This is a genomic window from Nocardia sp. NPDC004260, from assembly GCF_053603155.1.
This window is the reverse complement of the sequence record NZ_JBSGEZ010000043.1, coordinates 1-55,683: the sequence shown is the minus strand read 5'-3', so window position 1 is coordinate 55,683 and position 55,683 is coordinate 1. Positions and strand designations below refer to the sequence as shown.

At 68.1% G+C, this 55,683-nt stretch carries 54 protein-coding genes and 4 tRNA genes (1 of these 58 only partly in view); 31 read left to right on the top strand and 27 right to left on the bottom strand.

Annotation, left to right across the window (positions count from 1 at the left end; all coding sequences use genetic code 11):
* Window positions 1–24, top strand: partial view of a MarR family winged helix-turn-helix transcriptional regulator gene (locus ACWEO7_RS23975; RefSeq protein WP_452426244.1) — the 3' portion only. 417 nt of this gene lie to the left of the window's left edge; only the last 24 of its 441 coding nucleotides appear in the window; the start codon falls outside the window, past its left edge; its stop codon occupies window positions 22–24.
* A gap of 69 nt (window positions 25–93) precedes the next feature.
* Here ACWEO7_RS23975 and ACWEO7_RS23970 read toward each other — a convergent pair whose 3' ends face one another.
* From ACWEO7_RS23970 to ACWEO7_RS23960, 3 genes are all read right to left on the bottom strand, one after another.
* A complete protein-coding gene (locus ACWEO7_RS23970; protein WP_452426243.1) occupies window positions 94–726 on the bottom strand; it encodes a pyridoxamine 5'-phosphate oxidase family protein in 633 nt (210 codons plus the stop codon).
* Window positions 727–957: 231 nt separating this feature from the next.
* Window positions 958–3,144 carry a molybdopterin-dependent oxidoreductase gene (locus ACWEO7_RS23965; RefSeq protein ID WP_452426241.1) on the bottom strand — a complete coding sequence of 729 codons (2,187 nt, stop codon included), beginning with the start codon at window positions 3,142–3,144 and terminating at the stop codon, window positions 958–960.
* Window positions 3,145–3,333: 189 nt separating this feature from the next.
* Complete coding sequence (locus ACWEO7_RS23960) at window positions 3,334–3,852, bottom strand: hypothetical protein (RefSeq protein ID WP_450025117.1); 519 nt, start codon at window positions 3,850–3,852, stop codon at window positions 3,334–3,336.
* Between the two features lie 324 nt (window positions 3,853–4,176).
* Between ACWEO7_RS23960 and ACWEO7_RS23955 the strand changes: the two genes are divergently transcribed.
* Both ACWEO7_RS23955 and ACWEO7_RS23950 read left to right on the top strand, forming a co-directional pair.
* A complete protein-coding gene (locus ACWEO7_RS23955) occupies window positions 4,177–4,740 on the top strand; it encodes a DUF4282 domain-containing protein (protein WP_452426239.1) in 564 nt (187 codons plus the stop codon).
* Window positions 4,741–4,943: 203 nt separating this feature from the next.
* Window positions 4,944–5,819, top strand: a complete 876-nt coding sequence (locus ACWEO7_RS23950; protein WP_452426238.1) for a helix-turn-helix domain-containing protein — start codon at window positions 4,944–4,946, stop codon at window positions 5,817–5,819.
* Between the two features lie 24 nt (window positions 5,820–5,843).
* On the opposite strand, the gene ACWEO7_RS23945 is transcribed toward ACWEO7_RS23950, so the two are convergent.
* Window positions 5,844–6,272: a MarR family winged helix-turn-helix transcriptional regulator gene (locus ACWEO7_RS23945; protein WP_452426236.1), complete on the bottom strand. Its 429-nt coding sequence runs from the start codon at window positions 6,270–6,272 to the stop codon at window positions 5,844–5,846.
* Window positions 6,273–6,357: 85 nt separating this feature from the next.
* Between ACWEO7_RS23945 and ACWEO7_RS23940 the strand changes: the two genes are divergently transcribed.
* A complete protein-coding gene (locus tag ACWEO7_RS23940; RefSeq protein WP_452426234.1) occupies window positions 6,358–7,824 on the top strand; it encodes an MFS transporter in 1,467 nt (488 codons plus the stop codon).
* 105 nt (window positions 7,825–7,929) lie between these two features.
* Here ACWEO7_RS23940 and ACWEO7_RS23935 read toward each other — a convergent pair whose 3' ends face one another.
* Complete coding sequence (locus tag ACWEO7_RS23935) at window positions 7,930–8,478, bottom strand: dTDP-4-dehydrorhamnose 3,5-epimerase family protein (RefSeq protein WP_452426261.1); 549 nt, start codon at window positions 8,476–8,478, stop codon at window positions 7,930–7,932.
* 2 nt (window positions 8,479–8,480) lie between these two features.
* Window positions 8,481–9,353 carry a glucose-1-phosphate thymidylyltransferase RfbA gene (gene rfbA, locus ACWEO7_RS23930; RefSeq protein ID WP_452426232.1) on the bottom strand — a complete coding sequence of 291 codons (873 nt, stop codon included), beginning with the start codon at window positions 9,351–9,353 and terminating at the stop codon, window positions 8,481–8,483.
* A 225-nt stretch (window positions 9,354–9,578) separates the two neighbouring features.
* Between rfbA and ACWEO7_RS23925 the strand changes: the two genes are divergently transcribed.
* A complete protein-coding gene (locus tag ACWEO7_RS23925; protein WP_452426231.1) occupies window positions 9,579–10,568 on the top strand; it encodes an alpha/beta hydrolase in 990 nt (329 codons plus the stop codon).
* 273 nt (window positions 10,569–10,841) lie between these two features.
* Here ACWEO7_RS23925 and ACWEO7_RS23920 read toward each other — a convergent pair whose 3' ends face one another.
* Window positions 10,842–11,549, bottom strand: coding sequence for a hypothetical protein (locus tag ACWEO7_RS23920; protein WP_450018021.1), 708 nt, complete (start codon window positions 11,547–11,549; stop codon window positions 10,842–10,844).
* Between the two features lie 306 nt (window positions 11,550–11,855).
* Between ACWEO7_RS23920 and rfbB the strand changes: the two genes are divergently transcribed.
* Window positions 11,856–12,872: a dTDP-glucose 4,6-dehydratase gene (rfbB, locus tag ACWEO7_RS23915; RefSeq protein ID WP_452426229.1), complete on the top strand. Its 1,017-nt coding sequence runs from the start codon at window positions 11,856–11,858 to the stop codon at window positions 12,870–12,872.
* Window positions 12,873–12,908: 36 nt separating this feature from the next.
* Here rfbB and ACWEO7_RS23910 read toward each other — a convergent pair whose 3' ends face one another.
* Together ACWEO7_RS23910 and ACWEO7_RS23905 are read right to left on the bottom strand one after the other, a co-directional pair.
* Complete coding sequence (locus ACWEO7_RS23910) at window positions 12,909–14,501, bottom strand: DUF2142 domain-containing protein (RefSeq protein ID WP_452426227.1); 1,593 nt, start codon at window positions 14,499–14,501, stop codon at window positions 12,909–12,911.
* The gene (locus ACWEO7_RS23905) at window positions 14,498–15,472 is read right to left on the bottom strand and encodes a glycosyltransferase (protein ID WP_450018015.1); all 975 of its coding nucleotides are present in this window, start codon (window positions 15,470–15,472) and stop codon (window positions 14,498–14,500) included. The genes ACWEO7_RS23910 and ACWEO7_RS23905 overlap by 4 nt, the downstream gene beginning before the upstream one ends.
* A gap of 147 nt (window positions 15,473–15,619) precedes the next feature.
* Between ACWEO7_RS23905 and ACWEO7_RS23900 the strand changes: the two genes are divergently transcribed.
* Both ACWEO7_RS23900 and ACWEO7_RS23895 read left to right on the top strand, forming a co-directional pair.
* A complete protein-coding gene (locus ACWEO7_RS23900) occupies window positions 15,620–16,156 on the top strand; it encodes a GtrA family protein (protein WP_450018013.1) in 537 nt (178 codons plus the stop codon).
* A gap of 134 nt (window positions 16,157–16,290) precedes the next feature.
* Window positions 16,291–18,201: a glycosyltransferase gene (locus ACWEO7_RS23895; protein WP_452426226.1), complete on the top strand. Its 1,911-nt coding sequence runs from the start codon at window positions 16,291–16,293 to the stop codon at window positions 18,199–18,201.
* Window positions 18,202–18,285: 84 nt separating this feature from the next.
* Here ACWEO7_RS23895 and ACWEO7_RS23890 read toward each other — a convergent pair whose 3' ends face one another.
* From ACWEO7_RS23890 to ACWEO7_RS23860, 7 genes are all read right to left on the bottom strand, one after another.
* The gene (locus ACWEO7_RS23890) at window positions 18,286–19,155 is read right to left on the bottom strand and encodes an SDR family oxidoreductase (RefSeq protein WP_452426224.1); all 870 of its coding nucleotides are present in this window, start codon (window positions 19,153–19,155) and stop codon (window positions 18,286–18,288) included.
* 142 nt (window positions 19,156–19,297) lie between these two features.
* Entirely contained in the window at window positions 19,298–20,014 is a 717-nt protein-coding gene (locus ACWEO7_RS23885; protein WP_452426222.1) for a hypothetical protein, read from the bottom strand.
* Between the two features lie 56 nt (window positions 20,015–20,070).
* Entirely contained in the window at window positions 20,071–21,117 is a 1,047-nt protein-coding gene (rsgA, locus tag ACWEO7_RS23880; protein ID WP_452426220.1) for a ribosome small subunit-dependent GTPase A, read from the bottom strand.
* 268 nt (window positions 21,118–21,385) lie between these two features.
* Complete coding sequence (glfT1, locus tag ACWEO7_RS23875) at window positions 21,386–22,402, bottom strand: galactofuranosyltransferase GlfT1 (protein ID WP_452426219.1); 1,017 nt, start codon at window positions 22,400–22,402, stop codon at window positions 21,386–21,388.
* Between the two features lie 70 nt (window positions 22,403–22,472).
* Window positions 22,473–23,309 carry a galactan export ABC transporter ATP-binding subunit Wzt/RfbE gene (gene wzt, locus ACWEO7_RS23870; RefSeq protein WP_452426217.1) on the bottom strand — a complete coding sequence of 279 codons (837 nt, stop codon included), beginning with the start codon at window positions 23,307–23,309 and terminating at the stop codon, window positions 22,473–22,475.
* A 10-nt stretch (window positions 23,310–23,319) separates the two neighbouring features.
* Window positions 23,320–24,201, bottom strand: a complete 882-nt coding sequence (gene wzm / locus ACWEO7_RS23865; RefSeq protein ID WP_450017999.1) for a galactan export ABC transporter permease subunit Wzm/RfbD — start codon at window positions 24,199–24,201, stop codon at window positions 23,320–23,322.
* A 225-nt stretch (window positions 24,202–24,426) separates the two neighbouring features.
* Window positions 24,427–25,029 carry a bacterial proteasome activator family protein gene (locus tag ACWEO7_RS23860; protein ID WP_452426215.1) on the bottom strand — a complete coding sequence of 201 codons (603 nt, stop codon included), beginning with the start codon at window positions 25,027–25,029 and terminating at the stop codon, window positions 24,427–24,429.
* A 253-nt stretch (window positions 25,030–25,282) separates the two neighbouring features.
* Here ACWEO7_RS23860 and ACWEO7_RS23855 point away from each other — a divergent pair, with 253 nt between their 5' ends.
* Window positions 25,283–26,485: a cysteine desulfurase-like protein gene (locus ACWEO7_RS23855; RefSeq protein WP_355073057.1), complete on the top strand. Its 1,203-nt coding sequence runs from the start codon at window positions 25,283–25,285 to the stop codon at window positions 26,483–26,485.
* Between the two features lie 7 nt (window positions 26,486–26,492).
* On the opposite strand, the gene ACWEO7_RS23850 is transcribed toward ACWEO7_RS23855, so the two are convergent.
* Entirely contained in the window at window positions 26,493–27,500 is a 1,008-nt protein-coding gene (locus ACWEO7_RS23850) for an NAD(P)H-quinone oxidoreductase (RefSeq protein WP_452426259.1), read from the bottom strand.
* A 113-nt stretch (window positions 27,501–27,613) separates the two neighbouring features.
* On the opposite strand from ACWEO7_RS23850, the gene ACWEO7_RS23845 reads away from it, so the two are divergent.
* The 3 genes from ACWEO7_RS23845 to ACWEO7_RS23835 all read left to right on the top strand — a co-directional run bounded on the left by ACWEO7_RS23845 (window position 27,614) and on the right by ACWEO7_RS23835 (window position 29,443).
* Window positions 27,614–28,792, top strand: coding sequence for a lactate 2-monooxygenase (locus ACWEO7_RS23845; RefSeq protein WP_452426213.1), 1,179 nt, complete (start codon window positions 27,614–27,616; stop codon window positions 28,790–28,792).
* 41 nt (window positions 28,793–28,833) lie between these two features.
* On the top strand, window positions 28,834–29,334 hold the full coding sequence (locus tag ACWEO7_RS23840; RefSeq protein ID WP_450017991.1) for a MarR family winged helix-turn-helix transcriptional regulator: 501 nt from the start codon (window positions 28,834–28,836) through the stop codon (window positions 29,332–29,334).
* Between the two features lie 24 nt (window positions 29,335–29,358).
* Window positions 29,359–29,443, top strand: a tRNA-Ser gene (locus ACWEO7_RS23835).
* Between the two features lie 49 nt (window positions 29,444–29,492).
* Here ACWEO7_RS23835 and ACWEO7_RS23830 read toward each other — a convergent pair.
* The gene (locus ACWEO7_RS23830; RefSeq protein WP_452426258.1) at window positions 29,493–30,566 is read right to left on the bottom strand and encodes a nitric oxide synthase oxygenase; all 1,074 of its coding nucleotides are present in this window, start codon (window positions 30,564–30,566) and stop codon (window positions 29,493–29,495) included.
* Between the two features lie 519 nt (window positions 30,567–31,085).
* Between ACWEO7_RS23830 and ACWEO7_RS23825 the strand changes: the two genes are divergently transcribed.
* Entirely contained in the window at window positions 31,086–32,117 is a 1,032-nt protein-coding gene (locus tag ACWEO7_RS23825; protein WP_452426211.1) for a HoxN/HupN/NixA family nickel/cobalt transporter, read from the top strand.
* Window positions 32,118–32,122: 5 nt separating this feature from the next.
* Window positions 32,123–33,259: an alpha/beta hydrolase gene (locus tag ACWEO7_RS23820; protein WP_452426210.1), complete on the top strand. Its 1,137-nt coding sequence runs from the start codon at window positions 32,123–32,125 to the stop codon at window positions 33,257–33,259.
* Here ACWEO7_RS23820 and hisC read toward each other — a convergent pair.
* Window positions 33,256–34,329: a histidinol-phosphate transaminase gene (hisC, locus tag ACWEO7_RS23815; RefSeq protein ID WP_452426208.1), complete on the bottom strand. Its 1,074-nt coding sequence runs from the start codon at window positions 34,327–34,329 to the stop codon at window positions 33,256–33,258. The two genes, ACWEO7_RS23820 and hisC, sit on opposite strands and share 4 nt — an antisense overlap.
* A gap of 117 nt (window positions 34,330–34,446) precedes the next feature.
* On the opposite strand from hisC, the gene ACWEO7_RS23810 reads away from it, so the two are divergent.
* From ACWEO7_RS23810 to ACWEO7_RS23800, 3 genes are all read left to right on the top strand, one after another.
* Window positions 34,447–35,151, top strand: coding sequence for a dienelactone hydrolase family protein (locus tag ACWEO7_RS23810; RefSeq protein WP_452426206.1), 705 nt, complete (start codon window positions 34,447–34,449; stop codon window positions 35,149–35,151).
* A gap of 88 nt (window positions 35,152–35,239) precedes the next feature.
* Window positions 35,240–35,329: transfer RNA gene (locus tag ACWEO7_RS23805), tRNA-Ser, on the top strand.
* 34 nt (window positions 35,330–35,363) lie between these two features.
* A tRNA-Arg gene (locus tag ACWEO7_RS23800) sits at window positions 35,364–35,436 on the top strand.
* 128 nt (window positions 35,437–35,564) lie between these two features.
* On the opposite strand, the gene ACWEO7_RS23795 is transcribed toward ACWEO7_RS23800, so the two are convergent.
* From ACWEO7_RS23795 to ACWEO7_RS23775, 5 genes are all read right to left on the bottom strand, one after another.
* A complete protein-coding gene (locus ACWEO7_RS23795; protein ID WP_452426205.1) occupies window positions 35,565–36,281 on the bottom strand; it encodes a maleylpyruvate isomerase family mycothiol-dependent enzyme in 717 nt (238 codons plus the stop codon).
* Window positions 36,282–36,685: 404 nt separating this feature from the next.
* Window positions 36,686–37,078 (bottom strand): RidA family protein, encoded by a 393-nt coding sequence (locus ACWEO7_RS23790; protein ID WP_452426203.1) that lies wholly within the window; start codon window positions 37,076–37,078, stop codon window positions 36,686–36,688.
* A 205-nt stretch (window positions 37,079–37,283) separates the two neighbouring features.
* A complete protein-coding gene (locus ACWEO7_RS23785; RefSeq protein WP_452426256.1) occupies window positions 37,284–37,928 on the bottom strand; it encodes a DUF998 domain-containing protein in 645 nt (214 codons plus the stop codon).
* A gap of 262 nt (window positions 37,929–38,190) precedes the next feature.
* Window positions 38,191–38,619: a very short patch repair endonuclease gene (locus ACWEO7_RS23780; protein WP_355073042.1), complete on the bottom strand. Its 429-nt coding sequence runs from the start codon at window positions 38,617–38,619 to the stop codon at window positions 38,191–38,193.
* Window positions 38,616–39,749, bottom strand: coding sequence for a DNA cytosine methyltransferase (locus ACWEO7_RS23775; RefSeq protein ID WP_452426254.1), 1,134 nt, complete (start codon window positions 39,747–39,749; stop codon window positions 38,616–38,618). The genes ACWEO7_RS23780 and ACWEO7_RS23775 overlap by 4 nt, the downstream gene beginning before the upstream one ends.
* A 336-nt stretch (window positions 39,750–40,085) precedes the next feature.
* Between ACWEO7_RS23775 and ACWEO7_RS23770 the strand changes: the two genes are divergently transcribed.
* The 5 genes from ACWEO7_RS23770 (at window position 40,086) to ACWEO7_RS23750 (ending at window position 48,143) form a co-directional block, all read left to right on the top strand.
* Window positions 40,086–41,336, top strand: coding sequence for a KasA/KasB family beta-ketoacyl-ACP synthase (locus ACWEO7_RS23770; RefSeq protein ID WP_452426201.1), 1,251 nt, complete (start codon window positions 40,086–40,088; stop codon window positions 41,334–41,336).
* Window positions 41,337–41,444: 108 nt separating this feature from the next.
* Window positions 41,445–43,373 carry a long-chain-fatty-acid--AMP ligase FadD32 gene (fadD32, locus tag ACWEO7_RS23765; protein ID WP_452426199.1) on the top strand — a complete coding sequence of 643 codons (1,929 nt, stop codon included), beginning with the start codon at window positions 41,445–41,447 and terminating at the stop codon, window positions 43,371–43,373.
* Between the two features lie 285 nt (window positions 43,374–43,658).
* Window positions 43,659–45,470 (top strand): ABC transporter ATP-binding protein, encoded by a 1,812-nt coding sequence (locus ACWEO7_RS23760; RefSeq protein ID WP_452426197.1) that lies wholly within the window; start codon window positions 43,659–43,661, stop codon window positions 45,468–45,470.
* A 2-nt stretch (window positions 45,471–45,472) separates the two neighbouring features.
* A complete protein-coding gene (locus ACWEO7_RS23755) occupies window positions 45,473–47,479 on the top strand; it encodes an ABC transporter ATP-binding protein (protein ID WP_452426196.1) in 2,007 nt (668 codons plus the stop codon).
* Between the two features lie 49 nt (window positions 47,480–47,528).
* Entirely contained in the window at window positions 47,529–48,143 is a 615-nt protein-coding gene (locus ACWEO7_RS23750) for a putative glycolipid-binding domain-containing protein (RefSeq protein ID WP_452426194.1), read from the top strand.
* Window positions 48,144–48,466: 323 nt separating this feature from the next.
* Here ACWEO7_RS23750 and ACWEO7_RS23745 read toward each other — a convergent pair whose 3' ends face one another.
* Window positions 48,467–49,477, bottom strand: coding sequence for a prephenate dehydrogenase (locus tag ACWEO7_RS23745; protein ID WP_452426193.1), 1,011 nt, complete (start codon window positions 49,475–49,477; stop codon window positions 48,467–48,469).
* Between ACWEO7_RS23745 and ACWEO7_RS23740 the strand changes: the two genes are divergently transcribed.
* The 3 genes from ACWEO7_RS23740 to ACWEO7_RS23730 all read left to right on the top strand — a co-directional run bounded on the left by ACWEO7_RS23740 (window position 49,476) and on the right by ACWEO7_RS23730 (window position 50,648).
* On the top strand, window positions 49,476–50,015 hold the full coding sequence (locus tag ACWEO7_RS23740; RefSeq protein ID WP_355073031.1) for a tRNA adenosine deaminase-associated protein: 540 nt from the start codon (window positions 49,476–49,478) through the stop codon (window positions 50,013–50,015). The genes ACWEO7_RS23745 and ACWEO7_RS23740 overlap by 2 nt on opposite strands.
* Before the next feature lie 43 nt (window positions 50,016–50,058).
* Window positions 50,059–50,493 carry a nucleoside deaminase gene (locus ACWEO7_RS23735; RefSeq protein WP_356963511.1) on the top strand — a complete coding sequence of 145 codons (435 nt, stop codon included), beginning with the start codon at window positions 50,059–50,061 and terminating at the stop codon, window positions 50,491–50,493.
* A 64-nt stretch (window positions 50,494–50,557) separates the two neighbouring features.
* Window positions 50,558–50,648: transfer RNA gene (locus ACWEO7_RS23730), tRNA-Ser, on the top strand.
* 36 nt (window positions 50,649–50,684) lie between these two features.
* Here ACWEO7_RS23730 and ACWEO7_RS23725 read toward each other — a convergent pair.
* Window positions 50,685–51,926 carry a tyrosine-type recombinase/integrase gene (locus ACWEO7_RS23725; protein ID WP_452426192.1) on the bottom strand — a complete coding sequence of 414 codons (1,242 nt, stop codon included), beginning with the start codon at window positions 51,924–51,926 and terminating at the stop codon, window positions 50,685–50,687.
* The gene (locus ACWEO7_RS23720; RefSeq protein ID WP_452426190.1) at window positions 51,913–52,368 is read right to left on the bottom strand and encodes a helix-turn-helix domain-containing protein; all 456 of its coding nucleotides are present in this window, start codon (window positions 52,366–52,368) and stop codon (window positions 51,913–51,915) included. Before ACWEO7_RS23720 ends, ACWEO7_RS23725 begins: the two co-directional genes overlap by 14 nt.
* Window positions 52,369–52,493: 125 nt before the next feature.
* Between ACWEO7_RS23720 and ACWEO7_RS23715 the strand changes: the two genes are divergently transcribed.
* From ACWEO7_RS23715 to ACWEO7_RS23690, 6 genes are all read left to right on the top strand, one after another.
* Entirely contained in the window at window positions 52,494–52,685 is a 192-nt protein-coding gene (locus tag ACWEO7_RS23715) for a helix-turn-helix domain-containing protein (protein ID WP_452426188.1), read from the top strand.
* Window positions 52,686–52,777: 92 nt separating this feature from the next.
* Window positions 52,778–53,200 (top strand): DUF6907 domain-containing protein, encoded by a 423-nt coding sequence (locus ACWEO7_RS23710; RefSeq protein ID WP_452426186.1) that lies wholly within the window; start codon window positions 52,778–52,780, stop codon window positions 53,198–53,200.
* Window positions 53,197–53,502: a hypothetical protein gene (locus ACWEO7_RS23705; protein ID WP_452426185.1), complete on the top strand. Its 306-nt coding sequence runs from the start codon at window positions 53,197–53,199 to the stop codon at window positions 53,500–53,502. Before ACWEO7_RS23710 ends, ACWEO7_RS23705 begins: the two co-directional genes overlap by 4 nt.
* A complete protein-coding gene (locus ACWEO7_RS23700; protein ID WP_452426183.1) occupies window positions 53,499–53,831 on the top strand; it encodes a hypothetical protein in 333 nt (110 codons plus the stop codon). Before ACWEO7_RS23705 ends, ACWEO7_RS23700 begins: the two co-directional genes overlap by 4 nt.
* 377 nt (window positions 53,832–54,208) lie before the next feature.
* Entirely contained in the window at window positions 54,209–55,180 is a 972-nt protein-coding gene (locus ACWEO7_RS23695) for an AAA family ATPase (RefSeq protein ID WP_452426181.1), read from the top strand.
* 204 nt (window positions 55,181–55,384) lie between these two features.
* Complete coding sequence (locus ACWEO7_RS23690; protein WP_358213287.1) at window positions 55,385–55,594, top strand: hypothetical protein; 210 nt, start codon at window positions 55,385–55,387, stop codon at window positions 55,592–55,594.
* Window positions 55,595–55,683 lie beyond the last annotated feature (89 nt).

Sequence of the window (55,683 nt, the reverse complement as noted above, 5' to 3'; positions counted from 1 at the left end):
CTCGCGCACCATCAGCGGGGTTGACGGGCCTGGTCCACGCTGGCGGCGCCCGGCACACGTCGCGGCAGCCGGTGATCCGCCGCGCCACGCCCTTCAGGAGCGGCTGATCACCGTGTCGGCCAGCTCGCTTTTCTCCGCCTTCGCCCCGAAGTAGTCGCCGCCTTTGGCGCGAATGCTGTCGGTGCCCCACTCGCGTTGTTCGCGCGGGGCGGGGATCAGGTGTGGGATGTGCTTGCGGCAGTGGATGTATGCCTCTTCCACATCGACCACCACCCACTGCTCCGCGGCGCGGCCTTTGTGGTTGACGGGCAGATCGGGCACGGTGGTGCGAAGTGCCGGGTCGGAGACGATGCGGGCCGAGCCGTTGATGTGCAGTCCGATGAGGTCGCGCACGAAATCGATGAGCAGAATCCCGACGTGCGGATTCTCCAGGATATTGCCGAGACTCGCCATGACGCCGTTGCCGCGGTATTCCGGATAGGCGATCGTGCGGTCGTCGATCACATGGAGGAAACCGGGTTGTCCGGCGCGGAAACTCGAGTCGCATTCACCGTGTTCGTCGGCTGTGGCGATGAACGCCATATCCATCCGGCCGATGAAATCTATCATCGCCGGATTGAGCCGGTCGAGCACCTGATCGTCGTAGAAGCGCTGTGCTCGGTCTTCTGTTCCGTACCGTTCTTGCAGCTCACGCTCTCCGTCGCTGCCACTGTGTCCACCGGGCATCGCAGCCCCCTCCGGTCGCCGGAATGCGGGTTACACCAGGCTCGACGTTGAACCGCGGTCGTCTCGAGATCGCATCCACTTCGGATGCGGCCCGCGCGGCAAAACGTCGAAATCCCCGTCGAGAATGCCCCTGATTCGGCTGCGGCGCAAGTATTCCAACGGTTGGCTACAAGCCGACCGGCCGGAACAATGTCCGGCCGGTCGGGATTTGCGGGATCGGTTGGAGAGATGTCAGGCCGGAGTCAGTGTCACCGGAACGCCGTTGAACACGGCGTTGCCGGAGGGCGCGTCGACCACCGAATCATCGGTGAGCACATTGGCATTGACGCCCGCGTGCGTGCGGGCCACGGTCTGCGCGCTGTCGGCGTGGCCCCATCCGTGCGGCAGGCTGACCACCCCGGGCATGATGGCGTCGGTCGGCTCCAGCGGGACCGTCAGCGTTCCGGCGGCCGATTTCACCACCGCCTCGTCACCCAGCCCCAGTCGCTCCACATCGGCCGGATTGATATGCAGCGTGCACCGATTCGATCCGCTCACCAGCGTCGGGATGTTGTGCATCCAGCTGTTGTTCGACCGTAGCTGCCGCCGTCCGATCAGTACGATCTCCGGCGCGGCGTCGGCCAGGCGCGCCCGCATCCGCGCCACGTCGTCCAGCAGCGGCTGCGGGGCCAGGTCCACCCGCCCGCTCGCCGTACGCAGCGCGCCCGGCAGGCGCGGCTGCAACGGACCCAGGTCGATACCGTGCGGGTTGTCCAACAGCACTTGCAGATTGAGTGTGCCGCCGTTCCATTCGCCGTACGGCCCGAGGCGCAGCATCAGGTCGATGCGCTGCTCGGTGCTGTTCGCACCGATCAGATCGCCGCGCCGCTCGGGGAAACCGGCCTTGTGCAGCATCCCCGCGATGACGAGTTCGTCCACCGCGGTGAGCGGATCGATCCCGTCGGAGCCGTCATGCGGCCTGCCGGTCACCGCGGCGGCTAGGCGAGCCAGGACGGCGGGTTCGGAAGGCCGGTCACCCAGCGGCACCAGCGGGCGCGAGTAGCGCGTGTAGTTGCGCACGGCGAATTGCAGCAGCGCGAAGTCGTAGTGCGGGGACTGCGTCGGACGCGGGGGAGGCAGGATCACATCCGCGTGCCTGGTGGTCTCGTTCACGTACCGGTCCACGCTGACCATGAACTCGAGCTGGGCGAACGCCTCGTCCAGGCGCGCGCCGCTCGGCGCGGACAGCACCGGATTGCCCGCGACCGTCACCAGGGCACGGATCTGCCCTTCGCCCGGGGTGGTGATCTCGTCGGCGAGCGTCGCGACGGGCAGCTCGCCCATCGCCTCGGGCAGCCCGCGGACTCGACTGGTCCAGCGCCCGGGGCGGAACGGCTTGGTGCGGGGGATGCCGCCGGCCGCGGCGGTGGCGAACATCGCGCCGCCGGGGGAGTCGAGGTTGCCGGTGAGCGCGTTGATCGCATCGACGAGCCACTGCGTGATGGTGCCGAATTCGGCGGTGCACGTGCCGATACGGGCGTACACCGCGGCGGTCGGCGCCGCCGCGAGCTCACGGGCGAGCCGCACGACCGTGGACGCCGGTACGCCGGTGCGGGCGGCGACCGTCTCTGGGTCGAATACGGCGGCGGCCGTGCGCAATTCGTCCAGGCCGGTCACCTCGACGCGCAGATCGGTCAATTGCTCGGCGAAGAGCGTGTGCACGATGCCGAACAACAGGTACGCATCGCTGCCCGGCCGGATGAACAGGTGCTCGTCGGCGAGTTTCGCGGTGCGGGTGACCCGCGGATCGACCACCACGAAGCGGCCGCCTCTGCCACGCAGCGCCTTCAGCCTGCCCGGGAAATCCGGTGCGGTGCACAGCGAACCGTTCGATTCCAGCGGATTGGCCCCCAGCATCAGCAGGTAATCGGTGCGGTCGAGGTCGGGCACCGGCACGGTGAGCGGGTCGCCGAACATCAGCCCACTGGCCACCTGCTTGGGCATCTGATCGGCGGTGCTGGCGGAGTAGATGTTCTTGGTGCCCAGCGCGCGTAGCAGCGCCGGTACGTACAGCGCGCCCGCCACGGTGTGCGCGTTGGGATTGCCCAAGTAGGCCGCCGCCGACTGGGTTCCGTGCTCGGCCACGACGGCGGGGAACCGCTCGGCGATGTAATCGAAGGCTTCGTCCCAGGTCACGGTGCGCCAGGCACCGGTAGCGCGGTCACGAACCAGCGGGTCGGTCACCCGGTCCTGGTCCTCGTCGAGATGACCGAAGCTGGCTCCCTTGGGGCAGATAAAGCCCTTGCTGAAGGGATCGCTGCGGTCGCCGCGGACCGAGGTCACGTGGTCGTCGGGATCCAGGGTGATTTCCAGGCCGCAGACCGCCTCACAGAGCGGGCAGGTCCGCAGCAGATTGCGCGATTGCGTGATCGGGGCCATACCCCATCTTTGCGTTCGACTGTGGAACTGAAAAGACAACGCTTGATATCGGCGACGCCGAACGACCGGTACCCGGCAGCGCTCCGGGGTGGGGATCCGGAGCGCCGGGACGGATACCGGTCGCAAACAGGCCGGGTAGCGCGGCCCCGGCCCGCGATCAGCAGGTGAACTCGCTCAGGGGTGCGTTGCTCAGCAGGCGATGGTCAGCTTGGCGCGGCGCGACGCGGTGGCGGCGCGCACGGCCGCGGCGATCGCGACGACCGGCGGAACCCAGCGGGCTTCACCGGGCGCGACGCCCCAGCAGGCCGAACCGGCCGAGAGGTGGGTGGGCGGCAGCGGGATGCCCGCGCCGTCGGTGTACACGGTCGCTCCGGCCTCGCGCAGCGCCTCGAGCGCCATCGCGGCCTTGCGGACGCCCGTGACCAGGTGGATCTCGCGACGCTCCGTGCCCGGGATCTCGATAACCGCACCCGACAGGTTGTTCGCCCGCAGGAAGCGGCGGACCTCGCCGGCCAGTTCGCCGGTGACCTCGATGCCGGACAGGTCGTCGTCGGTGATCAGGCTCAGACCGTTGGCCGTTTCGGCGACCGTCCACCCGCGCTGGTTGTAGTCCTGCGCAGCGGCGGTCAGCTCGGCCGCCGTGACGGAAGTCGGAAACGTGGTGCGCACTGTCTTCTCCATTCCCCGGTAGATCTCTGGGTCCTGCATTCATGGGTCGTATCGGCGGGGGACGCCGTGGGCGTTACGGGTTCTCCGAAAGAATTTCCGGAGTGTCGCCTACGTCTCATTTCCGGAGGGTTCGTCCGTGTATCGCCGGGCATCCCGAGGTGGCTCGCCATGACTGCCACGCAGCTACTTTCGGCCGTGGACCTGGCCACTCGCTGCGCCGGAGCTGTGAGATCGCTGTGGGGCGGGCTTGATGGGTGTTGCGGGTGCGAAAACATACCGGTGGCGTGCGTTTCCGGCTGGATCCGCCCGCCCCGGACAGGGAGGATTCTCGGCATGAGCGTCAGGCTCGGAGGAGGACCCGGCATGAGTGACGAAGCCAACGGACCCGGCGCGCCCGTGGACGCCGACGAGTACGAGGCCGAATCGCGCTGGATCACGTGGAAAGAATCGGCGGCCGAGCGGTTCTCCAGGTCCGCTCCCGACGATGAGCAGCCCGCCGAGCCGTTCCGCAGCCCGCGCGCGTTCGCGCAGTGGAGCGCCGCGGCCGCGCGCGCCCTGCTCGACGTGCAGTTCCACCGCCCGGCCACCCGCACTCTCTTGCCGCTGGCCTACATCCTGGGACTGGTGTTCGCCTTCGCCGTGCCCATCACGGTGACGGTATCGGCGTGGCGGGTGTCCGCGGTGCTCGGCGTGCTCGCCGCGGTGCTGGGCGTGCCGCTCGGCCTGACCATCGCCGCCGCCGTGCGCCTGATGCTCGAGTTCCTGGTGAACGCCTCGCGTCTGGCGACCAGGGTGGAGCACATCAGCGAGTTGGCCGACGACCTGTTCCAGGCGTTGTCGGACGTGGCCGAGCCGGTCAACCAGCTGTCCGAAGACGTTCGGGCGGTGCAATTCTGGCGCTTCCGCAAGCGAAACCCGCGCAGGTAGGGGCGAAATCGCGTCGTACGGAAGTAGTTCGACTCGCAGGAGCCACCGGCCTAGCTGAGACACGCGCCGTGACCGCTGCGAGCTTCGCTGTGAACAATGCTGTTCGGATACCCGGCATCCACCTCGGGTGTCCAAGGGCGTGCCGCGTCGCAGACCGAGGATGGTTCACGGTGCGGGCGGTGTATGGCGAACAGGGGGCAAGCATGGCTTTACCGCAGGGAACGACCGGATCGACCATGCCGCGGCGGCAGCTCGGCAGGCATTTGCGTGATCTGCGCAACCGGGCCGGGATGACCACGCGGGTGGCCGCGCAGCAGCTGGAGTGGTCGGAGGCGAAGATCTGGCGGATCGAGACCGGCCAGACCTCGCTGCGCGGCCTCGACGTCGAGGCGATGTGCAAGGTCTACGGCGCGCCGCCCGACCTGCTCGAACCGCTGCGCGCGTTGGCGCGCGACACGAAGGCCAAGGGCTGGTGGACCACCTACGGCGACGTGATCGCGGAGGGCTTCGACGTCTATATCGGCCTGGAAGAGGCGGCCACCAGGCTGTCCACTTATGAGAACGAACTCCTCCCCGGCCTGCTGCAAACCGAGGGCTACACCCGCGCGCTGTGCACGGCGGCGCACCCGGAGTTGGCCGAGCACGAGATCGACCGCCGGGTGCGCTTGCGCCAGGCCCGGCAGACCCTGGTCACCCGGGCCGACGCGCCGCTGCGGCTGGACGCGCTGATCGATGAGGCGGTGCTGCGACGGCGCATCGGCGGCCCGGCGGTGACCGCCGAGCAACTCGACCATCTGCTCCGCATGGCGCAGCTGCCGAACGTCCGGATCCGGCTGGTGCCCGCGGATTGCGGCTATCACGACGGCATGGCGTCGGGTCGTTTCGTGCTGTTGGAGTTCGCCGAGGCGGGTTCCGGCGAGCGTCCGGAACCGCCGGTGGTCTACCTGGAGACGTTCACCGGACCCGTCTACGTGGACAAGGAGCACGAGATCGCGCGCTTCCGAGCGGCGTTCGCGAGCATCGAGGCGGCGACGATCGACGCGCGTGCGCGCATCGAGGACGCACGGAAAGCGCTCTGAGTAAAACGCTTCAGCCCGCGCTGATCAGCACTTCGGCGGCCCCGGCAATTCCCAGGTGTCGTTCAATACCGCCCGGTGGGTGGGCAGGGCCCGGTCGTAGACCTCACGGCCCTTCTCGGTGAGGCAGACGAACACGGCGCGGCGGTCTTCGGCACACATGGTGCGCTGGACGAGGCCGTCGCGCTCCAGCCGTGCCACGGCCCGCGACAGCGCGCTCTGGCTGAGGTAGATGTCGTTGGCGAGGTCGCTCATCCGGTAGTCGCCACAGTTCGCGTCGATCAGCCGGTCCAGCGTCTCGAATTCGCTGAGCCCGATGTGATGACCGTTCTGGAGCGCTTTCTCGAGCGCACAACTCACCGCCGCGTGCCGGTCGAGCAGCTCGCGCCACTCTCCAACCAGCCCGGCCGGCGCGGGAGCGCGCCGGGCTGTGCTCACGGTGGTCGGCTTCGACATGGCCCCATCTTAGTGGGCACGGCATGTCCATGCAACCGCATTAAATGTGTTGGCATTTAATGCGTGCGCATGTAATGTTCCCCGCATGACTTCACCAGCAACGCTCTCGGCCGCTCAGGCGAGCGATCCGACCAGATGGTCAGCCCGGCTCTGGGGCATGCTGATCACGCTGTGCATCGTGTTGTTCCTCGACGGTCTCGACGTCTCGATGATCGGCGTCGCGCTGCCGTCCATCGGCACGGAACTCGATCTGTCCACCTCGACCCTGCAATGGCTGGTCAGCGGTTACGTCCTCGGGTACGGCGGTCTGCTGCTGCTCGGCGGCCGCACCGCCGACCTGCTCGGGCGGCGCAAGGTCTTCCTGGTCGCGCTCGCCGTCTTCGCGGTCGCCTCGCTGGCAGGCGGTCTGGTCAGCTCCGGTCCGCTGCTGATCCTCACCCGCTTCGTCAAGGGCCTCGCCGCCGCGTTCACCGCACCGACCGGCCTGTCGATCATCACCACCAACTTCGCCGAGGGCCCCGCCCGCAACAAGGCGCTGTCCATCTACACGGTGTTCGGCGCGGGCGGCTACTCCATGGGCCTGCTGTTCGGCGGTCTGATGACCGGCGTCGGCTGGCGCTGGACGTTCCTGCTCCCGGTGCCGATCGCGCTCGCCGCGCTGGCCGCGGCCTACGTGCTGGTGCCGAAGGACAAGCCGGCCGAGGAAGGCGGACACGACCTGTTCGGGGCGCTGCTGTCCACCGCCGCCATGCTGCTGCTGGTCTACACCGTGGTCGCCGCGCCGGAGGCCGGGTGGGCGTCCGCGCGCACCATCGGTTCGTTCGTCGCGGTCGCCGCGCTGTTCGCCGGATTCGTCGCGGTGGAGAAGCGGGTGCGCTACCCGCTGGTGCGCCTCGGGATCCTGCGCAAGTCCTCGCTGGTCCGGGCCAGTCTCGCGATCGTGGCGGTGGCGGGCTCCTACTTCAGCTGGCAGTTCATCGTGACCCTGTACATGCAGGACACTCTCGACTGGTCTCCGCTGAAGCTGGCCATGGCGCTGCTGCCGGTCGGTCTGCTGGTCGTGCTGTCGGCCTTCTTCTCCGACCGACTCGTCGATCGTTTCGGCACCGGGCCGGTGATCGCGGTGACCATGACCGTGATGGCCGTCGGTTACCTGCTGTTCCTGCGGTTGGACACCGCGCCCTCCTACCTGACCATGCTGCTGCCCGCGGTGCTGCTCATCGGCATCGGGTGGGTCGGCTTCCCCGCCATCAACATTCAGGCCACCAACGGCATCGATGACGAGGAGCAGGGTCTCGCCGCAGGCGTGCTGCAGACGTCCATGCAGGTCGGCGCGGCCATCGTGCTCGCGGTGACCACGGCGATCATCGCCTCCGGCGCACACGCCGACATCTCGGCCGCCGGCATGCTCGACACCTACCGTCCCGGTCTGGAGTTCGCCGCGGGCGTATCCATCGTCGGCGCGCTGGTCGCCCTGCTGGCCTTCGTGCCGCGATTCCGCGGCCGGGAGCAGGCGGCGGATGAGCAGAAGGAACTGCAACTCGTCGGCTGACCGCCGCACCATCCGTCGAGTGCCGTCACCCGCACCGGGTGACGGCGCTCGATGCCGTGTACCGACTCCGGAGCGCCCCTGCGTCCGGCCGCTCCTTCGTTCGGATCACGAGAACGGCGGGGCCGCTGTGTCTTTCGCGGAGCGGACGAACGTGAGTTCCCGCCCGTCGCGCCCCACCCGCGGCCACTCGATGCCGAGCGTGGGATCGAACGCGTCGATATCGTGGTCGAACTCCGGCTGATACTCCAGGGAGCACAGATACGTGACCGTCGAGCCGTCCTCCAGCGAGAGGATCGCGTGGCCGAGCCCTTCGGACAGGAACACCGAGCGCCGGTCGACGTCGTCGAGCAGCACGCTGTCCCAGCGGCCATAGGTCGGCGAGCCGGGGCGCAGGTCGACCACCACGTCGAGGAAGGCGCCGCGCACGCAGGTCACGTACTTGGCCTGTCCGGGCGGGTCCTCGGTGTAGTGGATCCCGCGCAGCACCCCTGCGGCCGACACCGAGCAGTTGACCTGCCGCAGGTCGAACGGCCGCCCGGTCACCTTCTCGAACTCCGAGGCCTTGAACCCCTCGAGGAACGTGCCGCGACTGTCGCCGTGCTGGCGCGGCGTGATCACCCACGCGCCCGGCACCGCGAGTTCCCGGAACTCCATGCTCACCAGTCCCGTCCGCGTTCGAGCAGATCGAGCAGGTAGCGGCCGTAGCCGGAGCGGACCAGCGGCTCGGCCAGCGCGCACAACCGCTCGTCATCGATGAAGCCCATCCGCCAGGCCACCTCCTCGGGGACGCCGATCTTGAGGCCCTGCCGTTCCTCGATGGTGCGTACGTAATTGGCGGCGTCGAGCAGGGAATCGAAGGTACCGGTATCCAGCCAGGCGGTACCGCGGGCGAGCACGTCCACGCTCAGACGATCCTGTTCCAAGTAGGCGCGATTGATGTCGGTGATCTCGTACTCGCCGCGGGCGGACGGACGCAGCGACCGGGCGATCTCCACCACGTCGTTGTCGTAGAAGTACAGCCCTGGAATGGCGTAGTTCGACCGCGGCGTCTTGGGCTTCTCCTCGATGGACACCGCGCGTCCCTCGGTGAACTCCACCACGCCGTAGGCGGTCGGGTCGGACACCCAGTAGGCGAACACCGCGCCGCCGTCGATTCCGTGGAAGCGATTGAGGCTGGTGCCGAGGCCGGGGCCGTGAAAGATATTGTCGCCGAGCACCAGTGCGGCGCAATCGCCGCCGATGTGGTCGGCGCCGAGGACGAAGGCCTTGGCCAGGCCGTCCGGCTCCGGCTGGACCACGTAGCTCAGGGACAGCCCGAACTGCGTGCCGTCGCCCAGCAGCCGCCGGAACGCCGTCGCGTCCTCGGGCGTGGTGATCACCAAGATGTCCCTGATCCCCGCGAGCATCAGCGTGGAGAGGGGGTAGTAGACCATGGGTTTGTCGTAGACCGGGACCAGCTGCTTGCTCACCCCGCGCGTGATCGGGTGCAACCGGGAGCCGGTGCCGCCCGCCAGAATGATTCCGCGCATGCCTTGGAGTCTGCCAGTTTCGCGGCTCCGGGATTCGATGAGGTTCCGAGTAGTCCTCGATTCGGTTACGGGCGTTTCGCCGCGGCGGGCTTCGAGCGATTCTGTTGCGTAGGTCACGATGCGCATGGTGTTCTGAAAAGACACTGTGTGAGATGTCAGCGCCGACAGCTCGCCTGGGCACGGTCCGGTCGTGATTCGGCGCGCCAGTTGTGAGGTAGGTGCGCGATGTCGACCAGAGACGGCGAGCCCGGTGCGGTGATGAATCCGAAGGGTCCCAGCGCGCAATCGCGTCTGCTGCTGGCCACTTGCATGGGCGTGGTCCGCCCGGTGCTGCGAACCCTCCCGGTGACGAGGACGACCATCCCGGTCGGCGCGGCCACCGTCGAGGGGTTGGCGCGGCTGCGTCCTCGACCGCAGGGGATCGATCGAGAGCAGGTGTCGCTGCACGGCATCCGCCTGGAGATCATCCGCCCGGCCGGTGCGTCGCGTGCGTTGCGCCACGGCGCGGTGCTGTACATGCACGGCGGTGGCTTCGCGATCTGCAGCACCCGTAGTCACCGCCCGGTCGCGGCGAGCCTGGCCCGCCGCACCGGCCTGCCCGTGATCAACGTCGAGTACCGCCAGTTGCCCCGGACGCGGATCAGCGATTCGGTGGGGGACTGCCTCGCGGCCTATCGCTGGCTGCTGCGCCATGGCGCGGATCCAGGGCGGATCATCTTCGCGGGTGATTCGGCGGGCGGATACCTCACCTTCGCGACCGCCCTGCTGGCACTGGAGTCGGGGCTGCCCGCACCGGCCGGGTTGGTCGGCTTGAGCGCGCTGCTCGACCTGGACTACGCGGCGAAGCGGGACTACGTGAACGTCGCGCGCGATCCGTATATCCCGCTCTCGGCGCTGGAAGCGGTGGTGCGCATCGGCGCGGAGGTCGACGGGACGCTGGATCCGAGCCTGTCGCCGGTCAACGCGGTGCTGTCCGCGCTTCCGCCCGTGCTGCTGGTCGCCGCCGAGGACGAGGTGCTGCGCTTCGATGCCGAGTTGATGGCGCAGCGGCTCACCGCGGCGGGCGTGCCGAACGCCTTGGAATTGTGGCGCGGCCAGGTCCACGCCTTCATGAGCATCGCGCCGAATCTGCCGGAGAGCAGGGCGGCGCTGGCGCGGGTCGCGCGGTTCGTGCGGGCCAGGATCGAAGGGGACCAGCGGGCTCGGACGGCGTAACCGGTCGGGCCCTGCCCAGGCGAGCCCCGCCCCGCATCAGACGGGACGGGGCTCGCGTCTGTGCGGGGCGGTGCGCCGCTTCGGGCGAAATTATTTCCGAATCGAAGTTATCTATCCTTGATAACTGAGGTCACGACGTCGCAATCTTCGTTCTTCACATTTTGTTCAGGATTAGTTAACTTTTCCGCTCGCGGCGGAAATGAATGAAGCCCCGTCCGCGTGGACAGCGCGGAGGGGGCTTCGATTCGTTTCAGTTCTCCGTACGGTGGCGGATTACTTCGGGGCGACGAACGGCTGGTTGATGGTGGTGAAGTACTGGATCGCAGCACCGATGGCGACCGGGGCGGTGATCAGCAGCTGGCCCGCGAGGGTGCCGAGCGCGCCGACGGCGATGATGCCGCCGAGGCAGCCGATGGCCGCGGCCGGGATGAACGCGCCGAACAGGCCGACGATGGCCGCCGAGGCGACGGTCGCGCCGGCGATGCCGCCGAGGACGCAGCCGACGGCGCCGCCGCCGATGCCGCCGACCAGGGTGCCGATGGTGGCGCCGGTCGAGATGGTGTCCTTCATACGGTTGAAGGCGGCCTGCTCACGGTCGTACTCGGTCTTCCAGGGCGCCTTGTCCTCGAACGGCAGGGCGACGGGCTTGTAGGTCGCGTGCGCCATGTCGAACTGGGGGGTCAGGGTGGCGGTGTGGTCCGCGATCTCGGCAGCGATCGGGAACTCGAAGTCATCCACCCGGAAGGTCATCGGCATGCCGGTCAGCACGTTGCCGTTGGCCGCCTTGACCTTGAACACGCCATCCTCGACGACCATGGAACCGGCATCGGTCGTGATGATGGACTGGGTGTCGGTCGCGTGAGCGGTGAAGTTCACCGCGTCATCGGCCTCGGCGGCCGGAGCCGCGTTCACGGTGCCGGCGGTGACGCCGAGGGCGGCGATCAACAGTGCCGACGTCGCGGCGAATTTCCTCATCAGCATTTTGTTTGGAACCTCGATTGAAGCGTTCGGAGGGGACTAGACGAGCAAAATCTAGAGCAGCTAACGCGTGGTGAACCCCTTGTGACTGTTTATTCAAATTTTGTTCACCATCGAGACCCATGGCTTGGTGGGGTTGCGGAAATAGGCCCGCTGACCGGGCTTTTCCGTGCCATACCAATCTGAAAGTTCCAAACGCTGGGAAGTCAATGAGGCGAATGTCACAGATCAAAAACCTGGAGATCGTTAGGCCCCACCGGGGTTTCGAGTCCGTCGCCGGTGCGGCGCGGCCCCACGTACAGTCATGGGGTGCGATTGCTCGTCACCGGTGGCGCCGGATTCATCGGCGCGAACTTCGTCCAGCAGACCGTGTCCGCCCACCCGGATACGGCCGTCACCGTCCTCGACGCCCTGACCTATGCCGGGAACCGGGCCTCGCTCGACCCGGTGGCCGATCGCATCGAGTTCGTGCACGGCGACATCGCCGATCTCGAGCTGGTCGACGAACTGGTCAGCGGCGTGGACGCGGTGGTGCACTTCGCCGCGGAGTCGCACAACGACAACTCCCTCGCCGAGCCGTGGCCGTTCGTGCAGACCAATATCGTCGGCACCTATTCCCTCCTGCAGGCCGTGCGCAGGCACGACGTGCGCTACCACCACGTGTCGACCGACGAGGTCTACGGCGACCTCGACCAGGACGATCCGGCCTTCACCGAGACCACCCCGTACAACCCGTCCAGCCCGTACTCGGCCACCAAGGCCTCCAGCGATCTGCTGGTGCGCGCGTGGACCCGCTCGTTCGGCGTACGCGCCACGATCTCCAACTGCAGTAACAATTACGGGCCCTACCAGCACGTGGAGAAATTCATCCCGCGCCAGATCACCAATCTGATCGATGGGGTCCGTCCCCGGCTCTACGGGGCGGGACACCAGGTACGCGACTGGATCCATGTCGACGACCACAATCGCGCCGTGTGGGAGATCCTGCGCCGGGGCCGGATCGGGCAGACCTACCTGATCGGCGCCGACGGCGAACTCGACAACAAGTCGGTGGTGCAGATGATCCTCGCGGAGTTCGGCCGCGACCCCGGCGATTTCGACCACGTGACCGACCGGCCCGGCCACGATCAGCGCTACGCGATCGACGCGACGTTGCTGCGTTCCGAACTCGATTGGCGCCCCCGTTACGCGGACTTCCGCGCCGGATTGGCCGCGACGATTCAGTGGTACCGGGACAACGAGAACTGGTGGCGCCCGTACAAGGCCGCCACCGAGCACGCCTACCTCGCCGCGGGCGAGCGGACTCTCAGCGCGGCGGGAGACTGAAAGGCGCCCCGGGAGATACCCGAGACGCCGCGCCGCTCAGCCCCAGACGATGGTGTAGTACTTCGCCGCGGCCGCGATCAGCGCCACGCTCGTCGCCACCAGCACGGTGACGGCCGGGCCCACCGTCGGGGTCTTCCCCGCGGAGTCCGTGAGCCGCAGCGGCATCCAGCGCAGCAGCACCGCGAGCGTCACGATCGCCAGCGGCACGAAATAGCGGCCCTGCACGCCGTCGATGATGTAGTACCCGACCGGCGTGAACGACATATACAGCGTCACGTAGATCATCGCGACGCTCGCGGCCATGGTGAGGGCGACGATCAGGGTGCGGCGGAAGGCCGGGACGGTCATCCGTTCCGCGATGCCGATGCTCACCGCGAACGCCAGCAGGCAGGCCAGCATGGCGATGGCGGGCACGTCGACGTAGGCGAAGCCGAGTTCGCCGAAGAACTGGCTGAACCAGCGCTGGTCGCGCAGGGCGATGCTCTCGCCGAACACGTGCACGAACTCCGGTGGATCGCGCAGGATGCCGCTGAGCTGGTCGCCGGGACGCACCGAGTGCCACTGGTGCGGCGGCCGCATCAGGCCCATGCCGTCGCCGGTGGGCGCCGCGATCTTCATCCACACCGCGAACGCGAGCGCGCCCGCCGCGGCGAACACCCACGGAATCCCGCGCCGCCACCCGCTGAATCCGAATCGGTCGGCGGGCACCAGGGCGACCAGCAGCGCGAGCAACACGTAGGTGGGCTTGCTCACCGGCAGCAGGATCGTCGCGGCCAGCAGCGCGCCGATCTCCACCCGACCCAGTCGCGTGCCGAGGAACATGGCCTTCACCAGCAGCGCGGACACCAAGATGGCCAGCGCGTTGGTCATGGTGTCGGCGGTCACCGTGCCCGCCTGGAACACCGCGATCGGCAGCACGGCGACGGTGAACGCCAGCCACTGCACCCGGTGCGCGCGCAAGGCGTACATGCCGAACCCGACCACAGCGAGGTAGGCCACCAGTCCGGCGAACCGGGTGATCAGGAGCAGGCCGCCCACGTTCAGCCCGAAGAGCTCGCCGAGGCGGATGCCGATAGCGGCCGGAATGTAGGGGATCGGCGAGTAAGCCGCGGTATTGGTGAACCACACCGGTTCGGTGGCGTCCGAGACCGCGGCGCCGGTCAGTTGGTCGTAGCGGGCCGGGTCGGCCACCATGGGATCCGGCTCGTCCGGGTTGGTGGAGTAGTCCCGCAGCGCGTAGCCCATCAGCTCGGTGATGCTGGACGGGACGTCGCCACCGTAGGCGATGCCGCGATCGTCGTGGATCCGCTGCGGCAGGAACCCGCCGTGCGCGACCTGGTAGGCGCGACCGAACTGGGTGATTTCGTCATGACCCCAGAACGGCGGGGTGAGAACTGTGAACAGCGCACCGAAGATCGTCGCCAGCAGGGTGAAGGCGATCGTCGCCGCGCCCAGGCGCGTCACCACTCGCTCCGCGAGACCTTTCCCCGAGCGGTCCGTGCCGGTGGTCGCGGCCTCGGCGTCCACAGCTGGTAGCGGGGCGGTGTCGGTCGCGGGTAGCGGCGCGGTGTCCGAACGCTCGTCCAGATTCTCCTCCGGCGTCGCGGCCCGATCCGCCGAGGTCGTCAACGCCCGGCTCCGCCGTTGCCCGCGCTGCGCGGGTCCTCCGCGCCCACCGCGGTGTAGCGCAGGTAGACCAGGCGCGCGGCCTCGTGGCGGGAGCGCCGGATGCCGTCGAGGATCAGTCCCGCGGTCCAGGCGAGGCTGCCGAGCAGCAGCAGCGTGAAGGCGAGGAACAGCGTCGGGAACCGCGGCACCGTGTGGGTGTTGTAGAACTCGACGACGATCGGAATGGTCAGGACGATCGAAACCAGCCAGCTCAGCGTGCCGAACAGGCCGTAGAACGCGACCGGCCGCTCGTGCCGGGCCAGCCCGATGATCAGGGCGAGGATCTTGAATCCGTCGTGATAGGTGCGCAGCTTGCTCTCGCTGCCCGCCGGACGATCGCGGAAGCCGACCGGCACCGCCGTCCGCGGCACCCGCAGGTGCAGGGAATGCACCGTGAGCTCGGTCTCGATCTCGAATTCACGAGACACCGCCGGAAAGCTCTTCACGAACCGGCGGGAGAACACCCGGAAACCGGAGAGCATGTCCTCGACGTTCTCGCCGAACACCTTCCCGACCACGCCGTTGAGCACCTTGTTACCGGTCTCGTGGCCCGCGCGGTAGGCCGAGGCGCCCTCGTCCTGCTTGCGCACGCCGAGCACATGGTCGTAGGGGCCGTCGAGCAACGTCTTGATCATCAGCGGCGCGGCGGACGCCTCATAGGTGTCGTCGCCGTCGACCATCAAGTACACGTCCGCCTCGATGTCGGCGAAGGCGCGGCGCACCACGTTGCCCTTGCCCTTGGTGTGCTCGTGGCGCACGATCGCTCCGGCCTCGCGTGCGCGCTCGGCGGTTTTGTCCGTGCTCAGATTGTCGTAGACGTAGACGACGATTCCCGGCACGGCGGCCTGCAGATCGGCCACGACCTTGGCGACCGAGGCCTCTTCGTTGTGACACGGAACCACGGCGGCAATACGGAGCTCGGTGGAGTCCACCCGGGTCAATCCTCGCGATCGGTGGTGAATGTGGGAACACGGGGAGGGTACAGGGAACTCACAGTTTGCGCGTGGCCGACCTCACCGTGTGCGGCAGCGGAATTTCCCCGCGCGGGCGCTTCGGCGCTCCTGGGGTACCGTCGGGCCGTGCCATCCAGTGAGTCCACCGCACCCGCGGACGAGCCAGTGACGCAGGAGACCGAAGCGGTCGTTCGCAAGGTGCTCACCGCGCTGCGCAGAGGCGGGGCTTTCCTGGTGGTCGGCGCGATCGGGTTCCTGGTGGACGCGGGCACGTACAACCTCCTGGTCTTCTGGGGTGGCGAGGGCGTGCTGTATCACTACCCACTGCCGGCCAAGATCATCGCGATCGCGGTGGCCACGGTGGTGACGTATTTCGGCAACAAGTGGTGGACCTTCGCGCACAAGCCGACCGACAATCCCGGGCGCGAATACCTGTTGTACGCGTTGTTCAACGTCGTCGCGATCGGCCTGCAACTGGGCTGTCTCGGCTTCTCCCGCTACGTGCTCGACCTGTCCAGCCCGGTGTCGGACAACATCTCCGGTACGTTGATCGGGCAGATCGTGGCCGTGGTGTTCCGGTACTGGGCCTATGACAAGTTCGTCTTCACCGGAGCGCGAGCGGGTACCGGCAGTGCCACCGACAACGAATCGGCGAACGTTTAGCAATGCTTCGAGCACACGTCGGCGTGGCCGTACGGCGGGCAACCGCACGGGGCGGTTGATATCCTCACCCCCGCCGTGAAGGCATCGAGGGGCGTGTCTGTCCCGTCCGGCACAATGAGAATTTCGAGGATTTCATGGATCAGTCGGCTATCGAGGCCGTTACCGAAACAAACGATCGCTCGACGGCCGCTGAGGCGCCTGCCGCGCTGCGCGCCGACCATCGGGCGCCGGACCGGCTAGTGCTCCAGCGCGGTATCTTCGCCGGTCCGTCGGCGAAGGTGAGCGACGAGCTGTACGCCGTCGTGAAAGGTGGCGCGCACCGGGAACGCCAGACCCTGCGTTTGGACAAGGGCGCGACCGCGCACACCAACACCTATTTCGGCCGGTTCGCCGCGAGCTACTGGCAGCGCTGGACCACGGTCACCGAGGTGCGGGTCACCATGGTGCTCGACGTCGCCGCCAAGGCGAACATCCGTCTGGTGGCCTCCGACATCGCGGGTCACCGCAGGATCATCGACACCCAGCGGGTCGACGCGAGCGGTTCGGTCACCCTGACCGCCCCGCTCGACCAGTACGTCGACGGCGGCGCGCTGTGGCTGGAGTTCGACGCCATCGGCGGCGCGCTCGGCATCGCGGAGTTGAGCTGGACCGCCGTCGCGCCGGAACGCGTCCGTCCGGTCGCCGTCGCGATCTGCACCTTCAACCGTGCCGAGGACTGCGCCGAGACGGTCGCGGCGCTGTCCTCCGACCCGACCGTGCTCGCCGCGATCGACGCGGTGTACGTCGTCGACCAGGGCACCGATCTGGTCGAGAACCGGCCGCGATACCAGGAGGTCGCACCGGTCCTCGGCGAGAAGCTGCGCTACCTGCGTCAGCCGAACCTGGGCGGCGCGGGCGGCTTCACCCGGGGGCTCTACGAGGTGTCCGCGGTCAACGAGCACGCCGACGTCATCCTGATGGACGACGACATCCTGTGCGAACCGGAGACGGTGCTGCGCCTGAACGCGTTCGCCAACCTGACGGTCGAACCGACCCTGGTCGGCGCGCAGATGCTGTTCCTGCTCAACCCCGACTACCTCAACGTCGGCGCCGAGGAAGTGCACCTGAACCGGCTGCGGCACGGCCAGAAGGTGCCCAAGGCGCTGCGCAACACCAGCATGTTGAAGAAGAACCAGGAGCGCCGCGTGGACGCGGGCTACAACGCCTGGTGGACCTGCCTCATCCCGGCCGAGGTGGTCGCGAAGATCGGCCTGCCGATCCCGATCTTCTTCCAGTGGGACGACGTGGAGTACGGCATCCGGGCGCGCGAGCACGGTTTCGTCACCGTCACGCTCCCCAACGCCGCGGTCTGGCACGCGGACTTCTACTGGAAGGACTACGACGACTGGGCGCGCTACTTCAGCACCCGTAACTCGCTGATCGTCGGCTCGCTGCACACCGAGCTGGACGGTAAGGACATCGCGGGCCGGCTGTTCCGGGAGATGTCCGAGCAGCTGGTCGCGATGCAGTACGGCTTGGTGCACACCACCCTGCAGGGTATCGAGGACTTCTTGAAGGGCCCGAAGGTGTTGCGGGACGGCGGTATCGAGGCACTGGCTGCCGCGCGGACCAGCCGGGCCGACTACGCCGAGACGATCAAGCATCCGGCCTCGACGCCGCCGGTCCGTTCCGCGGACATCCAATTGCGCCGTGCCGGTGGGGAACCCAGCCGCGCGAAGCTGGTGCTGATCAAGCGCGCGATCAATCAGTGGCTGGGCCGCACCCAGCACGGCATCATCGGCGTGACCAGGGAAGACGCCTACTGGTGGCATGTCTCGCTGTTCGACCACGTGGTGGTCACCGACGCCTCGCAGTCCGGTGTCCGGGTGCGTCGGCGCGACAAGGCCCGCGCGCTGCGGCTGCTGCGGCGGATGGTGCGTGTGCTGCGTCGCCTGCGCCGCGAGCTGCCCGCCGTCCAGGCGCAGTACCGCGCGGCCATGCCGGAATTGACCAGCCGCGAGAATTGGGAGCGGTTGTACGGGATCGAAGGTCGGCGCGACAGCTGATTTCGTTGGTACATGGGGGACGGGCTGACCAGCTCGTCCCCCATCGCAGCCGCGAACGCTGCCGCCGCGGCCCCTGAATCCGGCCTAAAGACGCGGAGAGGCGGACAGGAAGAGGTCGGTGGTGAGTTCGCCATCGCCCGGGGTGACGCGGTACTTGTCCAGGTCGGTGATGCCGTGGGCGGCCAGAACGTCATCGTCGATGAAGAAGTTGCCGCTGGTCTCCTTGCCGGGCGAGGTGAGTACCAGGTATGCGGCGTCGGCGTAGATGTCGGGGGTGCGCGAGGTGGAGACCATCTCCTCGCCGCCGAGCAGGTTCTTCACCGCCGCGGTGGCGATCGTGGTGCGCGGCCACAGTGAATTGACGCCGATGCCGTCGCCTTTGAGTTCCTCGGCCAGCCCCAATGTGGTCAGCGACATGCCGTACTTGGCGATCGTGTAGCCCAGCGCCATGCCCGCCCACTTGGGGTCCAGGTTCAGCGGCGGGGACAGCGTCAGGATGTGCGGGTTGCGCCCGGCCTTCGCCGATTCGCGCAGATGCGGGATGCTCAGCTTGGACAGCAGGAAGCTGCCTCGGCAGTTGATGTCCTGCATCAAGTCGTATTTCTTCATCGGCAGTGCGTCCGTGGGGGACAAGTCGATCGCGGAGGCGTTGTTCACCACGATGTCGATGCCGCCGAACCGCTCGACCGTCTGGCGCACCGCCTCGGCCACCGACTCGTCGACGCGAACGTCGCCGACGAACGGCAGAACCTGCCCACCCTCCGCCTCGAGTTCCGCGGCGGCGGTGTGGATGGTGCCAGGCAGCTTGGGATGCGGCTGATCGGTCTTCGCGATCAGGGTGATGTTGGCGCCGTCGGCCGCGGCCCGCTTGGCGATCTCCAGCCCGATGCCGCGACTGCCGCCGGACATGATCATCGTCCGGCCCGCTAGCGGCTTGGATCCCGGTTCCGTCATCTGACCTGCTCCTTCGTTTCCGCCGCAGGCATCAGCCCGCGGCTGTACGCGCTTGCAGACTAAGCGTAAACCCGCTCATTATGCAACCAGTTGCATAGGTGGGGCGAAGAGAGGGCACCGCGTGCCGGTGCCCTCTTCCGGTTCAGGCCGTGGCGGCGATGAGCACGATGTTCAGCAAGAACATCAGGCCGACCAGGGCCCAGACGATGTACAGGAACAGCAGGCCCGGCGCTTTCTGCGGAACCGGTCCGATCGCGCCGTTGAGGAAGAGCACAACCGGCGGCTTGTAGTAGAACCGCGCGGCCTGTCCCTCGGCGATCGGCACGGTCACGTTGGCCGAACCCATGTCGAACAACCACGGGGTGGTGACCCGGACGTGGTACTGGCCCGGGCCGACCGGGATGTGGTTCGCGCCCCAACGGGTGTTGGGCACCCGCTGTCCGTTGACCAGGATCTTCGGCTTGGTCAGCGCGAGCATGAACGTCCAGAGCGAGTACGAGGCATCGATGGTGATGCCCGGCGGATCGGCGGGTCTGCCGTAGCCCTGCGGGCCGAACTGCTGCGGTTGACCGTACGGTTGCGGCTGACCGAACTGCTGCGGCTGGCCGTAGGGTTGCGGCTGCCCGTACTGCGGTGCGGGCTGGGCGAATTGGGGCGCGGGCTGCCCGTATGGCGACTGGCCCACCTGAGGTTGGGTGAGATGCGGCTGGCTCGGATGCTGCCCCGCGGGCGGCGCGTACTGCGCGGGCGCCTGCTGAGGCGGGTACTGGCCGACTGGCGGCTGCTGACCGAATGTCGGCTGTCCGGGCCATTGGCCGGGCTGCTGACCGGGTGGCGGGTACCCGCCGGGCTGACTCATCTATCCCTCCCAGATAGCGAACGATGCGAAGGGCACCCTACCGTGCCCGTGCTCGGTCAGCGTCGTGAGTTCCGCTCCCGGAACATCTTGCGGTGCTGCTTGCTGATGTCCCGCCAGGCTCGCTCGCGCTCGGCTTGCAGCCGTTTGTCGGTGCGCGCCCGCATCCACTCGTTCTCCCGGGCCAGCTTGTCGTAGCTGTCGAGCCTGCGCTGGGTGAGTTCGCCGTTGTCGATCGCCTCCCGCACCGCGCACCCGGGTTCGCCGTGGTGCGCGCAATCGCCGAAACGACACTGAGCGGCAAGGGTTGCGATGTCGCTGAAGGTCTTCTCGATGCCTTCGGCGGCGTCCCACAGCCCGACGCCGCGCAGCCCCGGCGTATCGATCAGGGTGCCGCCGCCGGGCAGCGGGCGCAGCTCCCGGTGCACCGTGGTGTGCCTGCCCTTCTTGTCGGTGTCGCGAACCGCGTTGGTGGCGAAGACCTCCGCGCCGAGCAGCGCGTTGGCGAGAGTCGACTTCCCAGCACCGGAGGGTCCGAGCAGCGCGACGGTGCCGTCGAGCATCGCCGTGAGCACGTCGAGCCCGAGGCCGGTGTTCGCGCTCACCTCGAGCACGGCAGCGCCCGGCGCGACGGCGCGTACCTGGGCGAGCGGGAGGTCGTCGGCCGCGTCGGCCTTGGTGAGCAGCACGATCGGCTGGGCATTGCTCTCCCAGACCAGCGCGAGCATGCGTTCGATGCGGCCGAGATCCACGTCGCCGTCGGCGGCGGCGCAGATCAGCACGGTGTCGACGTTGGCGGCGAGCACCTGGCCCTGGGACCGGCCGGATACCGACGATCGCATGATCGCCGATCGGCGCGGCAGCAACCGGCGCACCGCCGAGGTGGCGTCGACGGACACCCAATCGCCGGTGCACAGCCCGCTGACCTCGGAATCCGGACGCGGGCAGCGAGCGCGGGCGAGCCCGTCGGGCGTGGCCACATCGCATTCGCTGCGGTCCATGCGGATCACTCGCGCGGGCACACAGCCTTCCTCGATCATCGAGGCGTACCGCGCGGCAACGGCTTCGGTCCAGCCGTAAGGGACGAGAAGGTCGTGGTCGACCATGATGGAAGGAGTCCTTCGTCGGGCGCCGAACCCGACGAAGGGTTCAGCGAGCGGAGAATGAGGTGGAGTTTCGTGTGGCGGCATGACCGACGTCAGCTCGCCTGAACACGACAACCCGAACGTTCCTCGTCACGGTCCACACCTCCTTACCTCTCTCGCGGTTCTGCCCACTCTTGCACTCGACTCCGGCTCCGCACAACCGAATTAGCGATGGGTCGGGAGCCGCGCATCGGACTGATCCGACGCGCCGCGCGGCGACCTTCCGAGCTCAGTCGGGCTTGCCGAACTGCTCGTGGCGGCCGAGTGAGCGTAGGTGGAACCATTCGCGCAGGCCGGCCGGGTCGCGGCGGGTGACAAGGAAGAACCAGGAGAAGCGAACCCACTCCTGGGGCAGCAGTTTCCGCATACCCGGCTGCGACATCAAGTAGCCCCGGTTGCGGTAGGTGAAGTAGCGCTTCACCGGATCGTCGGGATATTGCGTGTGCATCCGGCCGCCGAGAATCGGCTTGAACTCCGCCGCACCGTTGGGATGCAGATACGCCGTCTGCAGGCAGGTGCCGAACGGCAGCCCGGAGCGCACCAGCCTGCGATGCACCTCCACCTCGTCACCGCGCACGAACAGGCGCAGGTCCGGCACGCCGATCACGTCGACCGCCCGCGCGGAGATCAGCGCGCCGTTGAACAGCGAGGCGATGCCGGGCAGGAAATCGTCGTCGCCGAGTTCGGAGCGCAGCCTGCGCCAGACCACGCCGCGGCGCAGCGGGAAAGCGAGGCGGTCGGGTTCGTCGATATCGCAGACGACGGGCGAAACCTCGACCAGACCGTGCCGGTTCGCGCAGTCCAGCAGGGTGGACAGCACATCGGGGCCTTCGGGCCTGCCGTCGTCGTCGGCGAGCCACACCCAGTCCGCGCCGATGCTCAACGCGTGCAGCATGCCGAGCGCGAACCCGCCCGCGCCGCCGAGGTTGTGCGCCGAGCCGAGGTAGGTGGATTCCACCGGCTGGTCGCGCACCAGATCGGCGACTTCGGTCTCGTTGCCGTTGTCCACCACGATCAGGTGGTCCACCGGCCGGGACTGCGAGGTGACGACCTTCAGTGACTCGGCGAGCAGTTCGCGGCGCTTGTGCGTGACGACGACGGCAACGACGCGCGGCTGCGAATCCGGGTCCGGCGCCGCGGTTTCCACGGCGGGGTCGGCGAGCTCGACGGCATCTTCCGCCGCGGAGCCGATCCGGGCCTGCGCCCCTTCGTCGATCGGGGTGTCCTGCCCGGTCGGCTCACTCATGCTGTGGCCTTTCCGGCATGAGCGGGACCCTCCATGGTCACGCTTCGCTGCCGCCTCCGGGCCTGACCGCTCATACCTGATTCCGCTCCAATTCTCGGTCTGATTTCTCGCCCCGCTCCGCTTCCATCTCGCGCAGCACGGTCGCGACGTGATTCCCCGCCTCCGGCCCCTCATAGGCTCGCACCACTTCTTCGATGCCGCCACGCAAGCGGATCTGGCCGTGGTCGATCCACAACGCCGTGTCGCACAACTGCGCGAGGAATTCGTTCGAATGGCTGGCGAAGACCAGGATGCCCGAACGCGCCACCAACGACTGCAACCGCTTGCGGGCCTTCTTCATGAATTCCGCGTCGACGGCGCCGATGCCCTCGTCGAGCAGCAGGATCTCGGGATCGATCGAGGTGACCACGCCCATCGCGAGGCGCACCCGCATACCGGTGGAATAGGTGCGCAGGGGCATGGACAGATATTCGCCGAGCTCGGTGAAATCGGCGATCTCATCGATCTTCGACAGCATCTGCTTGCGGGTCTGCCCGAGGAACAGTCCGCGGATGATGATGTTCTCGTAGCCGGAGATCTCCGGGTCCATGCCGACGCCGAGGTCGAAAACCGGCGCTACCCGACCGCGGATGCGCGCACTGCCCCGCGACGGTTCGTAGATGCCCGAGAGCAGGCGCAGCAGCGTCGATTTGCCCGCGCCGTTGTGCCCGACCAAGCCCACCCGGTCGCCCTCTTTCAGCGACAGGTTGATCTCCCGCAGGGCCTCGACCACGACGACGTCGGATTTGTTGCGTCCGATCGCGCCGCCGGCCTTGCCGAGGAACGCCTTTTTCAACGACCGCGATTTGGCGTCGAAGATCGGGAATTCGACCCAGGCTTCCTGGGTCTCGATACTCACACGACTCATCGGGGCGCTCCTATACCCAGTACGGTACGCGCGAACGGAACTGCTTCATCGCGAGGATCGCCACGATCCAGCCCAGCAGGGTGATCACGCCGACGACCAGCCAGTGCCGCAGTTCTTGCGGTTCGCCGAGCAGGGGCGCCCGGACGATCTCGAGATAGTGGAACGTCGGCACGAGTTCGGCCAGCTTCGCGCGGTCGCCGTTGTTCATCTGCGATTGCAGCGTCTTGGTCGTCCACATGACCGGGGTCAGCACGAACAGCATCAGCGTGGTGCTGCCGAGAATCGGCGCGATGTCGCGGTAGCGCGTGCTGAAGATGCCGAACACGATCGACACCCACATCGAATTCAGGAAGATCAGCGCGATCGCCGGAATCGCCATGAGGCTGGCCACCCCGAGATGACGCCACACGCCGAACGCGGCGAGCATCACCACGTAGATGACCATGTTGTGGGCGAAGAAGAGCAGTTGCCGCCACACCAGCCGGTAGACGTGCACGCTCAGGGCCGAAGGAAGCTGTTTGATCAGACCCTCGTTGGCGATGAAGACCTCCGAGCCCTCCAGGATGCTCGCGCTGATCACGTTCCAGATGATCAAGCCGACCGTCACGTAGGGCAGATACTCCCGCAGCGGCTGGCCGAGCAGCGCCGCGTACAGCACACCCATCGCCACGGCCTGCAAGCCGGTGGCGATGGTGATCCAGAACGGACCGAGCACCGAGCGCCGGTAACGCTGCTTGATGTCCTGCCAGCCGAGCGACAGCCACAGCTCCCGCTGCGCGAAGCCGACCGCGAAGTCCTGGAACGCGCGCCGGAAGGTCTGGGAGTCCGGCACGATCTTCGCCACGGAGGCTCCGGCGTGCAGGGTCTCCGTCTCCGGTGTGGCCGCGCTCACCGGGTCCTCCGGTGAGTCGTCGCCGGAATGCTCCGTGTGCTCGGCCGAGGGGTTCGGCGAGCTGTCATCTGAACGCGCTTGGTCATCGGAACCAACTGAGCTCTCTTCAGGACGCACCGCACTCGGATCGGAGACCGAGTCGGAGCGAGCGGCAGCGGCGGGCACGGTGCACGAGACTACCCCGGCCGCTTCCCGCCGCCGCGTGGCACACGCGCGTCACCGGTCTCACAGGTACTGGCCGGAACCGCCGGTAATGTGACCGGCTTGGCCGCCGCGCGGGTCGGCGGCGTTGAGGCCGGGCGGCAGCGCGCCTTGGCGCATCTGTTCGAGCTGGGCGCGCGCGGCCATCTGCTGGGCGAACAGCGCGGTCTGGATGCCGTGGAACAGGCCCTCCAGCCAGCCGACCAGCTGGGCCTGCGCGATCCGCAGCTCGGCGTCGGTCGGGACGGCGTCGTCGGTGAACGGCAGGGTGAGCCGCTCGAGCTCCTCCCGCAGTTCCGGGGCGAGGCCCTGCTCCAGCTCCCGCACGGAGGACGTGTGGATCTCCTTCAGGCGATTGCGGCTGGCCTCGTCCAGCGGGGCGGCGCGCACCTCCTCGAGCAGCTGCTTGATCATGGTGCCGATGCGCATGACCTTCGCGGGCTGCTCGACCATGTCGGCGAGCGATTCGCCGGATTCGTCCCGATCGTCCGACTCGTCCTTGTTATCGTCGGCAACGACCTGCGCGGTGAAGGGAGCCCCCGGTCCGGCCGCCGCCGGGATGGCCAACGGCCTGCCGTCGGGTCCGACGACGACGATGTGGTCCGGTGCCTCGTCCGAGTGCGTCATGGTCCCTATCATGTCGTGTTCGCTCCGAACGCGCTAAGCCGGTGCTCCGCGGACGGGGCACACCGGGCAGGACGCGGCGCATGTCGCTGGTACGCACTGCCCTGGGAGCCGGCGTTCTATTCTGTTCGGGTCGTGTGATTCGGATTTGTCGAAAGTCGGTCGCCATGCTGAGTCCCAGGTCGCTGTGCTCTCGCCACGATGTGGAGGGGAACGCGGTTACACAGGCTCGCCCGCTGCCCTTAGAGTGGCCAGCATGACTTACGACGTCGCGCGGGTTCGGGGCCTGATACCGTCCCTGGGCGACGGCTGGATCCATCTCGACCCGCAAGCGGGCATGTTGATCCCGGACGCGGTATCTCGGGCTGTTTCAACGGGTTTCCGAACTTCTTCCTTCTCGCATATCGGCCGAACCGCCGCGGCCGTGCGCAGCGCGGCGATTCTGGACGCGGCCCGCGAAGCCGTCGCGGACCTGGTCGGCGGTGACCCGGCGGGTGTCGTGCTCGGTCCCGACCGTGCGGTCCTGCTGGCCTGGCTGGCCGAATCGCTGAGTTCCCGCCTCGGACTCGGCACCGGCATCGTGTTGTCCAGGCTGGACGACGAGGCCAATGTCGCGCCGTGGCTGCGCATCGCCAACCGCTACGGCGCGCACGTGCGCTGGGCCGAGGTGGAGATCGAGACCTGCGAGATGCCGTCCTGGCAGTTCGAGGAGCTGATCGGACCCACCGCGCGGCTGGTCGCCCTCACCGCCGCCTCGCCCATCGTCGGCTCGGCGCCCGCCGTGCGGGTTGCCGCGGATCGGGTGCACGAGGTGGGCGGCCTGCTGGTGGCCGACGCGTTCGGCGCCGCGCCCTACGCGCTCATCGACATCGAGGAACTGAACGCCGACGTCGTCGCGTTGAGCGCACCGGCGTGGGGCGGTCCGCAGATCGGCGCGCTGGTCTTCCGTGACCCCGCGTTCCTGGATCGGATCCCGTCCATGTCGCTCAACCCCTATGCGAAGGGCGCCGAGCGGCTCGAGGTCGGCGGGCACCAATACGCGCTGCTCGCGGGCCTGACCACTTCGATCGATTTCCTGGCCGGGCTGGACGAGCGGGCCCACGGCACCCGGCGCGAGCGGCTGGAGATGTCGATCACCTCGTTGCAGGACTACCACGACCAGCTGTTCGAGCACCTGATGAGCATGCTGGACTCGATCCCCAGCCTCACTGTGATCGGCCGCGCGTCCACCCGCATTCCCACGGTCAGCTTCACGCTCGCGGGCATGCAGGCGGAGAAGGTCGCGGCGAAGCTCGCCGACAACCGGATCGGCACGGTGAGCGGTGTGCACGGCGGCAGCAGGCTGCTGGACGCGCTCGGCGTCAACGACGAGGGCGGCGCTGTGACCATCGGGCTCGCGCCCTATACCACCAAGTTCGAGATCGATCAGCTCGGCAGGGCGCTGCTGGCGCTGGAGTGAGCGCCGCTCAGAGCTCCGCCACCCGCAGCACGACCTTGCCGAACACCTCGCCGGAGTCCAGCAGCCGGTGCGCTTCGGCGGCCTCCTCGATCGGCAGTTCGGCCGCGATGACGGGCGCCACCGTGCCGTCGGCGATCAACGGCCACAGCTGCCTGCGCACCTCGGCCACGATCTCGGCCTTGCTGCCCGGGCCGGTCACCGGCCGCGCGCGCACGTTGGTGGCGTGAACGGTGCCCCACTTGCGCAACAGGGCGCCCAGGTTCAGTTCGGCGCTCACGCCGCCCTGCATGCCGATCACCACGAGGCGGCCGTGCTCGGCCAGCGCGTCGACGTTGCGTCCCAGGTAGGCCGCGCCCATATTGTCGAGGATGATGTCCGCGCCGGGGCTGCCCGCGCCCGAGCGCTCGGCGCGCACGGCGGCGACGAAGTCGTCCTCCTTGTAGTTGATCAGCACGTCCGCCCCGAGTTCCGCGCAGCGCGCCAGCTTCTCGGCCGATCCGGCGGTCACCGCGACGCGCGCGCCGAGGGCCTTGGCGACCTGGATGGCGTGCGTACCGATCCCGCTGCCGCCGCCGTGGATCAGCACCAGCTGGTTGGCCCGCAGGCCCGCGGTCATCACCAGGTTCGACCACACGGTCGCCGCCGCCTCGGGCAGCCCGGCGGCCGCGCCCAGGTCCAGGCCGTCCGGGACCGGGAGCACCTGGGTGGCGGGCACCACGACCCGCTCGGCATAGCCGCCGCCGGACAGCAGCGCGCACACTCGATCACCGACCGCCCAGTCGCGCACTCCGTCGCCGATTCCGGCGATCACGCCGGAGCATTCCAGGCCGAGTATCGGGCTGGCTCCCGGCGGGGGTGGGTAGAGGCCCTGACGCTGCAACAGATCGGCCCGGTTGACACCCGCGGCGGCCACCTCGATCAGCACTTCTCCGTGTCCCGGCTTCGGGTCCGGCACTTCGGCCAAGACCATGACATCTGGACCGCCGAAACCGTTCAGATCTATAGCGCGCACCATGCCATAGTGCTCCGCGCGGACGGGCGTCCGCGCGGTGGCCCCGGAGTCGACCTTTCCGGACCGATCCGGCAAGCGGCCTGCGGTGACCGGCGTCACGGACTACCGTTCCGGTGATGAGTGGCGGCTTCATCGATTTCCAGAACGAGATCTACCTCGGCGGTCTGGGCGGCGTGACACCCGAATTGCCCATGACCGCAACGGGTCTGGAGTCGTTGGCGCAGGAGCGGCTGGATCCGGCCGCCTTCGCCTACGTGGCGGGCAGCGCGTCCGCGGAGCGCACCGCCGCCGCAAACCGATCCGCCTTCGACCGCTACCGCATCCTGCCGCGGATGCTGCGTGGCTCCACCGGCCCCGGCGCCCGGGATCTGTCCGTCGAGGTGCTCGGGACGAAACTGGCCGCACCCGTGCTCACCGCGCCGGTCGGCGTCCTGGAACTCCTGCACGAGGGCGGCGAGGTGATCGTGGCGGAGGTGACCAGAGAACTCGGCATCGGCACGGTGCTGTCCACTGCGGCTTCCTCCACCATCGAGGACGTCGGCGCGTCGGCCGGTGCGTGGTGGTACCAGCTGTATTGGCCCTCGGATGACGAACTGGCCTGCTCTTTCGTCCGGCGCGCCGAGCAGGCCGGAGCTTCGGCGATCGTGGTCACCGTGGACACTCCGACCCTCGGCTGGCGGCCGCGCGACCTGGAACAGGCGCACCTGCCGTTCCTGCACGGCAAGGGCATCGCCAACTATCTGTCCGACCCGGTGTTCCGGGCCAAGCTGCCTGCCGCGCCGGAAGAGAGCGAGGAGGCGATGCGGACGGCCATCCTCACCTGGGTCGGCCTGTTCGGCAACCACACGCTGCGGCTCGCCGACCTCTCGCTGCTGCGCGAATGGACGGATCTCCCGATCGCCGTGAAAGGCATCCTGCACCCCGACGACGCGCGTCAGGCAGTGGACGCCGGCGCCGATGCGGTGGTGGTGAGCAATCACGGCGGCCGCCAAGTGGACGGCTCGATCGCGGCGCTGGACGCGCTGCCCGCGGTGGTGGCCACCATCGGCGACCGCGCCGACGTCCTGTTCGACTCCGGCCTGCGCACCGGTTCCGACGTGCTCGTGGCGCTGGCCTTGGGTGCGAAGGCGGTGCTGTACGGGCGGCCGTGGGCCTACGGCCTCGGGCTCGCGGGCGCCGCGGGGGTACGGCACGCGCTGCGCACGTTGCTCGCCGATTTCGACTCCACCCTCGGCCTCGCCGGATGCACCAGCCCGGCCGCAGTGAACCGCGCACTGCTGTCCACGGTGCGCTGACCTGCGAGAGTTGCCCATTTCCGCAGTTCGTCGCGCATAGAATGACCACCGTGCATCCCGAACCGAGCGGTCGCGTCGTGGCCGAGCCCCGCTGGCTCACCCCGGCCCAGCAGCGCGCCTGGCGCGCGTACATGGACGGCCACCAGCGCCTGATGACAGCACTGAATCGTCAGCTGCAACGCGACAGCGACCTGACCGTCGCCGAATACCGGATCCTGGTCCTGCTCTCCGAGGCGCCCGACCGCTCGTTGCGGATGAGCGAGCTGGCCGACGGCGTGCTGTCCTCGCGCAGCAAGCTGACCCACCAGATCCGGCGGCTGGAGGCGCAGAAGATGGTCCGCCGCAACACCTGCCTGGAGGACGGCCGCGGCGTGCTCGCCGAACTCACCGACGAGGGCCTGCGCCGCCTGCAAGCCGCCGCGCCCGGCCACGTCGAAGCCGTCCGCAGCCACTTCATCGATCTACTGGCTCCGGCCCAGCTCGAGGTGATCGCCGACGTCTTCGGCCGAGTCGACGAGGAAATCGGCAAGCACTCCGGCTGAGCCGTCCGCTACGATCAGGTCCCTGGAGACGTGGCAGAGCGGCCGAATGCACTCGCCTTGAAAGCGAGCGTCGCGAGAGCGACCGGGGGTTCAAATCCCTCCGTCTCCGCTCCATTCGCTGGGTGGCCCATGCTCATGGAGAGCATGAGCCGCGGCGGTTACAGTGCCACATCCGCGCGGAAGTCTCTGCGGACGAAATTCGGCCGGATGTCCATGTCGGGTGGGTCGTAGTAGCGGTGGAAGGTCGGGGTCAGGCCGGACGATATCGGCGGGTTGATCCAGGACCAGTCGGTGGGGCAGGCGCGGCCCGCGGCTTCCTCGCGCTTGACGTGATCGCAGAACTGTTTGGCGACGGTGTGATGGTCGACGATGTACACGCCCGCCTTGCGGAAGCTGTGCAGCACGGCGCGGTTTAGTTCGACCAGGGCCTGATCGCGCCAGAGGTTGCGCTCTGCCCGGGTGTCCAGGCACATCATCTCCGCGATCAGCGGGAGCATGTTGTAGCGGTTGGCGTCGCTGAGATTCCGCGCACCGATCTCCGCGCCCAGATACCAGCCGTTGAACGGTGCGAACGGGTAGGTCATGCCGCCGATCTCGAGATTCATGTCGGACACCGCGGGCAGCGCGTGCCAGCGCAGGCCGAGACCGGCGAACCACTCGAACTCGGGATGCTCGAGTTCCACCTCGCGTGCGAGCTCGGGCGGGATGTCGAACCAGCGAACCGGCTCGTCCGGCGTACTGATCAGCAGCGGAAGGATGTCGAAAGGCGTTCCGGCGCCGCGCCACCCGAGTTTCATCGCGAATTCGGTGAGCTCGACGTTGGCGGCGTCACCGGTGACCGTCCCATCCCCGTTGCGATAGCCCGCGTAGCGGATGATCTGTGGGCTGACGATGCGGAACTCGCGCCCGTCCGGTTGCCGCGGCGGGCCGACGGTGATCATCGACTGAATGGCGCCGTTGTTGGTGGCCATGTGCAGGTGCTGCCAGCAGACCTCGGCCAGGTCGCGTGCCGAGCGGACCCGCCGGGCGTCGAGCAATTTCAACGAGCGCCAATGCTTGCGGCCCACGCAGCGGGCGTGATTGCGCCAGGCGAGCTTGGCCCCGATCAGGATCTCCTCGGCGGTCTGGAGATAGGAACCGGTCTGTTCGAGTTGCTCCAGCGCGCAGCGTCGGCGCTGTGCGCTCAGGTGCGCCAATTCGGGCAGCCGGAAGAACTCGTCGCACTCCCGCATCCGGCGTTCCAGATCGGGCAGGAAAGGATTTGTGCCCGATTCGTTCTCGATCGAGGAGACGGGCGACACTGGATTCACGGTTTTCTCCGGTCGGGCATAGGTGCTGCGATGAAACAGACGAATCGAGCAGAGAATTCGCGCGGGAAGCGCAGCGGGCACCGCGTCGTCGGGGTGGCCCGCGCATGGCAGATGCCACGGATTAGCTTTGGTTCGAGGCCAACTCAGGAGACACGGGGGCCGTCGCGACTGTGAACCGGACGGCCGGTCCGCACGGTGCAGTACAGCGCAGTGGGGTGACCTCGGCGCCGATAGTGTGGATGCGCGATCATGCCCGTCCTAGTTCGATACCCCGGAAAAGGCTCGGCGCTCAGCGTACGGCGGGTGTGCTGACGGTGTGCCACGATTTGCTGGATTTGCTGGATCGACCCGAGACGCGGACCGGTGCCGGTGCGGTCGAGTATCGTTGACGCGTCTGCATTTCGGGGGTCGAGGGGTTCGCTCGTGCGCAGTGTCATCGGAATGACCATCACCGTCGTGGCTCTGCACGTCCTCGGCTGGGGGACGCTGCTGCTGTTCGTCGCGCCGAACCATTATGTGATCGACGGTTCGGTGTTCGGCATCGGTCTCGGGGTGACGGCGTACACGCTCGGCATGCGGCACGCGTTCGATGCCGACCACATCGCCGCCATCGACAACACCGTTCGAAAATTGGTGGCGGAGAGCGGGAAGCAGAAGGTCCGGACAGTCGGCTTCTGGTTCGCGCTGGGCCACTCCACGGTCGTGTTCGTACTCGTGGCCTTGCTCGCCTTCGGTGTGCGGGCGCTGGCGTCCACCTTGGCGGACGAGGATTCGGCCCTGCAACGCTGGACGGGCTTATGGGGCACCAGCGTCTCCGGCGCGTTCCTGATCCTGATCGGTCTGCTCAATCTGGCGTCGCTGGCCGGCATCTGGCGCGTGTTCCGGCAGATGCGCCGCGGCGAATTCGACGAGGCGCAGCTGGAACGGCAGCTGGACAGCCGGGGCCTGCTCAACCGGCTGCTGCGACCGGTGCTCGGCCTCGTCCGCAGGCCGCGGCACATGTATCCGGTGGGCGTGCTGTTCGGCCTCGGCTTCGACACCGTCACCGAGGTCGGGCTGCTCGTGATCGCGGGCGGCGCGGCGGCGACCGGGCTGCCCTGGTATTCCATCCTGGTACTGCCCGTGCTGTTCTCGGCGGGCATGGCGCTGTTCGACTCGCTGGACGGTTCGTTCATGAGCTTCGCCTACGACTGGGCCTTCGCCGAGCCGGTGCGGAAGATCTACTACAACTTGGTGATCACCGGACTGTCGGTGGCCGTGGCGCTGTTGATCGGCGGGCAGGAGATCGTCTCGATCTTCGCCGAGCGGCTCGAGGTCCGATCGGGCGTCGTCGCCTGGATCGGAAATCTCGACCTCGGTGATCTCGGATTCATCATCGTCGGGCTGTTCGTGCTCACCTGGGCGGTCGCCGTCGCGGTGTGGCGTTTCGCCGGCGTGGAGCGGCGCTGGCAGGACGGTCTGCCCGCACGGTGAGCACGGTGCGTGGTCTTCGACACGTCGACGGCCTTCCTGCGACCATCGACGTCTCTGGCAGGATGGTCGGCATGCTGTGTCGCGGGGTGCGGCGTTGGCTTTCCAACGCTCTGATCAGTGCCGCACTCGTTTCCGGGGTGGTGTCATTCGGTGCACCCCAGGTCACGGCGGCGCCCGGCAATCCGCCGCCGGTCAACACCGGATCTTCGGACGGTCCCGGCCCGGCGGAGCCGACAAGTAAACAGCCCTCGACGCCGCGAATCGAGCGCATCGAACCGATCAACGATCGGTGGCTGCGGGTCTATGTCGCCTCGCCCGCGATGAGCCGGGTGGTCGAGGTGCAGGTGCTGCTGCCACGCGACCAGTCGCGCCCGCGTCCCACCGTCTACATGCTCGACGGCCGCAGTGCGAACCCCGACAGCAACAACTGGACCGAACTCGGGCACGCCGACCGTTTCTACGCCGACAAGGACGTCAACGTCGTGCTCACCGTCGGCGGGCCGGCCAGCTTCTACACCGACTGGCAGCAGCCGGACCCGGTGCTCGGCACCAACAAGTGGGAGACGTTCCTGACCAAGGAGTTGCCTCCGCTGATCGACGCGAAGTTCGACGGCAACGGCACCAACGCGGTGATGGGCGTCTCGATGGGTGCGGAGGCCGCGATGATGCTCGCGTTCCGGCAGCCGACGCTCTACAAAGCCATCGGGGCGCACAGCGGCTGCTTCTCGATGGGCACCGACATCGGCCAGGCGCAGGCGCGGGCTGTGGTGGCCACCTACATGGGCGAGCCGGACAACATGTTCGGCAAGCAGGACGACCCCGACTGGCTGGCGCACGACGTCACCCTGCACGCGGACGCGTTGCGGGGCAAGACGATCTACCTGTCGGTCGGCAGCGGTCTGCCCGGCGTGCACGACGTGCCCGGGACGCCGAACGTCGACCTGCCCAGCGCCATCACGTTCGGCGGCCCGCTGGAGGCCGCGACCAACGCCTGCACCCAGCGGCTCACCGAGCGGCTGCGGTCACTCGGTATCCCGATCACCGCGCACTTCCGGGCCACCGGCACACACTCCTGGCCGTACTGGGAGGACGAGCTCGCCCTCTCCTGGCCCACGATCGCGCCCGCGATAGGCGTCCGCTAACCCAGGAACCGGGCGAGCACTTCCGGGGCACTGGCGAAGCTCAGGAACAGGTCGTTCTCGTGCGGGTCGCCGATGGTGACGCGCACCCCGTCGGTCCCGTACGGCCGCACCAGCACCCCGGCCGCCGCGCTGGCCTCGCCGAACTCGGCGCTGCGCGCGCCAAGCGGCAGCCAGACGAAGTTCGCCTCACTCGGCGGCACCGGGTATCCCGCCGCCACCAGGGCGTCGCGCACCCGCTCGCGTTCGACGACCAGAACGTCCGTGCGATCCAGCAATTCGTGGCGTGACTCCAGCGACGCGATCGCCGCCGCCTGCGCGAGCCTGCTCACGCTGAACGGGATGTGCACCTTCAGCAGCGCCGTGATCACGGCCGGATCGCCCACCGCGTAGCCCACCCGCAACCCGGCCAGGCCGTACGCCTTGGAGAAGGTACGCAGCACAACCACATTGGGTCTGGTCCGGCCGATCTCGACGCCGTCGGGGCGGTCGGCCAGCCGCACGTATTCGTAGTACGCCTCATCGAGCACCACCAGCACGTGCGACGGTACCGCGTCGAGGAACCGGATCAGCTCCGTCCGGCCGACCGCGGTGCCGGTGGGGTTGTTCGGGTTGCAGACGAAGATCAACTTGGTCCGCTCGGTGACGGCGGCGGCCAGCGCGTCCAGATCGTGCACCTGACCGGCCGTGAGTGGCACCTGCACCGCGGTGGCGTTGCCCACCTTGGTCACGATCGGATACGCCTCGAACGAGCGCCACGCGTACAGCACCTCGTCGGACGGTGACGAGCAGGTGATCTGCACCAGCTCCTGGCACAGCGCCACGCTGCCGCAGCCGACCGCGACATTCTCGAAGCCGACCCCGAGGAACTCGGCCAGCGCCGTCCGCAACTCGGTCACCTGGTTGTCCGGATACCGGTTGGCCAGCTCCGCCGCTTCGGCGATGGCTTTGGCGGCGGCGGGCAGCGGACCGACGGTCGTCTCGTTGCTGGCCAGCTTGACCGCGCCGGGATTGCTGCGGCCGGGGGTGTACGCCGGGATCGATTCGAGGTCCGGCCGGATCTGCGCTGTCACACTCCAACCCTAATCGGCGCCGGGAAAAGCCCGATCGGCGTACCGGAAATTATCTGGGATATAGGCCCTCACGTGCAATTTCTACCGAAGTTCAGCAACTCGCCCTACGCTGGTTTCATGTCGGGCACCTACGACGATTTGGCCCCGCTGCGGGCGAGCGACCAGGAAGACGAGCGGCCGGCCAGCGGTGGGCAGGTGCCCATCACGGTCGTGGAGCCGGATGGAAACGCCCGCGGCGGCATCGTGCTGCTGCACGAGTCGCGCGAGTTCACCGGCGCGTTACGCGACCTGATGAACGCGCTGGCCGGCGAGGGCTGGACGGTGGTCGCGCCCAAACTCTTCCACCGGGCCGACGGTGAACCGGGCGCCGGGGTCTTCGGCGACGAGCTGTTCGCGGACTTCGACGCCTGCTTCGACTGGCTCACCCGGCGGGGGGTGTTCCCCGACACCATCGGCGTGCTCGGTTTCGACTCCGCGGGCACCGCCGCGTTCCTGGTCGCGACCAATCGCCCCATCGGCGCCGCGGTGAGCGTCGCGGCCCACGGCATCACCGAGCCGCTCACCGAGCAGGCCGACGCCCTCGTGCGCGCCGCGCCCAACCTGCAGGCGCCGTGGCTCGGCTTGTTCGGCGTCGACGACCCGTCCACCCCGCCCGCCCAGGTGGACGAGCTACGCGACGCGACCGCCCGCGCCGCGGTCGCCAGCCTGGTGGTCACCTACTCCGGCCTGCACCACCGAGCCGACACCTCCGAGGCGGACGACGGCGACGCGGTCGATTCGCAGACCAGAATCTTCGATTGGTTCGACAGCAACCTACGCTGACCAGCCGTTTTGTGATCTGGTCGGTAGCTCCTGTAACCTTTCTGCTCGGCGGTTCGAAAGGACCGGTGCCCTCGAAGAGAAGGCTCCAGGAGGCGTGCCAGAGCGGCCGAATGGGACTCACTGCTAATGAGTTGTCCCTTCACGGGGACCGGAGGTTCAAATCCTCTCGCCTCCGCCACACCCGGGAAACCGGGTACAACTGAATAACACATGCGCCCGTAGCTCAACGGATAGAGCATCTGACTACGGATCAGAAGGTTAGGGGTTCGAATCCCTTCGGGCGCACTTCTCGGAGGCCCCTCCAGTTTCGGCTGGAGGGGCCTCCGCGTGTCCCATGGCCATTCTGATGTTCACGAGTGGCACACCAGGGAGAGGGCTTCTCGGGCGATGCCGCAGTGGTGTGCCGCTCGTGGTTACTTCCAGGCGGGGAGGGTGGGGAGGGGGCCGGTGAGGTCGGTGCCGGGGGCGCGGCCGAGGAGCCAGGCGGCGAGGGAGGCGGCTGGGCCGGAGATGGTGTCGGTGGGGGAGGGGCCGATGGCGGCGGTGAAATCGGTGTCGGTGGCCCGGATGGTGAAGGCGAGGGGGGTGTCGGACGTCAGGCGGGTGAGGTCGGCTGTGGCTTGGGGGAGGATGCGGGTTACGAAGGAGGCGAGCCAGTTCGTGGGGTGGTAGTTCGCGTTCAGGTCTACGTGGTGAATTTCGACCTCTTGCAAGCGCATCCACAGGACTTCGGTTGCGGGGATGGGGCGGCCCTGGCGGGTGCGGACTTGTGCTTGCCAAGCGTCGTCGGTCAGTGAGCGTGCGAGGCCGAGGAAACGGGTCGCGGCGGCCTCGTTGTCGGCGAGTTGTTCGGCGAGTGGACGGGGCGCGCCCGCCTCGATGTCGGCGTCGCGCAGGAAAGGGCTGGCGTATTGCGGGATTTCGACGCCGGTGTGCGCCCACAACAGGAGGTTCACCAAGCTGTCGGCGTTGCGGGCGAGGTGTGCGAGGACGTGGCCGCGGGTCCAGCCGGGCAGCAAGGAGGGTTCGGTCACGGCGTGCTCGTCGAGGCCGCGGATGGTGTCGAGCAGGCGTGCGGTCGCCTCGGCGACGGTGTCGAGGTGCACGGGAGTCTGCGAGGCGGTGGTCACGGTTTCGACCCTAGCGAGGCGAGACCCGGTCCGCCGCGAACGACGGGCCGGACCCGGCCGAACGAAGGTCATCGGAACTGTTGTGGGCCTGTGTGTCGTGCCGTCAGTCGTCACCGGTGTCGTCGGCGCTGGATGACGCACGGGACACCGGATGGCGTCGGCTCCGACAAGGGCTCGACGCGGCGCTACATGGAAGCCCGTAGCACCGACATCCGACAACTCCGTGGTCGCACTCGAGGGGAGACCGCCGGACCTGGGCGTTTCGGTGCAGGGCGGTGAACCTCCGGCGTGCCGCCGTGGTGGGTGACAAGCCGTGATTCCGCCCAGGACTGGCAGCGGGCGGGGCGATCTGGGATGAGTGCGATCGCCGCAAACCACGGCGGCCTGGAAGCTCGCCCGGCGATCTACCCGCCGGCGATCGCGTCGGCTTCGATCTCGACCAGCAGGGCCGGGGTGATCAGGGCCTTGATCTCGTACATGGCCGTGGCGGGACGGATCTCGCCGAAGACCTCGGCGTGCGCCTTGGCGACCTCGGGCCAGCGGGCGATGTCGGTGACGAAGATGCGGGTGCGCACCACGTCGGCCAGGCTCGCGCCCACCTCTTCCAGTGCGGAGGCGATGCGTCGCAAGGTCTCCCTGGTCTGCTCGCCGATGTCGTCGCCGCCGACCGCCGTGCCGCCGGGTGCCGAAGCGGTGGTTCCGCTGACCGCGATGACATCGCCGAGCCGCACCGCCCGCGAGTAGCCGACGATGTCTTCGAACTCCGAACCCGAGGAGATGTTCACGCGATCACTCATGCGCGACAGCATCGCACGGCAATCGGGACGAGCCTTCGGCGGACAGTGGAGTGCGGGATGCCCGTCGGACCGCACTCGGACCGGCAGCGAGCGCAGGTGGGCGGCTCGAACGCGTGGAATCTCCCGGTCGAGCGGGGGGCGATGGTGCCGCCGACGCCCACGACGTTCTCGCCATCCTGGAACAGGCACGAGCGGACGCCTGGTGTCAGCTCGACTCCCGCCCCTCCACGACCACCGCCGCGGCCAGCGCGATCAACCACAGCGACATCGCGCCCACCTGGATCCGCTGGGCGATGCCGAGGGCGTAGTTCCCGGGCAGGTTGTCGGCCACCAGCATCCACACCGTCGCCAGTGACCCGATCACCAGCACGACCAGGCCGGATTCGCGCAGCACCCGCCAGCCTCGATAGCGGAACGCGGCGAGGCTGAAGGCGAAGGCGGCGACCGCGATCGAGGTGACCGCCAGCGTGCTCGTCAGCGCGTGCGGCTGATGCAGTTGCGGAAATAGTTCGCTCGGGCCGCCGCACCCGCTCTCCCCGGGGACGCAGTCGTGCAGCGGCAGCAGCACGTCGGCGACGGTCGCCGCGCCGAAGCAGAACAGCGCGATCCAGCCGACGTTGGTCAGCCTGCGACGTGGAAACAACAGCAGCCCCGCGAGCGCCGCGGGCATGAGTGCCACCCCGACGATCAGGTCGGCGGTCGCGAACACCTCCCGGTACGGCTTGCCCTCCGCGTCCAGTTCGCTGAGGAACGTGTCGACCGGGTCGAGGTCGATGCCGAGCACGAACTGCAGCACCCAGGAGGAGTAGCAGATCCCAGCGATCGCGATCGCCGCGGCGACCAGCACCATCGCCGGTCGTACGCGCCGAACAGCGATCTCCGGGCCACTCGTCACGCCTTCATTCTGCTGGTCGCTCGAGCGCGCCGGACAGCGGCGGGCCGCACACGTCATTACCATCCGGCACACAGGGTCTTGTCAGCTTCGCCCGGCACGCTGGTCGACAGCTGCAACTCGAGGAGGTCCCATGCTCGGTTTCGCGACTGCCGCCGCCGGAATCGCGGTCATGACGGTGATGGTGGCGTCCGGCTACCTGGCCGCCCACGCTCCGCGTTCACTCGTGCGGGTGCGACACCGCTGACAGCGCGGCCTGCACGCGGTCGGCCGCACTGACGGGATCTTCGTGCTCCCAGACGCGGACCACGTGCCATCCCGCGGCGATGAGCGCCGCGTCGGTGGCCCGGTCCCTGGCCACATTGCCCGCCAGTTTGGCCGCCCACCACTCGGCGTTGTTCTTCGGGTCGGTGGCGTGCTGTGGGCAGCGGTGCCAGAAGCACCCGTCGACGTAGACCGCGATGCGCCTGCGCGGGAACACCAGGTCGGCGCGCCTGCGCTGTCCCCGGATCGGCGCGCGATCGACGAAGTAGCGCAACCCGCGCCGGTGCAGTTCCCGGCGCAGCGCCAGCTCCGGATCGGTTCCGGTGCGCCGTTGACGCGCCATCCTCGCGCTGGTGACCGCGTCGGTCGTGGGCCTGCGGGTCATGCCGCCCATCCGCCCATCCGATCGAGATGGCTTTCCACGTCGGCGAGGAAACCGGGCGGAAAGCGCAGACTGCCCATGGTGGTGCGGCGCAGGAATCCGGCCGTCGCGCGGGCGGAGAGCAACTGCGCGTCGGTGAGGAAGTGGGCCAGGTCCTCGTACGGCTCGTGCACCGGCCAGGTGGAGACCGGCACCCGATAGGCGGCACCGGTGTGTCCCCATGCGGCGACCGGCCACGGGGTGCCCGGCGATAGCGGTTGATCGCCGGAGATCGGTGCGAGCGGAGCGGCCAGCCGCGACCCGACCCACGCCGCCATCCGCACGCTCACCGCGTTGCCGACAAGCTTCCAGCGGTGGCCCTTCCTGATGCCGGGCACGTCGGTCGCGGGCGCCGTCCAGCCCGCGTCGAAACCTTGCAGACGTTCGGCGTCGGCGATGCCGGGCGTGACGATCTCCCCGGACGGCAGCCGCACCGCGGGCGGGCTGGCGATGCCGAGCGCTGAGCCGCCCTTCAGTGTCGGAACCGCGTTCACCGCCCAGCCCAGTCCGCGCACCCCCTCGGTCCAGTAGAAGCCGCACGGATCGATCTCGGGATCGCCGATCGCACGGGGACCGGCGTCCTCGCCGAACAGCACCCCGCGCGGATCCTCGGTGCGGGACGCCAGCATCAGCACCCGCTGCCTGCGCTGGGGCAGGCCGAACGCGCGGGCGTCCACCACGCGGTAGGCCCAGGTGTAGCCGAGCTCGTCGAGCGCGCCCGTGATGTGCCGCATGGCCGCGCCGCGGCCCAGCTGCAGCATGAACGGCACGTTCTCGATCAGCAGCCAGCGTGGGCCCCGCTTGCGGCGGACCAGGCGGAACACCTCGTCGACCAGACCCGAGCGCGTGCCGGTGATACCGGCGGTGCGCCCCGCCTGGGAGAGGTCCTGGCACGGGAATCCCGCCGCGACCAGTTCCGTTCCCGCCGGGATGGCGCGGAGTCTGGTGATGTCGGAATGCAGCGGCACGTCCGGGAAACGGGCGGCGAGCACGCCTTGGGCTCCGGGCTCGATCTCGCACAGCAGCTCGGTGTGCCAGCCGTGCCTGCCGAGGCCGAGCTCGAGTCCGCCGATCCCGGCGAACAGCCCGACCATCCGCGCGCCCGTCAACGACCTTCCCTTTCTCGCGTCCACACCGGACGCCGCCCGCGCGTCCTGTGCCCGGGGAGCAGGTTACTCGAGTCGTCCGAGGCGTTCCCCGAACAACGCGACCATCGTCCCCGGCACCTGGTACGGTCCGCGTGTCACGCCGTGCGATCGGTGCGCATTTCCAATAATGCACAAGGGTGGTCGCACCCGGACGTGATGACCGGCCGATCCGCCTGCGCTCCAGTGCCATCCACGCGGGCCGCCCACGATCCTGGTGGCGCGCTCGCGCATTGCTTTTGCTCGACGAAGTTCCAGAGCGACGCTAGGGAAAGTGAGCGAAACATGCAGATGCCTTCCACCAAAAACGGACAGTTTCCCTCGGTCGTGGTCACCAGCCTCGCGGCGACCACGTCCATCGCGGGTGACGTGGATTCCACGTGGAAAGGCTTGCTCAACGGCGACAGCGGTATCGACCTCCTGGAAGACGAGTTCATCGACGAATTCGAGCTGCCGGTCCGCATCGGCGGGCATCTGAAGGTGCCGCCCGCCGCGTATCTGGACGCCGCCGAGGCCCGCAGGCTCGCTTACGTGGAGCAGTTGGCCGTCGTGCTCGGGCGTGAGGTCTGGCGCAACGCGGGCAGCCCCGAGGTGGACACGCGCCGTCTCGGGGTGTCCATCGGCACCGGGCTCGGCGGCGCGGAGGCGATCATCCACGCTCGGGACAAGCTGCACAACGGCGGTTACCGCAAGGTGTCGCCGTACACGGTGCAGGCCGTGATGCCGAACGGCGCGGCGGCCTGCGTCGCGCTGGAGATCGGTGCGCGGGCCGGGGTGACGACGCCGGTCTCGGCCTGTTCCTCCGGCGCGGAGGCGATCGCCAACGCGTGGCGGATGATCGTCATGGGTGACGCCGACGTGATGGTCACCGGCGGCGTGGAGGGTTCCATCCAGGCGCTCGCGATCGCGGCGTTTTCCATGATGCGTGCGATGAGCACCCGAAACGACGCGCCGAAGAGCGCCTCCCGTCCGTTCGACGCCGACCGCGACGGCTTCGTCTTCGGTGAGGCGGGCGCGCTGATGGTGCTGGAGACCGAGGAGCACGCCAAAGCGCGTGGCGCGACCATTCACGCCCGGCTGATGGGCGCGGGCGTCACCTCCGACGGCTTCCATCTGGTCGCGCCGGATCCCGAGGGCACCGGCGCCGCGCGCGCGATGTCGCGGGCGATGCGGACGGCCGGCCTGGCCAAGTCCGATGTCACGCACGTCAACGCGCACGCGACCGCCACTCCCATCGGCGACACGGCGGAGGCGCGCGCGATCGGCGAGGCCGTGGGCACCCATGCGTCGGTCTACGCGCCGAAATCGGCTCTCGGGCATTCCATCGGCGCGGTCGGCGCGCTCGAGTCGGTGCTCACGGTGCTGACCGTGCGGGACGAAATCATCCCGCCCACGTTGAATTTGGACAATCAAGATCCCGAGATCGATCTGGATGTGGTGCACGGCGGAAGCAGGCCGGGCCGTATCGATTACGCCTTGAACAATTCGTTCGGATTCGGCGGGCACAATGTCGCGCTCGCCTTCGGCCGGTATTGAGGGCCAGGTGGCCGGGACACCTGCTAGCCTTCCCGACGCTTCGTTATCGACCTGTGTTCGGTGTCATTGCACGGCCCGAGTGTCTGTGCGCTGGAAAAGGATAAGGCGATGATCGACGAAACTTTCGACGACTATCTGGACGATCAGGGCAATATCGAGATTCGCGGGGACAAGACCCTGATCGACTTCGTCGACAAGCACAGCGTGGAGAACGGCGACGACCTCGCCTACCGCTTCATCGACTACTCCCGGGAGCGGGACGGCGAATACCTGGAGCTCACCTGGCGGCAGTTCGGTGTGCGCCTGCGCGCGGTGGCGGCTCGGCTGCAACAGGTCACGTGCCCGGGCGACCGGGTGGCGATCCTCGCTCCGCAAGGACTCGACTACGTCGTTTCGCTCTTCGCCGCGGTGTACTCGGGAAATATCGCGGTTCCGCTGTTCGACCCCGAGGAGCAGGGCCACACCGACCGGCTGCACGCGGTGCTCGGCGACTGCAAGCCCGCCGCGATCCTCACGGTGGGCTCGGCGGCGAGCGGCGTGCGGAAATTCTTCCGGCACCTGCCGCCGCAGGAGCGTCCGCGGATCATCGCGGTGGAGGCCATCCCGGACAGTGTCGGCGCTTCGTGGGTGCGCCCGGACATCAACATCGACAGCGTCGCCTACCTGCAGTACACCTCGGGTTCCACCCGGACGCCCGCGGGCGTGGAGATCACCCACCGCGCGGTGGGCACGAATCTGCTGCAGATGATCGACGCCATCGGCGTCACCGAGAATTCGCGCGGGGTCACCTGGCTGCCGTTGTTCCACGACATGGGCCTGCTGGCCGTGATCCTGCCGACCGTCGGCGGCGGGTTCATCACCATCATGTCGCCGAGCGCGTTCGTGCGCCGTCCTTATCGCTGGATCAAGGAACTGGCCGCCGCGTCGGACGGCGCCGGAACCTTCGCCGCCGCACCCAATTTCGCGTTCGAGCACGCCGCGGCGCGCGGCAAACCCAAGCCCGGCGAGGAATTGGACCTCTCGAACGTGATCGGGCTGATCAACGGCAGCGAGCCGGTGTCGGTGTCGTCGATGAAGAAGTTCAACGAGGCGTTCGCGCCGTACGGGTTGCCGGAGACGGCGATCAAACCGTGCTACGGCATGGCCGAGGCGACGGTGTTCGTCTCCGCCACCAGGGCCCAGGACAAGGCGAAGGTGGTCTATGTCGATCGGGCCGAGCTGAACGCCGGGCGGATGGTCGAGGTCGCGGCGGACGCGGTCAACGCGATCGCACAGGTGTCCTGCGGATACGTCGCACGGTCGCAGTGGGCGGTGATCGTGGACCCGGAACACGGCACAGAGAGACGTGACGGCGAGGTCGGCGAGATCTGGTTGCACGGCGAGAACATGGGCACCGGGTATTGGGGCCGTCCCGAGGAGACCGCCGCCACCTTTCGTGCCGAGCTGACCGCTCGGTTGCCCGAGGGAAGTCACGCGGAGGGCACCCCGCTGGACGCCAATTGGATGCGCACCGGCGACTTCGGCGCGTACCTCGACGGCGAGCTGTACATCACCGGACGGGTCAAGGACCTGGTCATCGTGGACGGCCGCAACCACTATCCGCAAGATCTGGAGTTCTCGGCCCAGGAATCGAGCACGGCGTTGCGCCCCGGCTTCGTCGCGGCGTTCTCGGTACCCGCCAACGAACTGCCCGCGCTGGTCTTCGAGCAGGGCAGCCAGTCCGGCCTGAGGTTCGACGCCGAGGACACCTCCGAGCAGCTGGTGATCGTCGCGGAGCGCAATGCCCGCGCGGGCAAGCTCGAGCCGGAGCCGGTCGCCGACACCGTGCGTGCCGCGATCGCGCGCCGCCACGGCGTCATGGTCCGTGACGTGCTGCTGGTGCCCGCGGGGTCGATCCCGCGCACCTCCAGCGGCAAGATCGCCCGCCGCGCCTGCCGGGCGGCTTATCTGGAGGGCACGCTGCGCGGCGGCCACCAGCAGCAGGCTTTCCCGGACGCGCCGCAGGAGTGGGACTCGGAGACCGCGGGCGTCGGCTAGAGCTCGGTCTCGAGGCAGCGGTCGCGATCGGTGACCCGCGGGTATCCGGCGGCGAATAGCCGGGAGCCTGGATCCGCGCGACTTGACCTCGAGTTCGATAGAGGTTGTGAACTGGGCGAATGAGTGCCGAATCCGTCGCCGCGACGAGCCGTGGATGTCCGGCGGCGGCCGGAAAATCGGTTGGTCGACGCGCGTTCCGGTGCGACCCTGAGATGTCGGACCCTGCTGCGAACATCACCGTGGGTCTCGTTCTCCGCCGCCAGTCACATACCTACAGGGGGAGTCTTGTCTGTCACGCTGGACGTTTCGTCGGCCGAATCGGAGGCCGACAGAACGGAGCGGCCCGCCGCCACGGGCCGCTTGCATTCCCTGCGCCGATTCTGGCCGTACCTGCGTCCACACGTCCGCATTCTGCTCGCCGCCAGCGGACTGGCGCTGCTGTCCGGCCTGACGGCCGTCGTCATCCCGCTGATGATCGCGCGGATCATCGACGGCCCGGTCGCCCACCGCGATCTCGCGGGCGCGCTCGGGCCGGTGGCCGTGGTCCTGGCGCTCGGCCTGGTCGAGGCCGGTGGCGTGTGGGGACGCCGCTGGCTGATCGCGACCCCCGCGACGCGTATCGAGATCACGCTGCGCGCCAAGATCTTCCGGAAGCTGCAAGCGTTGTCGATCGGCAGGCACGACGCGTGGGAGTCGGGTCAGCTGCTGTCCCGCGCGATCGACGACCTGGCCACCATGCGCCGGTTCGTCTCGTTCGCGGGACCGTTCCTGCTCATCCACTGCGTGATCATTCCGGTAGGCCTGCTCGTGCTGATCGGACTGAGCCCGCAGATCGGGCTGATCTTCGCGGTGATCGCCATTCCGCTGGTGTTCATCTGCATTCGTTTCGAGCGCAGGTACGCGGTGGCCTCGCGGCGTTCGCAGGACCAGTCCGGGGACCTGGCCACCACGGCCGAGGAGTCGGCCCAGGGCGTGCGGGTGCTCAAGGCGTTCGGGCGAGGCGTGTTCTTCGGCCGTCGCTTCACCGCCCAGGCGCAGGAATTGCGGCAGACCGAGCTGCTGAAAGCGCGCCTGGACGCGACGTTGTGGTCGAGCATGCTGAGCATTCCGCAACTGGCCATCGCGTTCGCGCTCGGCTACGGCGGGTACGCGGTGGCACACGGCACGATGACGCTCGGCACCTTGATCGCGGCCATCACGCTGGCGACCTTCCTACAGTGGCCGATCATCTGGACCGGCTTCCTGCTCGCGGAACTGAACGACGCGCGCACCGCTGCCGACCGATACTGGGAGATCATCGACACGCCGGTCGATATCACCGATCCGGCCGATCCGGTGCGCTTGCCGGACCACATCCGTGGTGAATTGCGATTGGAGGCTGTGCGTTTCGCTTTTCCCGACGCGGAGAACGAGGTGCTGCGCGAGGTGTCGTTGCGGGTGCGCCCCGGCGAGACGGTGGCACTGGTCGGCGCGACGGGAAGCGGCAAGACGGCGCTGCTCAACTTGATCCCGCGCATGTACGACGTGACGGGCGGTGCGATCACCATCGACGGCATCGACATCGCGGCGATGCGGGTCGCCGACCTGCGATCGCTGGTATCGGTCGCCTTCGAGGAACCGGTGTTGTTCTCGGCGAGCGTGCGGGAGAACGTCGCGCTCGGCGACCCGTCCGCCACGGACGCCGATGTGCGCCGCGCCCTGGAGGTCGCGCAGGCCACCGCGTTTATCGACGACCTGCCCTGGGGTCTGGACACCAGGATCGGTGAACAGGGCTTGAGCCTGTCCGGTGGCCAGCGGCAGCGCCTAGCGCTGGCTCGCGCGGTGCTCACCGGCGCGGGCGGAGGCAGGCGCAGCCGGATCATGGTGCTCGACGACCCGCTGTCCGCGCTCGACGTGGAGACCGAGGAGCGAGTGCAGGAACGCCTGCGCACCGTGCTGGCCGACGCGACCACGCTGCTCGTCGCGCACCGTCCGTCCACGGCCGCGCTGGCCGACCGGGTGGCGGTGCTCGCCGACGGCCGGGTCGTCGCGGAGGGCACCCACGATCAATTGCTGCGCACCAGCAAGAGCTACCGCGAACTGATGGGAGGTGAGTAGCTGTGAGTACTACGACCATTGTCTCGGAAGACGAAGCGCCGGAGAGTGATCCGACCCCTGCGGAAGGCGCGGCCGATTGGCGCGGCATCGCGGGCGAGGACAAGGAGGTCACCGAGACCGGGAACCTGGTGCTGGCCGGACGCTCCCGGCGGCTGTTGCTCGACCTGGTCCGGCCCTACCGCAAGCTCACCGGCCTCGCGCTGGCGCTCATCGTGCTGGACAACATCGCGAAGGTGTCCGCGCCGCTGTTCGTCGCACACGCGCTGGACACCGGCATCGCGCGCGGTGTCGCGGGCGACTGGGCGCCGCTGGCCAGGACCGTGGGCGGCTACGTCGGCTCGATCCTGCTCGGCTCGATCTGTACGTACTCCTTCCTGCGGGTGACCGGCAAGCTCAGCCAGAGCGTGTTGTTCGACCTGCGCGTGCGCGCGTTCACCCATGTGCAGCGGCTCAGCGTCGCCTTCCACGAGAAGTACACCTCCGGCAAGGTGGTGGCGCGGCTCACCGGCGACATCGAGACGCTGCAGGAGCTGCTGGAGAGCGCGCTCAACCAGGCGCTGAGCGCGATCCTGTCGGTGCTGACCATCGCGGCGCTGCTGATCTACCTGGACCAGGCGCTCGCCGCGATCGTGCTGATCGGATTCGTTCCCCTGGCGCTGGTCACCCGCTGGGCGCAGCGCAGGCAGCGGGCGGGCTACCGGCGCACGCGCGCCGCGATCGCCAAGGTGGTCGTGCAGTTCGTCGAGTCCATGGGCGGCATGCGGGCGGTGCAGGCGTTCCGCCGGGAGCAGCGCAACGAGTCGGTGCTCGCGGTGGAGGACTCCGAATACCGCCAGGCGACCACCGCGGCCATGCGCGGCATGGGCGACTACGCGGGTTTGACCAAACTGCTCGGCAACCTCACCACGGTGACCATCATCGTGGTCGGCGCCTGGCGCGTGATCGAGGGCGATCTCGCGGTCGGCGTGCTCGCGGCCTACCTGCTGTACCTCAACGAGTTCTACGGGCCGCTGGACGAGCTGGCGCAGGTGTTCAACGCCTACCAGTCCGCGGCGGCCGCGCTGGAGAAGATCTCGGGCGTGCTCGAGGAGGAGCCGTCCGTGCCGCAGCCGGCGCGGCCGGTTGCCCTGGAGAAGGCGTCCGGCGCGGTGCGGATGGACAAGGTGTGGTTCGGCTACGCGGCTGGTTCGCCCGCAGACGATGCCGCGGGCACGTCTTCCGGAGAGTCCTCCAGCGATCCCTTGGAAAAACCTGCGAACCGCCACACGGGCGTCGCCGCGTCCGCCGCGGACTCACCCGCAGGGCGGTCGGATCGCCGGACGCGACCGGTACTGCCGGAGTTCACCTTGGACATCCCGGCCGGGCAGATCATCGCCCTGGTCGGTGCGACCGGTGCGGGCAAGTCGACGCTGGCGAAGCTGCTGACGCGGTTCTACGACCCGTCCGGCGGCGTGGTCACCCTGGACGGCATCGACCTGCGCCTGCTGTCCGACGCCGATTTGCGCCGCAACGTGGTGATGGTCACCCAGGAGTCCTACCTGTTCTCCGGTTCGGTGGCCGACAACATCCGGTTGGGCAGGCCGGAGGCCACCGACGCGGAGGTGTTCGCGGCGGCCCGCGCGGTCGGCCTGTACGACTTCGTGCAGGCGTTGCCCGAGGGCTTCGGCACCGACGTGCGCAAACGCGGCGGCAGGCTCTCGGCGGGGCAGCGGCAGCTGGTCGCGTTCGCGCGGGTGTTCCTGGCCGATCCCGCCGTGATCGTGCTGGACGAGGCCACGTCGAGCCTGGACATCCCCAGCGAACGGCTGGTGCAGCGGGCGCTGGAGACCGTGCTGCGCGGCCGCACGGCCGTGATCATCGCGCACCGGCTGTCCACGGTGGCGATCGCGGACCGGGTGCTGGTGCTCGAGTCCGGCCGGATCGTCGAGGACGGCGCGCCGGACGCCCTGATCGCGGGGACCGGCCGGTTCGCCGACCTGCACGCGGCGTGGCGGGAGTCGCTCGTGTGATGAGCGGCGGTTCTACGGGCCGAGGCCGGGTGTCGCTTACGGTAGATACGTGACGACCCCAGCCTCCGACCCCGAGAGCCCCGCCGCGAGCACGCAGGAATCCCGGTGGCCGGCGATCCTCACCTGGCGCGCCCACGACGCGACCCGGATGGAGTCGGTGCGGGTACAACTCAATGGCAACCGCATCCGCGCCACCGGGCGGATGATCGGCGGCGCCGGTGCCGACCACCCCGCGTTCAGCGCGTCGTACGACCTGGTCACCGACGAGAACGGCGTGACGAAGCGGCTGTCGCTGCGCACCACGACGGCCGGCGGGGAGCGGCACGCCTCCATCGCCCGCGACGAGGAGAACTACTGGCTCGTCGACGCGGGCGGCAACCACGTGCGCTCCACCTTCGCCGGAGCACTCGACGTGGACGTGGTGCTCAGCCCGTTCTTCAACACCCTGCCGATCCGCCGCTACGACCTGCAGCACGCGGTCGAGGACGTCCAGGTCCCGGTGGTCTACGTCCGCCTGCCCGACCTGCTCGTCCAAGAGGCAACGCTGATCTACAGCAGCGCCGCCGACGGCATCAGCGTGCTGTCGCCGGTCTCCAGCGCGACGGTCACGGTGGACGCCGATGGCTTCCTGCTGGACTACCCGGGTCTGGCCGAACGGCTCTGACGCGGCACCGCGCGACGGCCCACGACCTGGCATGCGCGAGTCGCGGCTTTCGTGCCGAGGACCGAGTCGTCGAGTCCCGAGGTTCCGGTGATCGCCACCGGCGCTCCGGGAACGCGCCTGCCACCGAAGGCCGCGCCGGGTCGATACAGCGGCCGTCTCTCGGCGCCGCAACTACTGGACGGGAGGCAGTGTCGTCGGAGCTGCCCAGACTCGCGCAGCTCGACCGGATGGACCTGCGCCGGGGAAAACGTCGCGAGGTGTTCACCCGCGATCAGCGGCCGGACCGACTCTGGAATGTCGGGGAGGGGACGGTTCTCGCGCGGTCAGTTCAGCCGGGTGATGACCCCACCGCGCTCGCCTGCCGCCCGCAGGTCTTCCAGCCAGTCGCGGTCGCCGGGACGAATGTCTGTGATCTCCCAGCGGCGCGCGGATTCATAGCGCTCTCGCGCGTCGTGCCCGGGTTCGACCAGGTCCGTTAGGGATTGCTTGTCGCGCAGGTTGTCGCGCGCCGCGCCGAGCACGGTGAGCGTCTCGTCCAGAACTTCCAGTAGCGCCGCGGAATTCGGTTCGCAGATCGCGCGAACCAGGTCGGGCGCCGTGCCGGCGACACGGGTGCCGTCCCGGAACGACCCGGCCGCGAGGCCCAGCGCGAGCTCACCACCGGTGGCGCCCGCCAGGGCCAGTGCCTCGGCGAGCACATGCGGCAGGTGGGAGATGCGGGCCACGGCGCGATCGTGTTCCGCGGCCACGACCGGTACCACCACCGAGCCGCAGTCCAGCGCCAGGCGCACTACCCGGCTCCACGGGTCGACCCGCGTGCCCTGGTCGACGCCGACCGCCCACACCGCGTCGCGGAACAACGTTGGATCGGTGGCGGCCCAGCCGGATTCGGACGTACCGGCCATCGGATGGCCGCCGACGTACCGCTCGGCTAGTCCGTGTTCGCGTACGGCCGCCGCGACCGGCCCTTTCACGCTCACCACATCGGTGAGCGCGCATTCCGGCGCGTAGTCGGCGATCGCCGAGAGCATGTGGTCCACCGCGGGCATCGGCACCGCGACGACGATCAGCGCGTCGGTCTCCGCGGCGCGCCGCAGCGCGGCAGGTAGGTCTTCGGTGACGTCGAATCCGTCGGCACGGGCGGCCTGCGCACCCACCGCGGAGCGGTTGTATCCCCAGCCGTCGTAGCCCGCGCCGACGGCCGCACGCAACAGCGACCCACCGATCAAACCGGTCCCCAGGACGCACACGGGTGCTTTCTTCGCCGAAGTCACCCGAACAGATTGGCATACGACTTCAACATTTCCGCTCGAGCAGACTACCGTTGCGGCCATGGCAGCACAGCGCTCGGGCACGAACAGGGCGGCGTCGGACGATTACGACGACGTGGAAGGGTTCGCAGTGGCGGTTGTCCGCGAAGAAGGCAAATGGCGGTGCAGTCCGCTGAGCCGGGACGCGCTCACCGATTTGTCCGCCGCGGAAAACGAACTGAAGGCTTTGCGCAGCTCCGGAGCGGTGTTCGGATTGCTCGACATCGACGACGAGTTCTTCATCGTGCTCCGTCCCGCGCCGAGCGGAACCCGGATGCTCGTCTCGGACGCCACGGCCGCGATCGATTACGACATCGCCGCGGACGTCCTAGAGGCCCTGAATGTGGAAATCCCCGATATCGATCCGGATGAATTGGACGACGTGGAGCCGTGGGAGGAGGGCGACCTCGGTGTGCTCGCCGATCTCGGCCTGCCCGAACCGGTGCTGAGCGTCATCCTCGCCGAGACCGATCTCTATCCGGATGAGCAGCTCGGCATGATCGCCGAGCGTCTCGGCTTCGCCGGTGAATTCGCCGCGGTGCTGGACAAACTACCGCGCTGACGTGCGCGTTCTCCCGGACGACCCGTTTTCCGCTGACGCCGATATGGTGCGGGCGGCCATCGCCGCCGCGGCGGCCGCCGGGGAGCGTGACGTACCCGTCGGCGCTGTCGTGTTCGACTCCGCCGGAATGGAACTCGCCCGAGCCGCGAACGCGCGGGAGGCGCTGGGCGATCCGACCGCGCACGCGGAGATCTTGGCGCTGCGTCGTGCCGCCGCGGTCCACGGTGACGGGTGGCGGCTGGAGGGTGCCACGCTCGCCGTGACGCTGGAGCCGTGCACCATGTGCGCTGGTGCCCTGGTGCTCGCGCGGGTGGGCCGTCTGATCTTCGGTGCGTGGGAGCCGAAGACCGGCGCCGTCGGGTCGCTGTGGGACGTGGTGCGTGACCGCCGTCTCAACCATCGGCCGCAGGTACGCGGCGGAGTGCTCGCGGACGAATGCGCGGCGTTGCTCGACGAGTTCTTCCGCACCCAGCGCTGAGCCCACCCACCCCGGGTCTACAGGCGATTTAGTGATCCGGCACCGGTCCGGTATGGTTGTCGGCGGTGGCGTGTCCGAGCGGCCTAAGGAGCACGCCTCGAAAGCGTGTGAGGGGTAACCCCCCTCCGAGGGTTCAAATCCCTCCGCCACCGCCAGAGCCCCTTACCTGAATCGCCAGGTAGGGGGCTTTTTCATGCCGCAGGCTCGACCGTTTCCTCATCCGTGGGCACATTTTGGGCACAGTCGCCAAGTTGGGCACGCTCGCCGGGCGGCCCGTACGCCTGGTCGATGGCGTCCGCGAGCTTGTCGAGATCGTCGTCGAACAGGTCCGCGTAGGTGTTCAACGTCTCCTTCGCATCCTTGTGCCCGAGCAGCCGCGCCAGCGCCAGCACGTTGGCCCCGGCCGACACGGCCAGGGACGCACACGTGTGCCGCAGATCGTGCGGAGTGATCGGCTGCACCTGCGCCCGCTTCACGGCACCGGTGAACCATCCACCTTCCGTCTTCGGTCGCGGCAGGAACTTCGTCGCGTCGTCGGGATGCGGGAACACCAGAGCGTCGCGATCGCGCCCGGCCACACGCGCCGCCAGCTCGGAGAGGATGAACCGGGGGACCGGCACACTTCGAATCTCCTTGCCCTTGGTCTGGCCCTCCGCATGGTCGACGCCGAGCTGCACGGCGTTGTTCTCCACGGTGATGCGCCTACGTGGAATGTCGATGTCGCGGACGCGTAATGCGATCAGTTCACCCCACCGCGGACCGCAGTAGGCGAGCATGAGCACCAAGAGTCGGTGCCTGCCTGCCTCATCCGCGAGCCGCTGCACATCGTCGGCGTTGAGGTACACGTGCCGTTTCTTGGTCTTCGTCGGGAGCACCTTCGAGACCTGCTTGCCTCGAGCATGATTCTTCGGAAGCAGCTTCTTGGTATCCACGGCCATGTCCAGAATGCCCGCGAGAACGCCGAACGCCCGAATGATCACGGTTGCCCCGGCGTTGATATCCGGGCTCCCCTTCTCCTGGGCGCGTTCCTGCGCGGCGAGGCGCATGTCGATAACCCACTCTCGCACCGAATCTTGGCTCGCGTCGCCGATCCGAACCTGACCCCAGTGCGGCTGTACGTGGTTGCGCCAAGCCGCCTCGAGGGTTCGGTAATTCGACGGGGCAACGCTCGCCTTCTTCTCCTTCAGCCAGTCCGGCGCCAACTCGTCGAACGTGACTTTGCCGAGCGAGGGGGCAATGTATTCGCCGTCCGCCTTCTTGACCTCTACGCGGTTGGCGAACGCTTCGGCGTCGGTCTTGCGCCGGAAGCCGCGGCGCTTGGTCTGCGCCCCGTTCGGCTTGCGGTAGCGAACCATGTAGCGGACCTCGGGCTTGCGGAGCTTGCCGTCCTTGCCGCGCTTCGGTGTCAGTTCGTACGGCTCAATCGTCGCCATCGCTCGGCCCCCCTTGTCTCCTGATTGCCTCCGACACCGCCCATTTCGGGCGGGACCGGATCATGAATTGGAACTGCCGCTGGGGATCGTCGTACGCGCCGGGAAGGGCATCTCCACGCAGCCATTGAAAGATGTGCTCGGCGGTATCCGAGTGCGCGGTGGTGCTTACCCGCTCGGCTCGGTCGGTGGAGTCCGGCATCAACAGCGTGAGTGGGGAGATTTCCAGGGCGGCCGCCAGGCTGACCAAATCGTCTGCGTCTATTCGGCGTTCGCCTTTCTCGATTCGAGAGAGCCCCAGGACGGGAATCGGCCGGCCAACGTCATCGAGGCGCCTTGCCAGATCGGCGAACCCGAGATTGAGCCGTTCTCGGTGAGCCTTGACGTTCGCGCGCACGGCCTCACCGGTAGCGCCGAGGGGGTTCCGTTTCTCTGCCATGAGCACCGAGGATCTCCTATCAAAATGATTCCGTCAACCATCGTCTTGACTATGCGGCTATCAGCGAGCATCATCAGAGATGCATCATCAAATGTATTGATGGTGGACGACATCATTTTGATAGGAGTGAGATGGGCGAGGACAAGATGGCCACGTCCGCCGAGGTCGCGAAGTTCCTGAGAACTACTACCGCGCGGCTGGCAAACGATCGCTACCACGGCCGGGGGATTCCGTACGTGAAGTTCGGCGCTTCGGTCCGCTACCGGTGGCGCGACGTTCACGACTGGATCGAGCAGAACACGGAACGGCCCGGTGCCGCCTGATGCCGACAAGCCCCCCAGATGAAAGCGACCCGGGAGCGGCTGCAACCGCTCACCGGGTCGAAGAAACCCACCCACACCAAGAGGAGATTTCTGTGTCCAACTCTATCAACACCGTCCAATGGGTCGAATTGGCCTGCTCCGTCTGCAAGACGGTCATTGCCACCGTGTCCCCGCCGCTGCCGGACGTCCCGGTCAAGTGCTCGCAGTGCAGCCGAGCCGCCACCTGTGCGAGCTGGTGCCCGATCGGCGACGGGCACGACGACGAGATGTTCGACAGCGATCGCAACTGCTGGGGGCCGGACGTCCTGATCCCCCTGACGTTGGAACGTCCGATCAATGCTCAGCAGATGCCCGCCGCCGAGATCTCGGCCCGGCGGCAGTGGGGCGGTCCCGACAGCGTCTACTTGGCGACCCCGAATGGCGACCTGGACATGACGCCCGTCGAAGCGCGGCGGCTCGCGGCCGTCCTGCTCCAGGTCGCCGATCAGGTCGAGAGCGAGGGGACGCGGCCGTGAGCGATTCGCCAGAGGTTCAGGCCGCCCTCAATGCCTGGAAGAAGGGCTACACCCCCGTCGAATGGGCTCAGCGTCACTTCCGCTCGAACTACCGATTGGAGTTGGAGAGCGCGCTGTCCCGGCTGATTTTGATGCTGGAAGGCGACGAGGACGAGCTGCATATCCTGCCGTCCGTCCAGCGGTTCGCCGAGTACGTGAGCCGCTTGGATGCGCAGCTGCGCCGGGATCTGGCCGGGGATCGGTGGACAGACACCGGACGGGTCAACCACACCCACAAGACGAAAGGGGGCGCGGCAGCATGACCCCACTCGATGGGCTCTCCAATCGCTTCTTGGTCCAGTACCGCGACGGGGAGCCCTGCGGCGTCATCGACGCGGACGAGGTGATCGGCAAGGCCACGGCGCTGCTCCGCGAACTGGCCGACGCCGGGCGCGATCAAGCGGAGGTCAACCGCATCATCAGCGAAGTTCGTCAGTCCGTCGACGACGACACCGCGGCCGCATGGATCGTCGGTGTTGCGTTGCGGCTGACCGCCGCCGACGCGCGGCTGACGGTTGCAGAGGATGCCCTGCGCGCTCGGTTCCACGAGTTCCGTAGCGCGGCTCTCGCCAAGCGCGGAGGTGGCCGTTGACCGACACCAATCACGAACCCCGAGGCGCGGCCGATCCGGTCGCGCCTTCGGGCGTGGGTCTACCCGAGCCCACCCCGCACTGCAAGGACCACACGCACTACATGAGTTGGTGCGTGGACTGCGTGCGCCAATACAGATCGCGGTACGGCGGCGATCCGACACCGAACGCGATGCCCCGGCACAGGACCCGTCACCGCAACGAAGAACGCCGGTCCGAAGGCCACCCCGGGACGCGTCCCGGTATAGGTACCCGGACGCGTCCCGAATCAGAAAAGGCCAGGTCAACGGTAGTGACACCGATCCGCGCGTCCCGACCGCGTCCCGAGTCCGAGACCAGTGATTCGGACACGTCCGGGACATGTCCGGGACATGTCCCGATGCCGCAGTACTTCGACGTGTCGGCCCTCCTGGCTGGCAGCCTTCCTGAACCTCCGACGCCAACCGTCTGCCCGCGGACGGACGGAATAGGGCTGTTCTACTCCGAGCAGTACAACGTGGTGTTCGGCGACCCGGAGAGCGGTAAGACTCTGCTCACCGATCACGCCACCGTGGTCGAACTCGAGGACGGTGGCCGCGTGCTGCGAATCGACCTCGACCACAACGGGCCACAGTCGACCATCGGCCGTCTGCTCGCCATGGGCGCCAAGCCCGACGTTCTCTCCGACCCTGAGGCGTTCCTGTACATCGAACCGGAGGACGCGCGTGAGGTACGCGAGGTCTGTGCTCACATGGCGCAGTGGCGACCGACGCTGGTCATACTCGACAGCCTTGGCGAACTGCTGCCCATGTTCGGCAGCAACAGCAACAGCGCCGACGAGTTCACCACCTGTCACCGCGCGGTCATCAAACCGTTGGTGAAGACCGGAGCGTGCGTCGTCGGTATCGACCACCTGTCCAAGGGCGCGGACTCCCGCGCGTACGGCATGGGTGGAACCATCGCCAAGAAACGGGCCATCGGTGGCAGCTCGATCCGGGTGACAGTCGACCGCGCGTTCACACCAGGCAAGGGCGGCAGCGCATACCTGGCGATCAACAAGGACCGTCACGGTGGGTTGCGCGCGCACAGTCCATCAACCGGCGACAAGGAAGAACTCGCCGGAAAGTTCGTCCTCTGGCCCGAGCCGGACGGGCACGTCCGAGCCGAAGTCAAGGCGCCCGAGGCTGGCGAGCGCAACCCTGGTGAACTGCCGCCGGATGCCGATATCGCTGCCATTGCCGCACTGGACCCACCACCGACATCAGGCAACGAAGCAGCCGAGCGGTTGCCATGGCGAGCGACCCGAGCACGAGCAGCGTTCAAGGCATGGAAGAGCCAGGGTCGGAACAACGAAGAAAGCGCGAGCGCATGAGCCCCCTGGGGGGTGACCCCCGGGGCGGCTCGCCCGCACCCCTTGGCATAGGCGAGCACCCTCCATTCCTTTTTTTCCACACGGCAGCCGCAGGTCAGGGCATCGAGCGCTGCGGCCCCGACCCGCCCCGATCGAGTTGCCTGCCCGTTTTCCCTGGTCAGCGCGTCATAACGTAACGCGCCCGTTCGATGAGAGGACCGCGCCGTGAGCGCTGAGCAAGACATCAACGACGGACTACCCGAGTACCACCGTGCACCCCCCGACGTCGTACCGCGTCGCACGCTGCCCGCCGAGGACATCCCGGTCGGGGACGTCGAAGTCGTGCACTACGAGATGACCGAGGACGGCATCGAGCGCGTCACCGAACGTCTGTACGTCACCGCTCCCTACACCGGAAAGGACACCACCCCATGACACTCCCTATGTCAACCTCATACCGCAGAAGTAGCGACCGGTTGTGGTTGCAGGGTTTGGGCGCCGCCGTGTCGGGCGGGGTCGTAGGC

Excerpts from the sequence above, each read along its gene's own strand:
- ACWEO7_RS23970 (WP_452426243.1), bottom strand. The coding sequence starts at position 726 with ATGCCCGGTGGACACAGTGGCAGCGACGGAGAGCGTGAGCTGCAAGAA.
- ACWEO7_RS23965 (WP_452426241.1), bottom strand. The coding sequence starts at position 3,144 with ATGGCCCCGATCACGCAATCGCGCAATCTGCTGCGGACCTGCCCGCTC.
- ACWEO7_RS23960 (WP_450025117.1), bottom strand. The coding sequence starts at position 3,852 with ATGCAGGACCCAGAGATCTACCGGGGAATGGAGAAGACAGTGCGCACC.
- ACWEO7_RS23955 (WP_452426239.1), top strand. The coding sequence starts at position 4,177 with ATGAGTGACGAAGCCAACGGACCCGGCGCGCCCGTGGACGCCGACGAG.
- ACWEO7_RS23950 (WP_452426238.1), top strand. The coding sequence starts at position 4,944 with ATGGCTTTACCGCAGGGAACGACCGGATCGACCATGCCGCGGCGGCAG.
- ACWEO7_RS23945 (WP_452426236.1), bottom strand. The coding sequence starts at position 6,272 with ATGTCGAAGCCGACCACCGTGAGCACAGCCCGGCGCGCTCCCGCGCCG.
- ACWEO7_RS23940 (WP_452426234.1), top strand. The coding sequence starts at position 6,358 with ATGACTTCACCAGCAACGCTCTCGGCCGCTCAGGCGAGCGATCCGACC.
- ACWEO7_RS23935 (WP_452426261.1), bottom strand. The coding sequence starts at position 8,478 with ATGGAGTTCCGGGAACTCGCGGTGCCGGGCGCGTGGGTGATCACGCCG.
- rfbA (WP_452426232.1), bottom strand. The coding sequence starts at position 9,353 with ATGCGCGGAATCATTCTGGCGGGCGGCACCGGCTCCCGGTTGCACCCG.
- ACWEO7_RS23925 (WP_452426231.1), top strand. The coding sequence starts at position 9,579 with ATGTCGACCAGAGACGGCGAGCCCGGTGCGGTGATGAATCCGAAGGGT.
- ACWEO7_RS23920 (WP_450018021.1), bottom strand. The coding sequence starts at position 11,549 with ATGCTGATGAGGAAATTCGCCGCGACGTCGGCACTGTTGATCGCCGCC.
- ACWEO7_RS23895 (WP_452426226.1), top strand. The coding sequence starts at position 16,291 with ATGGATCAGTCGGCTATCGAGGCCGTTACCGAAACAAACGATCGCTCG.
- ACWEO7_RS23890 (WP_452426224.1), bottom strand. The coding sequence starts at position 19,155 with ATGACGGAACCGGGATCCAAGCCGCTAGCGGGCCGGACGATGATCATG.
- ACWEO7_RS23885 (WP_452426222.1), bottom strand. The coding sequence starts at position 20,014 with ATGAGTCAGCCCGGCGGGTACCCGCCACCCGGTCAGCAGCCCGGCCAA.
- rsgA (WP_452426220.1), bottom strand. The coding sequence starts at position 21,117 with ATGGTCGACCACGACCTTCTCGTCCCTTACGGCTGGACCGAAGCCGTT.
- glfT1 (WP_452426219.1), bottom strand. The coding sequence starts at position 22,402 with ATGAGTGAGCCGACCGGGCAGGACACCCCGATCGACGAAGGGGCGCAG.
- wzt (WP_452426217.1), bottom strand. The coding sequence starts at position 23,309 with ATGAGTCGTGTGAGTATCGAGACCCAGGAAGCCTGGGTCGAATTCCCG.
- ACWEO7_RS23860 (WP_452426215.1), bottom strand. The coding sequence starts at position 25,029 with ATGACGCACTCGGACGAGGCACCGGACCACATCGTCGTCGTCGGACCC.
- ACWEO7_RS23855 (WP_355073057.1), top strand. The coding sequence starts at position 25,283 with ATGACTTACGACGTCGCGCGGGTTCGGGGCCTGATACCGTCCCTGGGC.
- ACWEO7_RS23850 (WP_452426259.1), bottom strand. The coding sequence starts at position 27,500 with ATGGTGCGCGCTATAGATCTGAACGGTTTCGGCGGTCCAGATGTCATG.
- ACWEO7_RS23845 (WP_452426213.1), top strand. The coding sequence starts at position 27,614 with ATGAGTGGCGGCTTCATCGATTTCCAGAACGAGATCTACCTCGGCGGT.
- ACWEO7_RS23840 (WP_450017991.1), top strand. The coding sequence starts at position 28,834 with ATGACCACCGTGCATCCCGAACCGAGCGGTCGCGTCGTGGCCGAGCCC.
- ACWEO7_RS23830 (WP_452426258.1), bottom strand. The coding sequence starts at position 30,566 with ATGCGGGAGTGCGACGAGTTCTTCCGGCTGCCCGAATTGGCGCACCTG.
- ACWEO7_RS23825 (WP_452426211.1), top strand. The coding sequence starts at position 31,086 with ATGACCATCACCGTCGTGGCTCTGCACGTCCTCGGCTGGGGGACGCTG.
- ACWEO7_RS23810 (WP_452426206.1), top strand. The coding sequence starts at position 34,447 with ATGTCGGGCACCTACGACGATTTGGCCCCGCTGCGGGCGAGCGACCAG.
- ACWEO7_RS23790 (WP_452426203.1), bottom strand. The coding sequence starts at position 37,078 with ATGAGTGATCGCGTGAACATCTCCTCGGGTTCGGAGTTCGAAGACATC.
- ACWEO7_RS23785 (WP_452426256.1), bottom strand. The coding sequence starts at position 37,928 with ATGGTGCTGGTCGCCGCGGCGATCGCGATCGCTGGGATCTGCTACTCC.
- ACWEO7_RS23780 (WP_355073042.1), bottom strand. The coding sequence starts at position 38,619 with ATGACCCGCAGGCCCACGACCGACGCGGTCACCAGCGCGAGGATGGCG.
- ACWEO7_RS23775 (WP_452426254.1), bottom strand. The coding sequence starts at position 39,749 with ATGGTCGGGCTGTTCGCCGGGATCGGCGGACTCGAGCTCGGCCTCGGC.
- ACWEO7_RS23770 (WP_452426201.1), top strand. The coding sequence starts at position 40,086 with ATGCAGATGCCTTCCACCAAAAACGGACAGTTTCCCTCGGTCGTGGTC.
- fadD32 (WP_452426199.1), top strand. The coding sequence starts at position 41,445 with ATGATCGACGAAACTTTCGACGACTATCTGGACGATCAGGGCAATATC.
- ACWEO7_RS23740 (WP_355073031.1), top strand. The coding sequence starts at position 49,476 with ATGGCAGCACAGCGCTCGGGCACGAACAGGGCGGCGTCGGACGATTAC.
- ACWEO7_RS23745 (WP_452426193.1), bottom strand. The coding sequence starts at position 49,477 with ATGGCCGCAACGGTAGTCTGCTCGAGCGGAAATGTTGAAGTCGTATGC.
- ACWEO7_RS23735 (WP_356963511.1), top strand. The coding sequence starts at position 50,059 with ATGGTGCGGGCGGCCATCGCCGCCGCGGCGGCCGCCGGGGAGCGTGAC.
- ACWEO7_RS23725 (WP_452426192.1), bottom strand. The coding sequence starts at position 51,926 with ATGGCGACGATTGAGCCGTACGAACTGACACCGAAGCGCGGCAAGGAC.
- ACWEO7_RS23715 (WP_452426188.1), top strand. The coding sequence starts at position 52,494 with ATGGGCGAGGACAAGATGGCCACGTCCGCCGAGGTCGCGAAGTTCCTG.
- ACWEO7_RS23700 (WP_452426183.1), top strand. The coding sequence starts at position 53,499 with ATGACCCCACTCGATGGGCTCTCCAATCGCTTCTTGGTCCAGTACCGC.
- ACWEO7_RS23695 (WP_452426181.1), top strand. The coding sequence starts at position 54,209 with ATGCCGCAGTACTTCGACGTGTCGGCCCTCCTGGCTGGCAGCCTTCCT.